This window comes from Burkholderia sp. WSM2230, from assembly GCF_000472445.1.
In the GTDB taxonomy this organism is placed as follows: Bacteria; Pseudomonadota; Gammaproteobacteria; order Burkholderiales; family Burkholderiaceae; genus Paraburkholderia.
This window is the reverse complement of sequence record NZ_AXAJ01000002.1, coordinates 514,035-569,981: the sequence shown is the minus strand read 5'-3', so window position 1 is coordinate 569,981 and position 55,947 is coordinate 514,035. Positions and strand designations below refer to the sequence as shown.

Annotated in this window: 55 protein-coding genes and 1 pseudogene (2 of these 56 running past the window's edge); 19 read left to right on the top strand and 37 right to left on the bottom strand. The window is 63.9% G+C overall.

Annotation, left to right across the window (positions count from 1 at the left end; genetic code table 11):
- The 8 genes from A3AC_RS0108095 to fliR all read left to right on the top strand — a co-directional run.
- Nucleotides 1-1,163, top strand: partial view of a flagellar hook-length control protein FliK gene (locus A3AC_RS0108095; protein WP_025598270.1) — the 3' portion only. It extends 376 nt beyond the left edge of the window; 1,163 of the gene's 1,539 nt are visible here — the last part of the coding sequence; the start codon falls outside the window, past its left edge; its stop codon occupies nt 1,161-1,163.
- Between the two features lie 675 nt (nt 1,164-1,838).
- Nucleotides 1,839-2,336, top strand: coding sequence for a flagellar basal body-associated protein FliL (gene fliL / locus A3AC_RS0108090; protein WP_025598268.1), 498 nt, complete (start codon nt 1,839-1,841; stop codon nt 2,334-2,336).
- A gap of 53 nt (nt 2,337-2,389) precedes the next feature.
- The gene (gene fliM / locus A3AC_RS0108085) at nt 2,390-3,388 is read left to right on the top strand and encodes a flagellar motor switch protein FliM (RefSeq protein WP_013589920.1); all 999 of its coding nucleotides are present in this window, start codon (nt 2,390-2,392) and stop codon (nt 3,386-3,388) included.
- Nucleotides 3,381-3,848 (top strand): flagellar motor switch protein FliN, encoded by a 468-nt coding sequence (fliN, locus tag A3AC_RS0108080; protein ID WP_025598267.1) that lies wholly within the window; start codon nt 3,381-3,383, stop codon nt 3,846-3,848. Before fliM ends, fliN begins: the two co-directional genes overlap by 8 nt.
- On the top strand, nt 3,845-4,480 hold the full coding sequence (gene fliO, locus A3AC_RS0108075; protein WP_025598266.1) for a flagellar biosynthetic protein FliO: 636 nt from the start codon (nt 3,845-3,847) through the stop codon (nt 4,478-4,480). The genes fliN and fliO overlap by 4 nt, the downstream gene beginning before the upstream one ends.
- Entirely contained in the window at nt 4,480-5,313 is an 834-nt protein-coding gene (gene fliP / locus A3AC_RS0108070; RefSeq protein ID WP_025598265.1) for a flagellar type III secretion system pore protein FliP, read from the top strand. Before fliO ends, fliP begins: the two co-directional genes overlap by 1 nt.
- 85 nt (nt 5,314-5,398) lie before the next feature.
- Complete coding sequence (gene fliQ / locus A3AC_RS0108065; RefSeq protein WP_013340831.1) at nt 5,399-5,668, top strand: flagellar biosynthesis protein FliQ; 270 nt, start codon at nt 5,399-5,401, stop codon at nt 5,666-5,668.
- 40 nt (nt 5,669-5,708) lie between these two features.
- Nucleotides 5,709-6,491 carry a flagellar biosynthetic protein FliR gene (fliR, locus tag A3AC_RS0108060; protein WP_025598264.1) on the top strand — a complete coding sequence of 261 codons (783 nt, stop codon included), beginning with the start codon at nt 5,709-5,711 and terminating at the stop codon, nt 6,489-6,491.
- Nucleotides 6,492-6,578: 87 nt separating this feature from the next.
- Here the strand turns inward: fliR and flgL are convergent, their stop codons facing one another.
- From flgL to flgB, 12 genes are all read right to left on the bottom strand, one after another.
- Nucleotides 6,579-7,802, bottom strand: a complete 1,224-nt coding sequence (flgL, locus tag A3AC_RS0108055; RefSeq protein WP_025598263.1) for a flagellar hook-associated protein FlgL — start codon at nt 7,800-7,802, stop codon at nt 6,579-6,581.
- A 10-nt stretch (nt 7,803-7,812) separates the two neighbouring features.
- Complete coding sequence (flgK, locus tag A3AC_RS0108050; RefSeq protein ID WP_025598262.1) at nt 7,813-9,786, bottom strand: flagellar hook-associated protein FlgK; 1,974 nt, start codon at nt 9,784-9,786, stop codon at nt 7,813-7,815.
- A gap of 200 nt (nt 9,787-9,986) precedes the next feature.
- Nucleotides 9,987-10,760, bottom strand: a complete 774-nt coding sequence (locus tag A3AC_RS0108045; RefSeq protein WP_198017975.1) for a flagellar brake protein — start codon at nt 10,758-10,760, stop codon at nt 9,987-9,989.
- Nucleotides 10,761-11,221: 461 nt separating this feature from the next.
- Nucleotides 11,222-12,226 (bottom strand): flagellar assembly peptidoglycan hydrolase FlgJ, encoded by a 1,005-nt coding sequence (flgJ, locus tag A3AC_RS0108040; RefSeq protein ID WP_025598259.1) that lies wholly within the window; start codon nt 12,224-12,226, stop codon nt 11,222-11,224.
- Between the two features lie 12 nt (nt 12,227-12,238).
- The gene (locus A3AC_RS0108035) at nt 12,239-13,420 is read right to left on the bottom strand and encodes a flagellar basal body P-ring protein FlgI (protein WP_025598258.1); all 1,182 of its coding nucleotides are present in this window, start codon (nt 13,418-13,420) and stop codon (nt 12,239-12,241) included.
- 2 nt (nt 13,421-13,422) lie between these two features.
- The gene (gene flgH / locus A3AC_RS0108030; RefSeq protein WP_025598256.1) at nt 13,423-14,121 is read right to left on the bottom strand and encodes a flagellar basal body L-ring protein FlgH; all 699 of its coding nucleotides are present in this window, start codon (nt 14,119-14,121) and stop codon (nt 13,423-13,425) included.
- Nucleotides 14,122-14,158: 37 nt separating this feature from the next.
- A complete protein-coding gene (gene flgG / locus A3AC_RS0108025) occupies nt 14,159-14,947 on the bottom strand; it encodes a flagellar basal-body rod protein FlgG (RefSeq protein WP_025598255.1) in 789 nt (262 codons plus the stop codon).
- Nucleotides 14,948-15,033: 86 nt separating this feature from the next.
- Nucleotides 15,034-15,792 carry a flagellar basal-body rod protein FlgF gene (gene flgF, locus A3AC_RS0108020; protein WP_025598253.1) on the bottom strand — a complete coding sequence of 253 codons (759 nt, stop codon included), beginning with the start codon at nt 15,790-15,792 and terminating at the stop codon, nt 15,034-15,036.
- 20 nt (nt 15,793-15,812) lie between these two features.
- Nucleotides 15,813-17,321, bottom strand: a complete 1,509-nt coding sequence (locus A3AC_RS0108015; RefSeq protein ID WP_025598251.1) for a flagellar hook protein FlgE — start codon at nt 17,319-17,321, stop codon at nt 15,813-15,815.
- Nucleotides 17,322-17,364: 43 nt separating this feature from the next.
- Complete coding sequence (locus A3AC_RS0108010) at nt 17,365-18,087, bottom strand: flagellar hook assembly protein FlgD (RefSeq protein WP_025598250.1); 723 nt, start codon at nt 18,085-18,087, stop codon at nt 17,365-17,367.
- A gap of 10 nt (nt 18,088-18,097) precedes the next feature.
- Nucleotides 18,098-18,523, bottom strand: a complete 426-nt coding sequence (flgC, locus tag A3AC_RS0108005) for a flagellar basal body rod protein FlgC (RefSeq protein ID WP_013340843.1) — start codon at nt 18,521-18,523, stop codon at nt 18,098-18,100.
- A 102-nt stretch (nt 18,524-18,625) separates the two neighbouring features.
- Nucleotides 18,626-19,117, bottom strand: a complete 492-nt coding sequence (gene flgB, locus A3AC_RS0108000) for a flagellar basal body rod protein FlgB (protein ID WP_025598248.1) — start codon at nt 19,115-19,117, stop codon at nt 18,626-18,628.
- Nucleotides 19,118-19,333: 216 nt separating this feature from the next.
- Between flgB and flgA the strand changes: the two genes are divergently transcribed.
- From flgA to A3AC_RS29110, 4 genes are all read left to right on the top strand, one after another.
- Nucleotides 19,334-20,809 (top strand): flagellar basal body P-ring formation chaperone FlgA, encoded by a 1,476-nt coding sequence (flgA, locus tag A3AC_RS0107995; RefSeq protein ID WP_025598247.1) that lies wholly within the window; start codon nt 19,334-19,336, stop codon nt 20,807-20,809.
- A gap of 153 nt (nt 20,810-20,962) precedes the next feature.
- Nucleotides 20,963-21,316, top strand: coding sequence for a flagellar biosynthesis anti-sigma factor FlgM (gene flgM, locus A3AC_RS0107990; RefSeq protein ID WP_025598245.1), 354 nt, complete (start codon nt 20,963-20,965; stop codon nt 21,314-21,316).
- Between the two features lie 93 nt (nt 21,317-21,409).
- Complete coding sequence (locus tag A3AC_RS0107985; protein ID WP_025598243.1) at nt 21,410-21,856, top strand: flagella synthesis protein FlgN; 447 nt, start codon at nt 21,410-21,412, stop codon at nt 21,854-21,856.
- A 191-nt stretch (nt 21,857-22,047) separates the two neighbouring features.
- Entirely contained in the window at nt 22,048-22,485 is a 438-nt protein-coding gene (locus tag A3AC_RS29110; RefSeq protein ID WP_051361601.1) for a type II toxin-antitoxin system HicB family antitoxin, read from the top strand.
- A gap of 103 nt (nt 22,486-22,588) precedes the next feature.
- Here A3AC_RS29110 and A3AC_RS0107975 read toward each other — a convergent pair whose 3' ends face one another.
- The 20 genes from A3AC_RS0107975 to flhD all read right to left on the bottom strand — a co-directional run bounded on the left by A3AC_RS0107975 (nt 22,589) and on the right by flhD (nt 44,981).
- Nucleotides 22,589-23,323 carry an RNA polymerase sigma factor FliA gene (locus A3AC_RS0107975; protein WP_013589942.1) on the bottom strand — a complete coding sequence of 245 codons (735 nt, stop codon included), beginning with the start codon at nt 23,321-23,323 and terminating at the stop codon, nt 22,589-22,591.
- Nucleotides 23,324-23,351: 28 nt separating this feature from the next.
- A complete protein-coding gene (locus A3AC_RS0107970) occupies nt 23,352-24,221 on the bottom strand; it encodes a nucleotide-binding protein (RefSeq protein ID WP_025598238.1) in 870 nt (289 codons plus the stop codon).
- Nucleotides 24,214-26,226, bottom strand: a complete 2,013-nt coding sequence (gene flhF / locus A3AC_RS0107965) for a flagellar biosynthesis protein FlhF (RefSeq protein WP_025598237.1) — start codon at nt 26,224-26,226, stop codon at nt 24,214-24,216. Before flhF ends, A3AC_RS0107970 begins: the two co-directional genes overlap by 8 nt.
- Before the next feature lie 353 nt (nt 26,227-26,579).
- Nucleotides 26,580-28,682, bottom strand: a complete 2,103-nt coding sequence (gene flhA / locus A3AC_RS0107960; protein WP_025598236.1) for a flagellar biosynthesis protein FlhA — start codon at nt 28,680-28,682, stop codon at nt 26,580-26,582.
- Nucleotides 28,679-29,884, bottom strand: coding sequence for a flagellar biosynthesis protein FlhB (gene flhB / locus A3AC_RS0107955; RefSeq protein ID WP_025598234.1), 1,206 nt, complete (start codon nt 29,882-29,884; stop codon nt 28,679-28,681). The genes flhA and flhB overlap by 4 nt, the downstream gene beginning before the upstream one ends.
- A gap of 227 nt (nt 29,885-30,111) precedes the next feature.
- Complete coding sequence (locus A3AC_RS0107950; RefSeq protein ID WP_025598232.1) at nt 30,112-31,446, bottom strand: DUF3443 domain-containing protein; 1,335 nt, start codon at nt 31,444-31,446, stop codon at nt 30,112-30,114.
- A 15-nt stretch (nt 31,447-31,461) separates the two neighbouring features.
- Entirely contained in the window at nt 31,462-31,998 is a 537-nt protein-coding gene (locus tag A3AC_RS0107945; protein WP_025598231.1) for a DUF2844 domain-containing protein, read from the bottom strand.
- A gap of 261 nt (nt 31,999-32,259) precedes the next feature.
- Nucleotides 32,260-32,970 carry a protein phosphatase CheZ gene (cheZ, locus tag A3AC_RS0107940; RefSeq protein WP_025598230.1) on the bottom strand — a complete coding sequence of 237 codons (711 nt, stop codon included), beginning with the start codon at nt 32,968-32,970 and terminating at the stop codon, nt 32,260-32,262.
- Nucleotide 32,971: 1 nt separating this feature from the next.
- Nucleotides 32,972-33,367: a chemotaxis response regulator CheY gene (gene cheY, locus A3AC_RS0107935; protein ID WP_006050905.1), complete on the bottom strand. Its 396-nt coding sequence runs from the start codon at nt 33,365-33,367 to the stop codon at nt 32,972-32,974.
- 59 nt (nt 33,368-33,426) lie between these two features.
- Nucleotides 33,427-34,515: a protein-glutamate methylesterase/protein-glutamine glutaminase gene (locus A3AC_RS0107930; RefSeq protein ID WP_025598229.1), complete on the bottom strand. Its 1,089-nt coding sequence runs from the start codon at nt 34,513-34,515 to the stop codon at nt 33,427-33,429.
- A 5-nt stretch (nt 34,516-34,520) separates the two neighbouring features.
- Nucleotides 34,521-35,375, bottom strand: a complete 855-nt coding sequence (gene cheD, locus A3AC_RS0107925; protein ID WP_025598228.1) for a chemoreceptor glutamine deamidase CheD — start codon at nt 35,373-35,375, stop codon at nt 34,521-34,523.
- Nucleotides 35,372-36,322, bottom strand: a complete 951-nt coding sequence (locus A3AC_RS0107920; RefSeq protein WP_025598227.1) for a CheR family methyltransferase — start codon at nt 36,320-36,322, stop codon at nt 35,372-35,374. Before A3AC_RS0107920 ends, cheD begins: the two co-directional genes overlap by 4 nt.
- Nucleotides 36,323-36,522: 200 nt before the next feature.
- Nucleotides 36,523-38,445 carry a methyl-accepting chemotaxis protein gene (locus A3AC_RS0107910; RefSeq protein ID WP_025598225.1) on the bottom strand — a complete coding sequence of 641 codons (1,923 nt, stop codon included), beginning with the start codon at nt 38,443-38,445 and terminating at the stop codon, nt 36,523-36,525.
- A gap of 42 nt (nt 38,446-38,487) precedes the next feature.
- Complete coding sequence (locus A3AC_RS0107905; RefSeq protein ID WP_006050900.1) at nt 38,488-39,018, bottom strand: chemotaxis protein CheW; 531 nt, start codon at nt 39,016-39,018, stop codon at nt 38,488-38,490.
- A gap of 63 nt (nt 39,019-39,081) precedes the next feature.
- Nucleotides 39,082-41,388 carry a chemotaxis protein CheA gene (gene cheA, locus A3AC_RS0107900; protein WP_025598224.1) on the bottom strand — a complete coding sequence of 769 codons (2,307 nt, stop codon included), beginning with the start codon at nt 41,386-41,388 and terminating at the stop codon, nt 39,082-39,084.
- An 87-nt stretch (nt 41,389-41,475) separates the two neighbouring features.
- Nucleotides 41,476-41,853: a response regulator gene (locus A3AC_RS0107895; RefSeq protein WP_025598223.1), complete on the bottom strand. Its 378-nt coding sequence runs from the start codon at nt 41,851-41,853 to the stop codon at nt 41,476-41,478.
- Nucleotides 41,854-41,936: 83 nt separating this feature from the next.
- Nucleotides 41,937-42,944 carry a flagellar motor protein MotB gene (motB, locus tag A3AC_RS0107890; protein WP_025598222.1) on the bottom strand — a complete coding sequence of 336 codons (1,008 nt, stop codon included), beginning with the start codon at nt 42,942-42,944 and terminating at the stop codon, nt 41,937-41,939.
- Nucleotides 42,945-42,963: 19 nt separating this feature from the next.
- On the bottom strand, nt 42,964-43,824 hold the full coding sequence (motA, locus tag A3AC_RS0107885) for a flagellar motor stator protein MotA (RefSeq protein WP_013340867.1): 861 nt from the start codon (nt 43,822-43,824) through the stop codon (nt 42,964-42,966).
- Between the two features lie 226 nt (nt 43,825-44,050).
- Nucleotides 44,051-44,611, bottom strand: coding sequence for a flagellar transcriptional regulator FlhC (gene flhC / locus A3AC_RS0107880; protein ID WP_025598221.1), 561 nt, complete (start codon nt 44,609-44,611; stop codon nt 44,051-44,053).
- A 49-nt stretch (nt 44,612-44,660) separates the two neighbouring features.
- Nucleotides 44,661-44,981, bottom strand: a complete 321-nt coding sequence (gene flhD, locus A3AC_RS0107875; RefSeq protein ID WP_013340869.1) for a flagellar transcriptional regulator FlhD — start codon at nt 44,979-44,981, stop codon at nt 44,661-44,663.
- A 697-nt stretch (nt 44,982-45,678) separates the two neighbouring features.
- Between flhD and A3AC_RS0107870 the strand changes: the two genes are divergently transcribed.
- The gene (locus A3AC_RS0107870) at nt 45,679-46,743 is read left to right on the top strand and encodes a glycosyltransferase family 4 protein (RefSeq protein WP_025598220.1); all 1,065 of its coding nucleotides are present in this window, start codon (nt 45,679-45,681) and stop codon (nt 46,741-46,743) included.
- 306 nt (nt 46,744-47,049) lie between these two features.
- Here A3AC_RS0107870 and A3AC_RS0107865 read toward each other — a convergent pair whose 3' ends face one another.
- Nucleotides 47,050-47,352 carry an H-NS histone family protein gene (locus A3AC_RS0107865; protein ID WP_013340871.1) on the bottom strand — a complete coding sequence of 101 codons (303 nt, stop codon included), beginning with the start codon at nt 47,350-47,352 and terminating at the stop codon, nt 47,050-47,052.
- 291 nt (nt 47,353-47,643) lie between these two features.
- Between A3AC_RS0107865 and aqpZ the strand changes: the two genes are divergently transcribed.
- Together aqpZ and A3AC_RS0107855 are read left to right on the top strand one after the other, a co-directional pair.
- On the top strand, nt 47,644-48,384 hold the full coding sequence (gene aqpZ / locus A3AC_RS0107860; protein ID WP_025598217.1) for an aquaporin Z: 741 nt from the start codon (nt 47,644-47,646) through the stop codon (nt 48,382-48,384).
- 483 nt (nt 48,385-48,867) lie between these two features.
- Complete coding sequence (locus A3AC_RS0107855; protein WP_025598216.1) at nt 48,868-49,197, top strand: PXPV repeat protein; 330 nt, start codon at nt 48,868-48,870, stop codon at nt 49,195-49,197.
- Nucleotides 49,198-49,322: 125 nt separating this feature from the next.
- On the opposite strand, the gene A3AC_RS0107850 is transcribed toward A3AC_RS0107855, so the two are convergent.
- Nucleotides 49,323-50,144, bottom strand: coding sequence for a Cof-type HAD-IIB family hydrolase (locus A3AC_RS0107850; RefSeq protein ID WP_025598215.1), 822 nt, complete (start codon nt 50,142-50,144; stop codon nt 49,323-49,325).
- A 33-nt stretch (nt 50,145-50,177) separates the two neighbouring features.
- Nucleotides 50,178-51,095 (bottom strand): BadF/BadG/BcrA/BcrD ATPase family protein, encoded by a 918-nt coding sequence (locus A3AC_RS0107845; protein ID WP_025598214.1) that lies wholly within the window; start codon nt 51,093-51,095, stop codon nt 50,178-50,180.
- Nucleotides 51,096-51,196: 101 nt separating this feature from the next.
- Here A3AC_RS0107845 and A3AC_RS0107840 point away from each other — a divergent pair, with 101 nt between their 5' ends.
- Nucleotides 51,197-51,829 (top strand): DNA-3-methyladenine glycosylase I, encoded by a 633-nt coding sequence (locus tag A3AC_RS0107840; protein WP_051361600.1) that lies wholly within the window; start codon nt 51,197-51,199, stop codon nt 51,827-51,829.
- 404 nt (nt 51,830-52,233) lie between these two features.
- Nucleotides 52,234-52,659, top strand: a complete 426-nt coding sequence (locus tag A3AC_RS0107835) for a hypothetical protein (RefSeq protein WP_025598212.1) — start codon at nt 52,234-52,236, stop codon at nt 52,657-52,659.
- Between the two features lie 124 nt (nt 52,660-52,783).
- Here the strand turns inward: A3AC_RS0107835 and rpsU are convergent, their stop codons facing one another.
- Nucleotides 52,784-52,996 (bottom strand): 30S ribosomal protein S21, encoded by a 213-nt coding sequence (rpsU, locus tag A3AC_RS0107830; protein ID WP_006050883.1) that lies wholly within the window; start codon nt 52,994-52,996, stop codon nt 52,784-52,786.
- 455 nt (nt 52,997-53,451) lie between these two features.
- Nucleotides 53,452-53,641, bottom strand: a pseudogene (locus A3AC_RS30940) (aldo/keto reductase); the annotation flags it as partial.
- Between the two features lie 315 nt (nt 53,642-53,956).
- On the opposite strand from A3AC_RS30940, the gene A3AC_RS0107820 reads away from it, so the two are divergent.
- Nucleotides 53,957-55,129 carry a flagellin gene (locus tag A3AC_RS0107820; protein ID WP_025598210.1) on the top strand — a complete coding sequence of 391 codons (1,173 nt, stop codon included), beginning with the start codon at nt 53,957-53,959 and terminating at the stop codon, nt 55,127-55,129.
- A 137-nt stretch (nt 55,130-55,266) separates the two neighbouring features.
- Nucleotides 55,267-55,947, top strand: partial view of a flagellar filament capping protein FliD gene (gene fliD / locus A3AC_RS0107815; RefSeq protein ID WP_025598209.1) — the 5' end (the start) only. Its footprint extends 846 nt past the window's final position; only the first 681 of its 1,527 coding nucleotides appear in the window; its start codon is at nt 55,267-55,269; the stop codon falls past the right edge of the window.

Sequence of the window (55,947 nt, the reverse complement as noted above, 5' to 3'; positions counted from 1 at the left end):
AGCAGGCATCGACGGACAAGGCCGGGGCCACGCCCCCGAAGCCCGCCAATGCCGCGAGCGCCAACGACGCCGGCAGCGCGGCGGCAGCAGCGGCCGCGCAAGCCCAGGCACAGGCGCAAGCTCAAGCCGACGCGGGCACGGCCGCCGATCCGGCCGGCGTGAATCTCGCCGCAGCGGCGAATGCGGACCCGACGGCAACCGGCGCGGCTACCGATGCCACGCCCCCCGGCGTGCCGGGCAAGAAAGCGCCGGCCGATCCCAAGTCGCTGCAGGACTCGTTGCAGGCGGCGCTCGCTGCGCTGGCGAACGGCCAGGCGGTGGTGCCGTCGCAGGCATTGGCGAGCGGCGCGGCAGCCGCCGCGGCGGCGAACGGTCTGGCGAGCGCGAATGCGGCGCTGAACGACACGACCGGCAAGACGCTTGAAGGCGCATTGACCGGCGGCGGCAAGGGCTCGGCAGCGACGCGCGGCGCATTGACAACGGCGGCGACGACGGTTGCCGATCCTGGCGCGGCGGCTTCGGCGGCTGCGGCGGGCGCGTTGACATCAGCGGATACGGCGGGTGCGCCGACGCCCGACCTGGCGTCGTTCAAGAATGCAGCAGATGCCGCGACGGCGGCGCTGGCCGCGAGCCAGGCGGCGGCGAGCGCGGCGAGCACGACCGCTGCGGTGCAAACCACGGGCAACGCGAGCGCGGCGGAAGCGGCGAATGCATTGGGACCGCAGGTCGGTACGACCGACTGGGAGGAGGCGTTGAGCCAGAAGGTGGTGTTCCTGTCGAATGCGCATTCGCAGAGCGCCGAGTTGACGTTGAATCCAAAGGATCTCGGGCCGCTGCAGGTGGTCTTGCAGGTGGCCGACAACCATGCACACGCGTTGTTCGTGTCACAGCATCAACAGGTGCGTGAGGCCGTCGAGGCGGCTTTGCCGAAATTGCGCGAGGCGATGGAAGCCAACGGTATTGGGCTGGGCAGCACGAGCGTCAGCGACGGGTTTGGGCGCCAGGGCGGGCAGCAGCAGAATGCCGATTCGGGGTCAGCAAGGTCTGGTGGCCGCTCCGCGGCCGGCGGGGATGGGTTTGGTGGGGGCGGTGCCGGCGTGGTTGTTGGTTCTGAGGGTGCCGCTGCGCGGCGGACTGTGGGGCTGGTGGATACGTTTGCGTGATCTTTTTGCCTTTTTTGCCTTTTTGCCTGCGGCGCGTTTTTACCTCCTTGGCCTTTCCTTGAATTCACGGTGATCTATTGGCGTTGCCCCTATGCGGGGCGGCACTTACTTTCTTTGTCCCCTAGGCGACTTCCTTCGGGGCGCCGCCGCAAAGAAAGTAAGCAAAGAAAGCCGGCTCACCGCCAGCTCATAAGTGGGTCCCCTGGCCTGGAAGGGGCAGTGGTGCATCTGGAATCCGTGCCCTCGCACATTCCGCCCCGGTGACAAGGCAGTCATTCTTCCGGCGGCGCTACGCGCGCCGCAGCGGTCGTTCGCAACCATCGCATGCTGCGCGCCTCTGTCTTTTCGTCCCTCCGTCGCGGGCTTACGGTTTTTCTTCGCCTACTTTCTTTGCGGCGGCGCCCCGAAGGGAGTCCCCTGGGGGACAAAGCAAGTAGGTGCCGCCCCGCACAGGGCAACGCCAATAGACCGCCGTGAACTCAAGGAAAGGCCAAAGGGGTTAAAGCCCAAAGCCCACCGTAAATTCAAGGAAAGGCCAAGGTAGTTAAAAACCCATCCGGCAAAGAACAAAAACAAGAGATAGCCCGCATTAACCCTTCTGTTCGACCCATCGCGCCGCAGGCAAATCAACAACAATCACTATCACCAGCACTAACGGCAAGTACAGCAAACTTCATGGCTACCACTCCCGCAAATCAGCAAGCCGCGCCCGCATCGCCGGGCCCCTTGAAGCGCATCATCCTGATCGCCCTCATCGCTATCGTCGCCGCCGGCGCGACCGGCGCAGGGGTGTGGTTCTTCATGTCCAAACGCGCTCCGGCCGCCGCCTCGGCGGCCGCGCCGGCCCCGGCTCCCGCGCCCACGTTTTTCCCGCTCGAATCGATGACGGTCAACCTGCAATCGGACGACGGCCAGCAGCACTTCCTGCGCATCGGCCTCACGCTGAAGCTCACCGATCCAAAGACGCAGCAGGAACTCACCGATCACATGCCGGAAATCCGCAGCCGCATCCTGCTCGCGCTGTCGAACCATCATCCCGATGAACTGGCGCCGCTCGAAGGCAAGCACGCGCTCGCCACCGAACTGCGCACGCTGATCGAGCAGCCGACCGACAAGGGCGCCGCGCCGATCCACGTCCAGGACGTGCTGTTCACCGAATTCGTCGTGCAGTGACGCGGTTGCGCACTGCCCTCATCCAACGCCACGGTATGCACGAGGAATAAGAAATGGGCCACGAAGAGTTCATGTCCCAGGAGGAGGTCGATGCCCTCCTCAAGGGCGTAACCGGCGAGTCCGACTCCGAAGCCGAGCAAAGCGAACGTGTAGGCGTACGTCCCTACAATATCGCGACGCAGGAACGCATCGTCCGCGGCCGGATGCCCGGCCTCGAAATCATCAACGACCGCTTCGCGCGCCTGTTGCGCGTGGGCATCTTCAACTTCATGCGGCGTTCGGCGGAAATCTCCGTCGGTCCGGTGAAGGTGCAGAAGTACAGCGAGTTCACCCGCAACCTGCCGATCCCGACCAACCTGAACCTGGTCCACGTGAAGCCGTTGCGCGGCACGTCGCTGTTCGTGTTCGACCCGAACCTGGTGTTCTTCGTGGTCGACAACCTGTTTGGCGGCGACGGACGTTTTCATACGCGGGTCGAAGGGCGCGATTTCACGCAGACCGAGCAGCGCATCATCATGAAGCTGCTCAATCTGACGTTTGAACACTACGCGGCGTCGTGGAAGAGCGTGCGTCCGCTGCAGTTCGAATACATGCGCTCCGAAATGCACACGCAGTTCGCCAACGTGGCGACGCCGAACGAAATCGTCATCGTTACGCAGTTCTCGATCGAGTTCGGCACGACGGGCGGCACGCTGCACATCTGCATGCCGTATTCGATGATCGAACCGATTCGCGACATTCTGTCGTCGCCGATCCAGGGCGAGGCGCTCGAAGTCGACCGCCGCTGGGTCCGCGTGCTGTCGCAGCAGGTGCAGGCAGCGGAAGTCGAACTGACCGCCGACCTCGCGCAGGTGCCGATCACGTTCGAACAGATTCTGAACATGCGCAAGGGCGATGTTCTGCCGATCAACATTCCCGAGCAGATCACCGCCAAAGTCGACGGTGTGCCGGTGATGGAATGCGGCTACGGAATTTTCAATGGTCAATACGCGTTGCGCGTGCAAAAGATGATCAGCGCAGCCGACACGATGAAGGAAGGTGGATATGAGTGATCTGAACGCAAAGCCCGAGGAAGAGCTGAGCGCCGCCGCGGCGCAGGTTGCCGCCGACGCCGCGAGCGCCGAGGACGAAGCAGCACTCGCCGACTGGGCGAGCGCGCTTGCCGAGCAGAACGACAACAGCAGCGAGATCAGCGCCAGCACGGCCGGCGTGTTCCAGCCGCTGTCGAAAGTCGCGCCGACCACGACGCGCAACGACATCGACATGATTCTGGACATTCCGGTTCAGATGACGGTCGAGCTGGGCCGCACCAAGCTCGCGATCCGCAACCTGCTGCAACTCGCGCAAGGTTCGGTGGTGGAACTGGACGGCATGGCCGGCGAGCCGATGGACGTGCTCGTCAACGGCTGTCTGATCGCACAAGGTGAAGTGGTCGTGGTGAACGACAAGTTCGGCATTCGCCTGACCGACATCATCACGCCGTCCGAACGTATCCGGAAGTTGAATCGATGAAACCCGCAGTCCGCCGCGCCGTGCTCTCTGCGTCGCATCATGCTTACTCCCGCGCAGCGTGCGCGGTTCTGTCGGCGACGGCGTCGTTTTACGCACTGTGCGCACCGCTCGCCGCTCACGCGGCCGACATGAACGCGGTCAACAACGCAGCGAAGATGGCGTCGAGCGTCGGCGCAGGCACCGCGGTTCCGGCGCTTGGTGTCGGCGCGGTATTGCAAACCATCGTCGGCCTTGTCGTCGTGATCGGTCTCGTGTTCGGATGCGCGTGGCTCGCGCGCCGCTTCGGCTTGCAGCCGGGCAGCCGCAGCGGGCTCGTCAAGACGGTCGGCGGCGCGTCGCTCGGCGGCAAGGAGCGCGTCGCGGTGGTCGAGATCGGCGACACGTGGCTCGTGCTCGGCGCCGCGCCCGGCAACGTGCGTCTGCTTCATTCGATGCCGGCCGGCTCGGTCGCCATCGAAAGCGTGGGCCATGCGCAAGGTGGCACGCCGGGCGCAGGCAACGTCGGCGGTACGAGTGGCACAAGCGGCACAAGCGGCAGCACATTGTCTGGCAGCTTCGGCCAGCGCTTTCGCGACGCCTTGAAGGGCGAAGTGAGCAAACGTTTCAACGGGCAAGGCAACGGGGTTCGGTAATGCAGTTCAGTCTTCAATCGGCGCATGGCGCGCACTCCACCCGCAGCTCGCGCACCGTCTCTACAGTGATTCGCGGTTTGCGCCGCGCCGCGCCCATCGCCTCGGTTGCATTGCCCGCGCTGATGCTCGCCCTGCCGACTCTGTCATTCGCGCAGACCGCCGGCTTGCCGGCCTTCAACACGAGCCCGGGCCCGAACGGCGGCACCACCTATTCGCTGAGCGTGCAGACGATGCTGCTGCTCACGATGCTGTCGTTCCTGCCGGCCATGGTGCTGATGATGACGAGCTTCACGCGCATCATCATCGTGTTGTCGCTGCTACGCCAGGCGCTCGGCACGACGACCACGCCGCCGAATCAGGTGCTGGTCGGCCTCGCGCTCTTTCTCACGCTCTTCGTGATGTCGCCGGTGCTCGACAAGGCGTACACGGACGGCTATAAGCCCTTCTCGGAGGGCACGGTTCCCATGGAAACGGCGGTGAGCCGCGGCCTCGCGCCATTCAAGACATTCATGCTGCGGCAGACGCGCGAAACCGACCTCGCACTCTTCGCGCGCATTTCGCATGCCGCGCCGATGCAAGGCCCGGAAGATGTGCCGCTGTCGCTGCTGGTGCCGTCGTTCGTCACGAGCGAACTGAAGACGGGCTTCCAGATCGGCTTCACGATCTTCATTCCGTTTCTCATCATCGACATGGTGGTGGCGAGCGTGCTGATGTCGATGGGCATGATGATGGTTTCGCCCGCAACGATCTCGCTGCCGTTCAAGCTGATGCTGTTCGTGCTCGTCGACGGCTGGCAACTGCTGCTCGGTTCGCTCGCGCAAAGTTTTGTTTGAGCGCGACGCGCGGCGTGGCCCGGCGCTGCGCTCGCCCGCGTTTGCTCACGTCGCTTACGTTATTCACGCTTCCGGTTGAAATGCCATGAATTCAGAATCCGTCATGACACTCGCGCACCAGGCCATGTATGTCGGCCTGCTGCTCGCCGCGCCGCTTCTGCTCGTCGCGCTGGTGGTCGGTCTGGTAGTGAGCCTCTTTCAGGCCGCCACGCAGATCAACGAATCGACGCTATCGTTCATTCCGAAGCTGCTGGCAATCGCGGTCACCATGGTGATCGCCGGTCCATGGATGCTCACCACCATGCTCGACTATCTGCGCCAGACGCTCACCAACATTCCGACGCTCGTCAACTGAGCGCCGCGTTTTTTTCTTCTGCGTCTAGCCTCGCCGCCCCATGTTCTCCGTCACGTACGCGCAACTGAACGCCTGGCTCACCGCGTTTCTGTGGCCGTTCGTGCGGATTCTCGCGCTGGTCGCGACCGCGCCGGTGCTCGGCAACCGCGCGTTGCCATTGCGCGTGAAAATCGGCCTCGCGGCCTTCGTGACGATCATCGTCGCGCCGACGCTCGGCGCGCTGCCGCAAGTCACGGTGTTTTCCGCCGAGGGCGTGTGGATCATCGTCAACCAGTTCCTGATCGGCATTGCGCTCGGCATGACGATGCAGATCGTCTTTCAGGCGATCAGCGCGACGGGCGATTTCGTCGGCCTTGGCATGGGTCTCGGCTTTGCAACCTTCTTCGACGCACAGGCGAGCAGTTCGAGTCAGGTGTTATCGAGCTACATGTACACGATCGCGATGCTGGTGTTCCTCGTGATCGACGGTCATCTGCAGATGATCAGCGCGCTGCTCGCGTCGTTCAATTCGCTGCCTGTCTCGGCAAACATTCTCGGCTCGCCTGGCTGGCGCACGCTCGCCAACTTCGGCAGCACGATTTTTTCCGCGGGACTTTTGCTGTCTCTTCCGGTGGTCGCCGCGCTGCTGATCACCAACCTCGCGCTCGGCATTCTGAACCGCGCGGCGCCGCAGATCGGCGTGTTTCAGATCGGCTTTCCGCTCACCATGCTGATCGGCCTGTTGCTTTTGCAACTGATGATCCCGAACATGATTCCGTTCTTCGCGCGTCTCTTCGCGGTCGGCATCGATCAGATGGGACGCGTCGCGTTGGGCTTCAAATAAGCTGGCGCGCTGAGAAAACAGAAAGGGCGGAACCGGCTCACACCGGCTTCCGCCCTTTGGCTATTGAGCGGCTACCCGCTCGCACAATCAGCTCAGGTACTGGAACAACGACATGTTCTGGATCTTCACGAACGCCTGCTGTGCCGCTTGCAATGCGTTCTGCGCCAACGTGTATTTGCCGACGGTCTTGATCATGTCGGTCTGCGTGAGATCGGACAGATCGCTCGAAGTCTGCAGCGTGTTGGCCTGAGTGACCGTCTGCAACGCCTGAATCTCCTGCTGGCGGCCGCCGACTGTCGCCTGCGCGGTCACCACGTTGTTCATCGTGTTTTCGAGCTGCGTCATGCTGGTGACGAGCGCGCTCTGGAAGCTCGCCGTCGACGCACCGCCCGAGATCGGCGATTGCAGCGTGCTGATCAGCTGGCTCAGGTTCGCGAACACGTCCATGCTGCCTTGGGTGGCGGGCGTCACCGAGAAGCTGTCGCCTGCGTTCGGCGCACCGCTGATCGATATGGACTGGCCGCCGAGCGTGATCGCGGAGCCGGCCGTGAAGGCTTGCGGGCCGCTTGTCGTGACCGTGCCGGTCGCCGGATCGGTCTGGCTCACGGTGTAAGTCGTCGACGACGTGAAGTTGATCGAGTACGTGTCCGAGTTGGTCGGGTCGGTCGGATTGTTCAGGCTCACCGTGCTGATGACACCCGTGCCCGTGTTGCCCGCCGTTGCGGCCGGCACCGCGCTCGTGCCGATAGGCGCGACGCTGCCGAAAATCGAAATGCCGTTGTCGCCGGTCTGCACGACGTGCGAGGTAGTGATCTGCACGGCGGGCGTGCCGGTGTCGCCGGAATACGTGACGACGCCGGCCGAATTCGTGTTGTACGGCTGCGCGCTGCTTTGATAGCCGGCGAACAGATAGTTGCCCTGCGGGTCGGTCGCGTTGGCGAGCGTCATCAACTGGCTGCGCAGGCTTTGCAATTCGGTTGCGATGGAGCCGCGGTCGCCGTTGTTCAGCGACCCGTCGCCCGCGCGCAGCACCAGCGTGTGAATGCTTTGCAGCACGTTGTTGACGCTGCCGAGCGTGGAATCTTCGAGCTGCAGCGACGCGAGCGCGGTGTTCTGGTTGCTCGTGTACTGCGCGAGACTCGTCGCGGTCGAGCTCAACTGCACGGCCTGCGCGGCGCCGAGCGGATTGTCCGACGGCGTGGAAAGACTCACGCCGCTCGAAATCTGCGCGTAAAGCTGCGACAACTGAGCCTGCTGATCGCTCATCGTCGCCACGTTCATGGTGAAGTACTGCGTGCTGGAGATGCGCATGTTCAACGCCTCACTGGAAGATGCCAAGCAGCGTCTGGAACAGGGTCTGCGCGGTCTGGATCACCTTGCTGTTCGCCTGATAGAGCTGCTGATACTGAAGCAGATTGGCTGCTTCTTCGTTGATGTTGACGCCCGAGACCGACTGCTGCGCGGTGGTGATCTGCGTCACCAGCGAAGCCTGCGCCGTGCTCGAAGTCTGAATCTGATTCGTCTGGTTGCCGATGTCGTTGACGTAGTTGGCATACGCGCCCGTCAGCGTGACCGTGCCGCCGTTCATGGATTTGGCCGTGGACAGGTTCGACAGTGCCAGCGCGTTGCGGCCGTCGTTATTCGCGCCGGTGTTCGGGCCGATGGTGAACTTGTCGCCGGCAGCGGGCACGCCGCTGATGGTCACCGACACGTTGTTCATCTGGCCGGCGGTCGTGTTGTTGATCGTCAGGCTCGCGCCGGTGCTCGACGAATACGGCACGACGGTCGTTGCACTCGTGATCGAATACGTGGTCGCGGGAGAGCCGGCCACGGTCACCGTGGAGCCGACCGGGAAGCCGGTCAGGCCGGTGCCGTCGTAAGTCAGCGTGGTGGTCGAGCTGGGCATCGTGTAGCCGGCCGTCACCGTGCCCGACGAAATCGCGCCGGTGCCCGTGTTGGTCGACGCGGCCGCGCCCAGAACCGGCGACGCGGCGGCGATCGCCGAGGCGTCCGTGGTGGCGGTCGCGAAGCTGTTCAACGCGCCACGGGTCGGTTCGACCGTGAACGAGTCGCCGGCATTCATGGTGCCCGTCGTCGAGAAATTCAGGCCGTTGATCGGCTGGCTCAGGTTGCTCGCAGAACCCACTACCTTGCCCGTCGAATTGTCGGTGAGCGTGTAGGTGCTGCCGTTGTAGGCGAGCGTGTAGTCGCCGGTAGTCGGCTGGGCGGAGTTCGCGAACGACACGCTGAGCGACGCATTGCCGGTGTTCTGCGTGTTCGCATACACCGTCGGGCTGCCCACCGAGAACAGCGCGCCGCCCTGCACGCCCGCGAGCGTGATGCCGAGCGCGTTCTGCGCGTTGACCTGCGAGGCGAAGCTGACGGCGATCGCGCCGAGTTGCGCTTCCGCCGGATCAAGCGTCTGGCTGCGGAACGCGACGAGTCCGCCGAGCGTGCCGCCCTCGATCTTGCTGTCGGGCAAGTCCTGCGGCGTAGCTGCCGGATTCGCGCCGGCCTGCCCCAGATACTGCACCGACAGTTCGCTCGAGTCGCCAGTGGAAGGCGCGGTGCCCAGATTGAAACTGTTGCCGCCCGACACGAGCGGCTGGCCGTTGCTCATGAATACGCTGTAGGCACCGTTGCTGTCGACGACCTGCACGCCGATCAATTGCGACAGATTCGACACGGCGAGGTCGCGCTGATCCAGCAACTGGTTCGGCGGCTGGCCCTGAGTGCTCGCGGCGTTGATCTGGCCGTTCAGCTGCGCGATCTGCTGCGTGTAGCTGTTGATCTGCGAAACGGTGTTGCTCAACTGCGTGTTGACGCTTTCGCGCAGCGCGTCGTATTGCTGGCCCGCGGCATTGATCTGGTTCGCGAGCGTCTGCGCGCCGCTCATCGCCGTCTGGCGCGTGGCGAGGCTCGAAGCATCGTTCGAGACGTTCTGCATGCCCGTGAAATAGCTCGTGATCGCGCTGGCAATGCCGGCAGTCGGGCTGCCGATCAGATTGTTCAGTTGCGAAATCAACGAGTTGTAGGTGGACAGCGAACTGCTGGACGACTGCGCGTTATTGAGTTGCGTGGTCAGGTACTGGCTGTACTGACGCGTGACGGTGACGGTCGAGACGCCCTGCGGCAGATAGCCGGAACCGGTGTACTGGCCGCCGGTTTCCGCGTAGACCGGCGTTTCGATGGTGTAGCCGGGCGTCGACGCGTTGCTGATGTTCTGGCCGGTCGTCGTGAGTCCCCACTGGGCTGCGTTCAGTCCACTGAGACCAAGATTGATGAGATTGGACATGCGTCATCCTGAAGGGCGACACCGTACACATGCCGCCGCGTTACTTGAACTTACTGTTTAACGGCTTTCGCGACGGAAAATTGAGCCCATTCACGACGCTTGCGTAACTTTGATTCAACGTTTGCGAGGCCGGCGCGGCGGGGCCGGCGCAGAAAGTCCGCTGCCGCCTGCCGGCGTATTGCGCCCGCTGCGCCCGCCCGTTAGCGAACGAGCGAACGGCGCTTCATTTCGAGTTGCGTGATGAGACGCTGCAGCGTGTTTTCCGCGCTGCCTGGCAGCGTCAGGAAACGGAAGCCGAGTTGATAACGCTGCGTGCCGTTCGGCAGCGCGAGCGAGCGATGCGACACGAGTTGCAGATCGAGCGAGAGGCGCCCCAGCCGGCCGAGCGACAGTTCGCAATCGTCCAGACGCGTGCCCATGGGCAGCTCCGCCACACGTTCGTCGGACGTGCGCATGCCGACGCCGCCAAGCGACAGATCGTGCACTTCGAAGCGGAACGAATCGCCTTCCGGCAGACGGCCGCTGCACGTGTACGGATCGAGAATGGGCGCGTCGACGCGGAAATACTCGCGGCGTTGCACATAAAACAGCACTTGCGGAAAGTCGGCCTCGAACGCGGGCAGTCCCTCAAAGCGCGTTTCGCGCGGCGTGCCCGTGACGAACTCCATGCGCACGCCCTCGGGCGCCGCGTGGAACTGGCAGCCCGCCGCGGCGAGCAGGCTGCGGTTCTGATCGGACAGCGCGCCCCAGTCAAAGGTGAAGGTGCGTCCGCGCACGTCGACGTCGAGAAGACGCGTGACGAGCTGGCCGCCCGGATACTGAACGGTGAGGAAATCGCCCCGATTGACGAGATTGCGCAACTGAACGCCGATTTCCAGCGGATTGCGACGGCCGAAATCGTGGGCGCTGTCGTCTAGCGGAACGTGCGACTGGATTTGCGTGTCGGTCTGGCCGTTCGACTGATTGGTTTCCATGGGCTTGCCGGTATGCATGTTCTTGCGGGCACGTGCCAGAGCTCCTGCCGGGGCTTTCACGCGGTCTTTTTTCCATGCAGACCGTGGCACGCGCATTCAACCGGACTTAACGCTTCCGGTATGGGGTCTTACGGATTAGCGGCAGTATCCCGCTAAAATTTAGGGGCGCCCAATGAATTATTTAGTATCGCGCCGCGCAAACGTTAAAGCTCTGATAACGCGCTGATAACGCGTCGGTAAATCGTCAGCCGCATTCTGGACACGCCGCTATTTGCGCATGCGTTTCGCGGGTAAGCCGGCCGCCGTGGGGCAGCCGGCCTCGTCCGTCTTGTCATGCGCCTGGCCCCGTCGCGTGCATGGTTTTTATCTGCCGGTCAGAACTGCTGACGCGCTGCCTGGCCGCTGTCCGGTTTGTCAATTGCGGCCAGTCGAGCCCACCAGTTAAGCGTATTACAGGCGTTTCAACCCATCTTGCTCATAATCGACATCAGTTTCTTTGCATAGTGCGGATCGGTCGCATAACCGGCGCGCTGCATGCCGGTGGCGAAACCCTTCACGTCATGCGCGGAATTGATGACCTGTGCATAGCGCGGATTGCCCTTCAGCATGCTCGCGTAATCGGTCATGGCTTCCTGATACGAATCGTACGCGCGGAATTTCTCGACCACGCGCTGCGGCTTGCCGTTCACATATTCGGTGGTGAGCGTGGAAACCGTCTTGCCGGTCCAGTCCTTGGTCGCCTTGATGCCGAACACGTTGTGGCTCGTCGTGCCGTCGGCTTTCTTGATCTCGCTCTTGCCCCAGCCCGACTCGAGCGCGGCCTGACCGATGATGAAGCGCGCCGGAATGCCGGTAGCGGCGCTCGCGGCCTGAGCCGGCGCAGCGAGCTTGTCGACGAAAGCGTCGACCTTCGGCGAGCTGCCGTCGCCCTTCAATGGCGGCGTGAGCGCGCTGTTGGCCGAGTAGCCCTTGCCCATCGCCAGTTGCCCGTTGGCCTGCGCATTGCCGTAAGCCTTCGCGAGCGCGTTGAGCGCCGCGGTCTGACCTTCGTCGCCGCCGCTGCCGCCGCCGAGCGCGTTGGCCATGCCGGCAAGACCACCCGCGCCGCCCGCACCGTTAGCACCGCTCACCTGCATGCCCTGGTTGCGCATCAACTGCTTGAGCATCGCATCCGCGACGCCGATACCCTTTTGCGACAGCTGCTGCGACAACTGCTGATCCATCATCGACGTGAAGGTCGCGCTGTCGTGCGAATCGAACGGGCCGTCCTGCGGCGTCGCATCGCGCATGCTCTTCAACATCATCTGCGTGAAAACTGCGTCGAACTGCTGCGCGGCCATCTTCATGCCGGCTTGCGGCGACGCCTTCGCCTGCGCGCTCAGCTTGGCGAAACCCTGCACGTCGAGCGCGAAGCGCTGGGTCAGATCGTTCGCCGCCGCGGCGGAATTGGTCGTATCCGAATTCATCTCTTCTCGTCCTTAGATGATTTCCAGGTCGGCGCGCAGAGCGCCCGCCGCTTTCATCGCCTGCAGGATCGACATGAGATCCGCGGGCGTCGCCCCCAATGCGTTGAGCGCCTTCACTACTTCGGCAAGGTTCGCGCCGGCCGTCACCATCTTCAGTGCGCCGTTGTCCTGCTTCATCTGAATCTGCGACTGCTTGGCCACCACCGTCTGGCCGTTCGAGAACGGGCCCGGCTGGCTCACCACCGGCTGCGTATTGATCACGACCGACAGATTGCCGTGCGCGACCGCGCAGTTCTGCAGCGTAACCATCTGGTTCATCACGATCGAGCCGGTGCGCGCGTTCAGGATCACCTTCGCGGCGGCCTGGGCCGGCTTCACGTCGAGGTTCTGCAACTGCGCCATGAAAGCGACCTGCTGTTCGGGATCGGTCGGCGCACGCAACTGGATCGTGCGGCCGTCGAGCGCCGTGGCCGTGCCGCCGCCGAATGCGTTGTTCACCGCGGCCACCACACGCTGCGTGGTGTCGTAGTCCATTTCGTTCAGATCCAACTGCATCGTGCCTGCTTGCGAGACCGAGGTCGGCACCGCGCGTTCGACAATCGCGCCGCCGGCAATGCGGCCCGCAGCCAGCGTATTGACCTGCACCTTGCTGCCGTTCGCGCTTGCGCCCGCGCCGCCGACCGCGAGGTTGCCCTGGCCGAGCGCGTACACCTGGCCGTCGGCGCCCTTGAGCGGCGTGAGCAGCAGCGTGCCGCCGCGCAGGCTCTTGGCATTGCCGAGCGACGACACGGTAATGTCGATCTGCTCGCCCGGACGCGCGAACGGCGGCAGTACTGCCGTCACCATCACCGCGGCGACGTTTTTCAACTGGATGTTCGACAGCGACGATTGCGAGTTGCTCGAACCGGCCGCCTGATTGTTGATCGAGATGCCGAGGTTCGCCAGCATGTTGGCGAGCGTCTGCGTGGTGAACGGCGTTTGCGTGGTCTGGTCGCCCGTGCCGTCCAGACCGACGACGAGGCCGTAGCCGATCAGCGGATTGTCACGCACGCCCTGGATCTGTACGAGGTCTTTCAGACGCTCCGCGTGTGCGGGCGTCGCCGCCGGCAGCGCCGCGCACGCGAGCGCGACGAAGGCGAGCGCCCGGCCGATCTTGCCGGCGCGCGCGAGGAAGCGGAATGAAACAGTACCCATGATCACCACGGCGACACGTTGAGGAAAAAGCGTTGCAGCCAGCCGAGGTTCTCCGCTTCGTCGACATAGCCCTTCGCGGAGTATTCGATTTTCGCGTCGGCGACCTGGGTGGAGTACACGGCGTTCAAATTCGAAATCGTGTTCGGGTTCACCACACCCGAGAAGCGCACGAATTCATTGCCCTGGTTGATCAGCATCTGCTTTTCGCCGCTGACCATCAGGTTGCCGTTCGGCAGCACGCCCGTCACGGTCACGGTGATGGTGCCGCTGAACGTGTTCGACGCATTCGCGCCGCCGGTCGCGGTGAATTTGTTGGCGCCGTTCGCGCTCAGGTTCGCCTTGCCGAAAAGGCCGCCGAGAAAGCCGGCGGTCGGCACGTCGAAGCTCGTAGTGCCGCTGCGGTTCACGCCCGCGCCTGATGACTTGGTGGCGTTGACGTTTTCCTGGATCACGATCGTCAGGATGTCCCCGACATTGCGCGGCCGCTGGTCTTCGAACAACGGCCGGCCCGCGTAACCCGGGTTGTAGATCGAGCCTGGCGCCTGCGCTTGCGGCGGCATCGGCGGCATGGCCGTCATTGGCTGCTGCGTGATCGGCTGCTTCGGCACGAGGCCGCAGCCGCCGAGCGCGGCGAGCAGCGTGAGCTGCGCGAGCGCGACGGCAGTGCGCGAATGAACCGGATTACGAGTGAAGTACGACATCTTGATTACCGCCTGTCAATTCCCGCTGGCTTCAGCGTTAAACCTGCATCTGGCTGAGCGTCTGCAGCATCTGGTCGGACGTCGTCACGGCCTTGCTGTTGATTTCATAAGCGCGTTGCGTCTGGATCATGTTCACCAGTTCCTGCACCACGTTCACGTTGGATGCTTCCACATAGCCCTGATTGAGCGTGCCTGCGCCATTCAGGCCAGGCTGCGCGACGTTGGGTGCGCCCGACGAGGCGGTTTCCGAAAACAGGTTTTCACCCTTTGCATCGAGACCGGCCGGGTTGATGAAGGTGGCGAGCTGCATCGTGCCGAGCTGCTGCGTGTTGGTCGAGCCGGCCACGCTGATCGACACCGCGCCGTCGCTGCCGATGGTGAGCGAGGTCGCGTTGCTCGGAATCGTGATTGCCGGAATCACCTGGTAGCCGCTCGACGTGACGAGCTGGCCTTGCGCGTTGGTCTGGAACGAGCCGTCGCGTGTATAGGCGGTCGTACCGTCGGGCATCTGCACCTGGAAAAAGCCCTGGCCGTTGATGGCGACGTCTTTCGAGTTGCCCGTCTGCTGAAGATTGCCCTGCGTGTACAGACGCTCGGTGGCGACCTGCTGCACGCCGGTGCCGAGCTGGATGCCGGAGGGCAGTTCGGTGTTCTGCGTCGAGTTCGCGCCCGGCTGGCGGACGGTCTGGTACAGCAGATCCTCGAACACCGCGCGCGAGCCCTTGAAGCCATTGGTGCTCACGTTCGCGAGGTTGTTCGAGATCACGTCCATCTGCGCCTGCTGCGCATTCATGCCGGTAGCGGCAATGTAGAGTGAGCGATTCATAAATCTATTCTCCTGTCGACCCGAGGGTGGCGCTGCGCGCCTGCTCAGGTCTCATGCAACTGGTTGGCGGACCCGTGAATGGCCCGTTAGCTGAAGCTCAGCAACTGGTTTGCCGACTGATCGTTCTTGTCGGCGCTTTCCAGCAGCTTGGTCTGCATCTGGAACTGGCGCGCGTTGGTGATCATCGCGACCATCGCGCTGACCGGATTCACGTTGCTTCCTTCCAGCGATGCTGGCGCGACCGCGACGGTTGGATCCGCGTCGGCGGGATTGCCGTCGGCGGTGCGAAAGAGGCCGTCGTCGCCGCGCGTCAGCGTTTGCGGATCGGGATTGACCAGCTTCAACTGATCGATCGTCACCACCGCGGTCGGCGGATCGCCCGGCGTGAGCGCGGTCACCGTGCCGTCGCGGCCGATGGTGATCTGCGCGCCCGGCGGCACCGACATCGGCCCGCCGTTGCCGAGCACCACCTGATTCGTGGCGTTCACCAACTGGCCGTTCTGATCGATGTGCAGATTGCCCGCGCGCGTGTAAGCCTCGCCGCCGTCAGCGGTTTGCACCGCGAGCCAGCCCGGCCCTTCGATGGCGACGTCCAGAGGATTGCCCGTCTGCTGGATCGGGCCGGGCGTGTAGTCCGCGCCCGGCGTCGACGACAGCACGAAGGTGCGCGTGGTGTTGTCGTTGATCGAACTGCCGTCGCCGAACGACATCGGCACGGCGCGAAACGTCGCCAGCTGCGCGCGAAAACCGGTGGTCGACGCGTTCGCCAGATTGTTCGCAACGATGGCCTGCTGTTCGAGCGCTTGCGTGCTGCCCGACATCGCGGTGTAGATCAGCCGATCCATGATGGCTCCGTCCTGCTCGCTTACAGGTTGATGAGCGTCTGGTCGACGGTCTGCTGGGTCTTGATGGTCTGCGCGTTCGCCTGATAGTTGCGTTGCGCGGTGATCAGGTCCACCAGCTCGCTCGTCAGATCGACGTTCGAGTTCTCGACCGCGCCGCCTTGCAGCACGCCGTGGTTGGTCGAGCCCGGCGCCGAAATCTGCGCGACGCCCGATTGCGACGTCTGCTGGAACACGTTGTTGCCGAGGTTCACGAGACCGTTCTGGTTCGAAAAGTTGGCGAGCGCGATCTGGCCGAGCGCCGCGGTCTGCTGGTTCGAATAGTTGCCGGTCAGCGTACCGTCGGCGCCGATCGTGAAGCTCGTCAGCGTGCCGGCCGCATAGCCGTCGGGCTGCAGCGAGTTCACGCCGTTCTTGCCGCCGTATTGCGTCGTGCCGGCAATGTTGAGCGTCAGCGCTTGCGGCGTCGACGAACCATCGGTGGTCGGCACCGAGAAATTGAAGACGTACGGCGTGGTCGTAGCCGTGCCCGAAGCGTCGGTCGTGCCGAGCAGCGTGCCCGACGAATTGAAGTTCGCGTGGCCGACGAGCGTCGCGGTGCCGGTCGAGACGCCTGCGTACACGTCCCACGTGCCGGCTGCGGTCTTGGCGAAATACATGTTGACCGTCTGCGAACCGCCGAGCGTGTCGTACACGGTCGTGCTGGTCGAGTAGTTATACGTCGACGAGCTGTTCTGGTCGAAGGCTACCGGCGTCGGCGCAATCGTATAGCTGTCGCCGGTCGCAGGAACACCGTTGAACGTCACGGTCTCGCCGTTGCCGAGCGAGATCGGCGAGCCGGCCGTATAGGTGCCGGTCGTCGAGGTGCCGAGCGTCGTGTCGGTCACCGTGTAGGCGGTCGCGCTGGTGAACGTGACGGTGTAGTTGTCGTTGTTCGTGCCCGAGGCGGTGTTGGTGATGGTCGCGCCAGGCGTGGTGAGCGTGCCCGTGTTCGCCGCGTTGGCCGTGACGCTCGGCGTGCCGAGCATCAGCGGGTCTTGCGCGTTCAGGTTCAGGCCGGCGGAAATATTGGTGGTCGCCTTCGGCGCGATGTTCGCGGTGGGCACGGTCAACGGCACGGTCTGCGCGGTGTTGATGATGCCGGAGCTGTTCGCGGCATAGCCCATCAGTTGCAGGCCCTGCGCGTTCGTGATGTAGCCGTTCTTGTCGAGCTGGAACACGCCGTTGCGCGAATACACGAGCGAACCGTTGTTCGACAGCTGGAAGAAGCCGTTGCCGTTGATCGCGACGTCGAGCGCCTGGTTCGTGCTGGTGATCGTGCCTTGCGAGAACTGCTGCTGCACTTCCGAGAGTTTCGTGCCGATGCCGACCTGGTTGCCCACGGCTGTCGCCACCGAATTCGCGTACATGTCGGCGAATTGCGCCGCGCCGCTCTTGAAGCCAACGGTATTCGCGTTGGCGATGTTGTTGCCGATCACGTCGAGATCGCTCGACGATGCCGACAAACCACTCAAACCTTGTTGGTAACCCATGACGGTCTCCGTGTCTGGAAAGTCGTAACTGACTGAATCTGAATCAGAGGATGGCGGCTACGCCGGTCAACGCGACGGTCGAGCCGTTCGACAGCACGAGGCCCGGCGTGCCGTTGCTCTGCATGACGACGCTTTGCACCGTCGCGCCCGTGAGCGTGGTGGCCGTGGCTTGCTGACCGTTGATCGTGCCGACCGCGCTGATCGTGTAGGTGCCGTCGGGCAGCGTGTTGCCGGCCGAGTCGGTCGGCGTCCAGCCCACCGGAATCGTGCCGGCCGACTGCTTGCCGAGATCGATCGTGTTGACGATCGTGCCCGCCGAGTTCTTCACGACGACCTGCAGGTCGTTCACCGAATTCGCGAGCTGCACGCCGAACGAGCCGGACTTGCCGCTCGCGACCGACACCGAGCTTCCCGGCGCGAGCACGGTCGAACCGATGAGGAGCGCCGCTTGCGACTGCTGACCTGCCGACATCTGCGTGGCGAGCGAGCTCAACGTCGTGTTCAACTGGCTGATGCCCGACACGGTGTTGATCTGCGCGAGCTGCGAGGTCATCTGCGAGCTGTCCATCGGGTTGGTCGGATCCTGGTTCTTCAACTGCGCCACGAGGAGGCTCAGGAAGGTGTTCTGCAGATCGGTCGCCGAGGTGCCGGACGTGCTGCTCGTGGAGGTGGTCGAGCTCGCCGTGCTGTTCGTGCCGTTCATCGTGTCGAGCAACGTTTGCGACACGGTCGTGCCGTTGTTGCCGATGGTGGTGCTAGTGGTCAAGGGGCTCTCCTCAGGTTCCGATCGTGAGCGTTTTCAGCATCAGGGTCTTGGCGGTATTCAGCGTTTCGACGTTGGCCTGGTACGAGCGCGACGCCGAAATCATGTTCACCATTTCCTGCACCGGGTCGACGTTGGGCAACGTGACGTAGCCGTCGGCGTTCGCCGCGGGGTTGCCGGGGTCGTAGGCGGTCTTCATCGGCGTCGGGTCGTCGACCACGCCGGTGACCTGCACGCCGCCGACCTGCTGGCCGGAGCCCGTGCGTGCGCCGCCGAGCGGCGCAACCGCGAACACGACCTGCTTGGCCTTGTACGGCTGGCCGTCCGGGCCGGTCGTGCTGTCCGCGTTGGCGAGGTTCGACGCCGTCACGTTGAGCCGTTGCGACTGCGCGGACATCGCGGAGCCTGCAACACCAAATATGTTCATCAAAGAAGGCATGTTTGCTGACCTTTCTTGCCGGTTCGAGCCGGCTTCAAGTTGGTTCCCGTAGCGATTGTTCTTGCGTACTGCGTGTCTCTTTGCGGGCGGACCGTTGCCGGGTTACGAGCCCGACTGGATCGCCGACAGCATCGTCTTGATCTGGCTCGACAGCACGGTCATGCCCGATTCGAAGTGCAATGTGTTGTCCGCAAACTGGACGCGCTCGGTGTCGATGTCGACGGTATTGCCGTCGAGCGCCGGCTGCGTCGGATTGCGGTATTGCAGATTGCCGTAGTCGTCAGAGGTGCCGCCTGCCGGGCGCAACGTCGACTTGCCGGACATGTGGCCCGGCGCGGTCGCCGCCATGGACATGCCGCTCGTCACGCCAGCCGGCTGCGCCATCGCGAGCGTCGCGGTGTTGGACGCCGTCTGGCCGGCCGCGCCGGTCTTTTTCAGCGCGCCCGCAAGCGACGAGGCGAAGTCGACGTCGCGCGCCTTGTAGCCGGGCGTGTCGGCATTGGCGATGTTCGACGACAGGAGCTCCTGGCGGTAAGCGCGCACATCGAGCGCTTGACGTCCAAAGGCGAATTCGGCATCGAGTTTGTCCAGCATAAGAATCTCCGGAGAACGGTCCCGAGGCTTCCCGTGCGCCTCGCGTGAGGGCTGCATCAGACGGGAACGCCTTTTTGCATGAGGAGCATCTTATGGGCGCCGCGCAAGCAGCAATCGGACGAATAACCGGGAAAGGGGGCTTCTATTCAACGTTTGCGCGAAGGGGGCGCTCAATAGAATGCAAGGCGTACCGAATTCATTCGATGGAGAACCGTGATGGACCAGCCCACTTTCGATCCGACGCCCCGCGTGAGACGCGCGGCCGCGCATCGCATGAGTGTGGCGGCGTTGCGGGTCGCTGCCGGGTTGGTGTTGAGTTCGTCGCTTGGCGTGTCCGCCCTTGGCGGCGCGACGTTTCTGTTCGCCGATGCCGCGCACGCCGGCGAGGCCGACGGCCCGATCGTGATTGCCGGTCCGAACGAACAGAACCCGGCGGCGCTTGCCGAGCTTGCCCAGCATCTGCAGACCGCGCCCGCGAAACGCACCGGCTCGGCGGCCACGCTCGCCGCCGCGACCGCGCAGTCGCTGACGCGCAGTCCCTCGACGCGCGACACCGATCCGTTCACGCGCGCCGCCAACGCGAGCGGCTCTATCGTCATTGCGGGCTCGGGCGACACGCCCGCCGCGCCGCAGATGATCCGCACGAATTTCAAGCCGGACGCGAACGGTGTCGTCACTATTCCAGCGCCAGGGCGCGCGGGGATGGGTGCGACGAATGCGGGCGTTCAGCCGGTGGCGGCGAATGCGCCGTCGAGCGTGGCAAGCCGCGCAGCGGCTGGGGTGTCCAGGTCGGCGGGGTCTGCCGGGTCTGCCGTGTCTGCGGGCGCTTCCTCGCCGGACAGCTTCGACACGCTCGCATCGCGCGGCGAGCCGCCGCAGTTCGGCGCGGACGGCAAACCGGTTGCGGCTCGTTCCAGCGCATCGGTCAATTCGACGAACAGCGCGCTCGCTGCGCCAACCGCCCGTATGCCCGCGACGCGGCCCGCCGCGACCTCGGCCTCGCCCGCGGCCTCCGTCGCCCAGCAGAATCCGCGCGCGGCGGCAGCGGCTCAGCCCGCGCCGCTGCCCGGCCAGCAAGACCCTGAAGCGATCCGCGCGGTGGCGCTCGCGTTCCTGCAACAGCAGTCGGCGGGCTTGCCGGGCAAAGTGGATATCACCGTCGCGCCCGCGTTTCCGCGCGGTCTCGCGGCGTGCATGATGCTCGAACCGTTCATGCCGAGCGGCGCGCGCATGTGGGGCCGCGTGACAGTCGGCGTGCGTTGCGCGGGCCAGCGCCCGTGGACCATCTATCTGCAGGCGCGCATTTCTCTGCACGCCACCTACTATCTCGCAGCCCGCGCGATGTCGGCAGGGGAAGTCCTCACCGCCGCCGATCTGGTCGCGCGCGAAGGCGATCTGACCGGCTTGCCGCAGGCGATTGTTACCGATCCGTCGCAGGCGGTCGGCTCGCTCACGTTGACGCGCGTCTCTCCCGGCATGCCGCTGCGCCGCGACATGCTGAAAAGCGCGTCCGCCGTGTCGATCGGTCAAACGGTGCGGGTCGTGGCCGCCGGCGATGGTTTCGCGATTTCGTCGGAAGGCAGCGCGATGAACAACGCGTCGCCGGGTCAGCAGGTTCGCGTGAAGACGGCCAACGGCCAGATCATCTCGGGCATCGTCAAGGACGGCTCGACGGTGGAGATCCAACTGTGAAAGAGAGCGAGCCGCGCGTCGCCAGCGGTTGGGCCGCGCCGCCCGTATCAGGGCCGGATCGTCTTGATAGACAAGGAAAAAGCTGTAGCGATTGCGCTAAAGTTTTGATCGACGCTTGCCGTTATCAGAATCAAATCGTTCAGGAAGCCAATCGTGAAAGTCGATTCCCAAACCAATTCGAATCTGCCGACGTTGAAAGACGCCCTCACCCGCTCGCAGCAAAGCGACGCGGCGACCGCGAACACCAGCGCGCAGACGGCGGGCACTGCCTCGCAACCTACTCCCAGCGGCTCGGGCGACGCCAGCGTCAGCCTGTCGGGTCTGTCGCAGCATCTGCGCAGCCTCGCGGCGTCCGGCTCGGCCGATATCGACACGGCGCACGTCGAGTCGATCAAGCAGGCCATCAAAAACGGCACGCTGACGATCGACTCCGGCAAGATCGCCGACGGCGTGCTGAGCACGGCACGCGAACTGTTGCAGAACAAATCCTCGTCGACCGGCAACTAATCGACGCATCGAAGTACGGTGAATGGCCGGCGGCGTTCGACAAACCCGGCTCGCCTATCCAGCGCGAGCCGTCGTTTTCAGCGAGTTGTTGAGATGAAAGACGCCCTGCTTGCCACCCTTACCGAAGAGTATTCCGCCGTCGAGGCGTTCGCGTCCGTGCTGACGCTCGAGACCAAGGCGCTGACCGCCTTGTCGCCGGTCGAGCTGCTGCCGTCGGTGATCGAGAAAAAGACCGCGTTGATCGGCGAGCTCGCGCAGCTTGAGACGCGCCGCGACGAACTGCTCGCCGGCATGGGTTTTCCGACCGGCTGGGCCGGCATGGAGCTCGCGTCCAGCACCGACGAGCGCATTGCCGCCCAATGGTCGCTGCTGCAAAAAGCCGCCGAGCGCGCGCGCCGCTCGAACACAAGCAACGGCGAACTGATTCGCGTGCGCATGGACTACAACCAGCGCGCGCTGGCGGCTTTGCAGGTGGTGGTGCCGCAAAAGGCCGGTTTTTATGGCCCGGACGGACGTATTCCGGCGCGCGTGGCGGTTTAAAACCTGGCCGACGCTGTCTGATACCAAAGGCCACGAAAGTGGCGCGTCTTCGAGCACCTCGGTCCGCTCCGGCCACTGCGGTCGCGCAAACCAAAAAAGACATTGATCAAAGGGCTCGTCGCCACGACGAGCCCTTTTTTGTTTTCTGCCCGCGCCGCGCACTCGCGCTCTTCGTCCTCTGCGATGGCCATCTGGCCAGGTGGCGCCAAGAGCGCCGCACGCGATCAAATCTCCTCTTTCCCCAACGAGATTTTCACAGCCTTGCTACCGCGTTCGGCGTCATCGTGCCGGATATCCCGGGTTGTCATTCTGCGGGAAATACGCTGGAGGAGGCTTACGCGAACGCGAAAGAAGCAATCGAGGCGCATCTGGACACGCTGCTCGACGAAGGCTTGCCGATCCCCGAAAGGCTAACGCTAGACGAGCATCGGCGTAATCCTGACTACGCGGGTTTCACGTGGGGCTTTGTGACAACCCGCAACATTCCCGCGCTGAAGAAGGCGGTGCGCATCAACATCTCGTTGCCCGAGGCGCTGGTGCATGAAATCGACGAATACGCGCAGGCGCATGGCATGTCGCGTTCCGCTTTTCTCGCGCTCGCGGCCGAGCATGAAATGGCGGACGCCTGACACTGGGCGCGTGCAGCGCCCTCGCTTTGCAACTCAAACTTGGTGCGCAACCGCGTTTGCCAGTCGACCGCGTCGCTCGGCATGGGTGCGCAACGCAAACCGCTCAGGTCGTCTCGGCGTTCGCCCAGGCCATTTCGCGCAGGCGCGTGCGCAAACGCGCCACTGCCTGGCTGTGCAGCTGACACACGCGCGACTCGCTGACTTCCATCACCGCGCCGATTTCGCGCAGATTCATGCCGCGCTCGTAGTACAGCGACATCAGCAGTTTCTCGCGTTCCGGCAAGCGGTCGATGGCCTCGACCAGTGCCGAGCGCAGGCTCTCGTCGAGCAGGGCGGACAGCGGGTCCGAATGATCGACGCAGTAGCGGTCGAGAAACGGTTCGTCGTCCGCGGAACGGTCGAAGTCTTCGTAGTAGATAAGCTGGCTGCCGTGCAGATCCTGCAGCATCGACTGATACTCGTCGAGCGGCATTTGCAGGTGTTCGGCAATTTCCGTTTCGCTTGCCGAGCGGCCCAGGTTCTGCTCCACCTTGTGCACGGCCGTTTCCACTTCTCGCGAAGTGCGCCGCAAGCTGCGCGGCAACCAGTCGTTGCTGCGCAATTCGTCGAGCATCGCGCCGCGAATCCGCTGGCTCGCGTAAGTCTCGAACTGCGCGCCCTGATCTTCCTTGTAGCGGCTCGCGGCATCCAGCAGGCCAATCATGCCGGCCTGAATCAGATCGTCGAGATCGACGCTGGCCGGCATTTTGGCGACGAGCTGCAAGCCGAGTCGACGCACGAGCGGTGCGTACTTCGTCAAAACATCGGCTTGGGAAATCTTTCCCTGAGCGTTATACATCGTGCTCCCCTTGTCCTTGTGCCGCCTCTCAGGCGTGCTGCGCAGACGGTTGGTCGGCGTGTTGCGCCGCTGAAACTGTCGCAGGCGCCATCCATGGCGTTTGCGACGACATCGCTGGCCGCATCGGCCAGTACTGCAATTCGGCTGCGAGGTGCCGGAAATCGCGCGCAGCCGGTGTCGACGGAAATGCATCGACGACACAACGCGACAACTCCTCGGCTCGCGCCATCCGCACATCCGCGGCAATGCAACCGGCGTCCTCCAGCGCCACCGCGAGGTAGCGCCCGGCCACGCCGGCCAGGTTTGTAAAAGCGGTGCGGGCGTCTTCCACGCTCTGCACGTGGTTCACCAGCACGCGAAACTGCGCGAGCGCATGCGCGTAGTGCAGGCGCTTCATGCATGCATACGCGTCCGTGATCGCCTGAGCGGCCATGCGCGTGACGATCATCACGTCATGCGCCTGCATCGCGAGCGCGGACAGATGCCCTTGCGGGTCCAGCTGCGCGTCGATCAGCACGATGTCGGCTGAGCCGTGCAGCAGCACGCCGAATTGCGCCGCGCTATAGCCCTCGCGATGCGCACGCGAGGCTGCCAGCACCGAGAAGCCGAGCGGATGCCGCGAGGCGGCGTCGTCGAGCGCCATCTCGCCGCGCATCACAGCGGTGAAGTTGCCGCCACCGCGCAGGTTGCCGGCAAGCGCACTCACCGACTTGTCGCCCACGCACTCGTCGATCACGAGCACGTCCTTGCCTTGCTGCGCGAGCGCGGCGGCAAGATTGACCACCGTGGACGTACAGCCCGCGCCGACGGACCCGGCCGTCACCGAAATCACGCGCGAGCCGCTGCGCGCGAGGAGGCGCCGCAGTCCTTCTGCCTGATCGGAGACGAGCTTATCCAAAGCGGACCTCATGCAATTCAGCGGTCGAACGCGCGGACAGCGCGGAGAGCAGCGCAGGCACGTCGTCGTCATGCGGGACGAACGGCGAGTGATCGCGCGGAATGCAGAACGCGCTCTTGAGCAGAAAACGTTTGGTCGCAACGTAAAGGTTTTCCGGCACTTTCTGACCGGTCGACACGTAGTGCACCGGCAGCTTGTAGCGGATCACCGTATCGAGCACGCCGCCCAGGTTGGTGGCTTCGTCGAGCTTGGTGAGAATGCAGCCGGCGAGCGGCTGCTGATCCGGTCCGCGCTGATACGCCTGCACCACTTCGTTGAGCGTGTCGCCGTGGCTGGTTGCGTTGAGCAGCAACAGACGCTGCACCGGCTGACCCGCGCGGCTCAGCATCGCTATCTGATCGGATACGAGTCGGTCGCGCTGGCTCATGCCGATCGTGTCGATCAGCACGATGTGCTTGTTGCGCAATTCGGAGAGCGCGAGTTGCAGATCGGCGCTGTCTTTCACCGCGTGAACCGACACGCCGAGAATCTTGCCGAAGATGCGCAGTTGCTCGTGGCCACCGATCCGGTAGCTGTCGGTCGTGAGCAGCGCGACCTTGCTGGCGCCGAAGCGCATCACGCAGCGCGCGGCGAGCTTGGCGGTCGTCGTGGTCTTGCCCACGCCCGTCGGGCCCATCAGCGCAAACACACCGCCGCGTTCCATCAGCGTGTCTTCGTCTTCCATCACAGGCAGATTGGAGGCGAGCACCGAGCGCACCCAGTCCATGCCGTCGTCCATGTTGTCGACGTCCTCGGGCAGGTTGTCCACCATCATCTGCACGAGCTGCGCGGAGAAACCGGCGGCAAACAGATGCTTGGTGAGCGCGCCGTGCGCCGGATTGCGGCGCTGGCGGTCGCCCCACATGAGGCCCGCGAACTGCTCTTCCATCATGCCGCGCAGCGACGACAGCTCGCTCATCACGGTTTCCTTGACGACCTGCTCCATGCGCGCCTTGATCGCTTCCGCGACGGCAGCAGGCGTGCGCGAGTCGTCAGCCGCCGAGGGCGTCGGCGCGAATTTCTGCGCGGCGCGGCGCGCGGCGACCTGTGCGGCTTCGCGAGCCCAATCCGGCGTGTTGTCGCCCGGCGCAGGGTCGACCTTGGCGGGCTCCGCGGTGGCGCCGAGGCCCTTGGCCATTGCGTCGGCCGGCGTCATCGGGCCCGGGCGAGCGCGATAGTCGCCGTGCTGCTCCTGTTCGGCGGCAATGCGTCGCGCGTGATCGATGAGCCACGGATTCGACTCGGCCAGCGTGCGCGGCCCTTGCAAGTCGGCGGCCGGCGCGGCGGATGCGGATGCTGACGGCACGCCGGCGGCCTTCAACAGATCGGCGCGAATGTCGTCGTTCAAACGCGCTGCCGCGGCGCGCGCGCTCGGCTGGCCGACGTGGATCGGTTGCGCTTGCGGCGCCGCGGCGTGCTTCGCTGCCGCGGCTGCCGCCGCCGTGGAAACGGACGCGCCGGGCAATGCGCTCTTGCGCGTGTCGGCCGGCGCGGCGGAGGGCCTTGCCGACTTCATCGCCGCATTCATGGCCGCGCTCGGAATCACCTTGGCGGCAGGCTGCGCATCGTGGCCGCCTGCAAGCGTGGAGTCGGCAAAGCTGCCCGACGTCTCGGTCCCGGCTTCCGGGCTTGCGCCGAACACCGACGAGAACACGTCGGGCATGCCACTCGCATACGGATTAGCCTGCATCGGCTGCGCAGCGGGCATCGCGCGCGGCGAGGTGGACGCACCCAATGCGTGCTGCCCGACCGCCGTATTGGCCGATGCAGATGGCGCCGCGCCGGTGTCCGCGCGCGGTGCCTTGGGCGTAATCGCCGCAAGGTCGCTGTCGGCCAACGCGACGATCTCGACGCTGCCGTCATCCATTGTCCGATTGGACAGCACGACCGCGTCGGCGCCCAGTGCTTCGCGCACGAGACGCAGTGCGTCGCGACTGGTGGCACCGATAAATTTACGAATGTTCAAGCTGGACCCCCGATGAGGTATACGGACTGACGGACCGGCAACACACCGCTTCCCATTGAGATCATTATTGCCAAACCCGTCGACCGACGATCGGTGGATAAAGGCCGTGAAACGTGGGTAATTCGAACGATGGAGAAAAGCCGTCAGCCACGTTGGCCGCATCGCAGAAACGGGCCGCGCCACGCCGCCTGAACGCGTGCGGCTGCCGCGACCGAAGCATGGCCTCGCCAATACGTTCGCGGTGCGAAAAGTCAGGCGCGGAAATGAAAACCGGCGCCTCAGGCGCCGGCCAATCTGTGGAGTGTCGATCCACTTGTCATGCGCGCGGCAAGCACCGCGCTACCGGTGGCGCTTCAACCATGCGCGCCGATCAGATTCACTACCTTGATGTTGCGCGTATCGGGCACTTCTGCGTACGACAGCACTTTGAGCTGCGGCAGGCTGCGGCGCAGGAAACGCGCGAGCATCGGCCGCAATGCATGCTGCACGAGCAGCACCGGCGCGAGGCCCATGTTCTGCTGACGGCTCATCGCCTTCTGCGTTTCGGTCATCAGCGTATGCGCGAGGCCAGGCTCGAGGCCGGGGTTGGAACCGGTGGAAAGCGCCTGCGAGAGCACGCGTTCGAGATTCGAGTCGAGGCCCATCACCTGCATGTCGCCGGTGCCGGGAAACCACTGCTGCGTGATCGCGCGGCCCAGCGCAAGACGCACCGCAGCGGTGAGATCGTGCGCGTCGGTGATCTTCGGCGTGTGTTCGGACAGTGCTTCGAGGATGGTGCGCAGGTCGCGGATCGGCACGCCTTCCTCCAGCAGGTTTTGCAGCACCTTTTGCAACGTGGTTAGCGGCAGCGTCTTCGGCACCAGATCGTCGACAAGCGACGGCGTATCTTTCTGCATCCGCTCGAGCAGCGCCTGCACTTCGCGGCGGCCGAGCAGTTCGGACGCATGCGTGACCACGAGGTGATTCAGGTGCGTTGCGACCACGGTGCTCGAATCGACCACGGTGTAGCCGTACACCTGCGCCTGTTCGCGCAGATTCGTATCGATCCAGATGGCGGGCAGACCGAACGCCGGATCCTGCGTCGGCGTGCCGGGCAGCGCGGCCGAAACCTGGCCTGGGTTGATCGCGAGCCATTGGCCCGGATACGCTTCGCCGACGCCCACTTCCACGCCCTTGAGCGCGATGCGATAACCGTTCGGCCGCAACTCCAGATTGTCGCGAATGTGGATGACCGGCGGCAGAAAGCCGATTTCCTGCGCGAACTTCTTGCGGATGCTCTTGATCCGCTTGAGCAGCTCGCCGTCCGAGTTCTTGTCGACGAGCGGAATCAGCCGGTAGCCGACTTCCAGGCCGAGCGTGTCGATCATCGTCACGTCGTCCCAGCTTGCTTCGGTGTTTTCGACCGGTGTGACCGCGGCCGGCGCGACATCCACGAGCGCCGTCGTGTTCTTGCGTTCCTCGGCACGCTTCTTCATCGTGCGGCCAAGCTGGATCAGACCGCCGCCCAGAATCAGAAACGCGAAATGCGGCATGCCCGGGATCAGGCCCATCAAGACCAGAATGCAGCCGGTAATCATCAGCACGCGCGGGTTTGTGAAAAGCTGCCCGGTGAGCTGGGTGCCGATGTCTTCATTGGTCGCGACGCGCGACACGATCACACCGGCGGCCGTCGAAATCACCAGCGACGGAATCTGCGCGACAAGGCCGTCGCCGATCGTCAAAAGCGTGTAGTTCTTCCCCGCCGACGCGAAGTCCATGCCGTGCTGAACCATCCCGACAATCAGTCCGCCGAAGATGTTGATCACCATGATCAGCAGGCCGGCAATCGCATCGCCGCGCACAAACTTGCTCGCGCCGTCCATGGAGCCGTAAAACTCGGCTTCCTGCGAGACTTCCGCGCGACGCTTGCGCGCCTGCTCTTCGTTGATGAGGCCGGCGTTCAGATCGGCGTCGATCGCCATCTGCTTGCCGGGCATCGCGTCGAGCGTGAAGCGCGCGGACACTTCCGCGATCCGCCCAGCGCCCTTGGTGATCACCATGAAGTTGATCACCATCAAAATGATGAAGACGACGATACCGACCGCGAAGTTGCCGCCCACCAGGAAGTGGCCGAACGACTCGATCACCTGGCCCGCGGCGTCAGGACCGGTGTGGCCTTCTAGCAGCACGACACGCGTCGACGCCACGTTCAGCGAGAGGCGCAGCAAGGTCGAGAACAGCAGCACGCTCGGGAATGCCGCGAAGTCGAGCGGCTTCATCGTGTACATGCTGACGAGCAGCACCATCACCGAAAGCGCGATGTTGAAGGTGAACAGCAGATCCAGCAGGAACGGCGGCAACGGCAGAATCATCATGCCGAGGATCATGCAGATCAGCACCGGCCCGGCGAGGGCGCGCAAATTGGTGCTGCTCAGGGCATCGGGCCGTCGAGCGAGAAAGCCGGCGCGAGCGTTCATGCCGAGACTCCGTCATCGTTAGCGGGGTTGAGCGTATCGGCGGCTTCCTGATCGGCTTCTTCATCCGATACGCCGCCCTTGTCGAGTTCCGCTGGCACGTCGAGCTCGGTCGGTGCGACCGGCGCTGTGCCGCCTTCGGTCTTGAAGCGCCGCAACTGGTACACCCACGCGAGCACTTCCGCGACCGCGCCATACAGCTGGCCGGGAATCTCGCGGTTCAGTTCGACGTTGTGATAGAGCGCACGCGCAAGCGGCGGCGCTTCCAGGAGCGGCACGTTGTTTTCGGCGGCGAGCTCGCGGATCCGCGCGGCCACGAGGTTCACGCCCTTCGCGACGACCTTCGGGGCGCGCATCTCGCCGTCGGTGTATTGCAGCGCAACCGCGAAGTGTGTCGGGTTCGTGACCACGACGTCGGCCTTCGGCACCTGCGTCATCATGCGGCGGCGGGCAATCGCGCGCTGCTGCTGGCGAATCCGGCCTTTCACATGCGGATCGCCTTCGCTCTCGCGGTGCTCGCGCTTCACTTCTTCCTTGCTCATGCGCAGTTTTTTGTGGAACTGCCACAGTTGATACGGCACATCCAGCGCGGCGACGACGAACATGCCCGCCACCGTCATTCCGCAGCACACGGCGATCAGATGCACGGTGTTGGCGAGCGCGAGATGCAGCGGCTGCGTGGCGAGCGCGAGAATTTCCTCGCGCCGGTTCCAGATTGCCGTGCCGCCGATGATGCCCACCACCAGCGTCTTCGCGAGCGACATGACGAGCTGGACGGGTCCGTTGATCGAAAATATTTTGCCGAGGCCGGCGATCGGATTGAGGCGGTCGAACTTGGGCTCGAGCCCTTTCGTCGACAGTTGCCAGCCGCCCAGCGCCATCGGCGCCAGCAGGGCCGCCGCGCCGGTGAACGCGAGAATCGGCAGCAGTGCGTAGAAGCCTTCGCGGCTCGCCGCGCCGGCGCCGGTCATCATGCGGCGCGTTTCGAAAACAGTGGCGTGGTCGAACGTGAACGCCGCGCGCAGCATGTCCTGCAAATGCTGACCGATGCTGCCCGACATGCCCCATACGCCGAAAAAGCCGGCTGCGAGCAGCGCGAACGTCGAAAGCTCCCGCGAACGCACGATCTGCCCCTCCTCGCGCGCTTTCTGCAAGCGCCGAGGGGTGGCTGATTCGGTTTTTTCGAGGTCGCTTTCCTCTGCCACAAAGCTCTCCAGTTGGGCGAGGCACAGCGCCTCTTTCCAGTGAGAGCGATTATTCCCGCTCGGCGCAAGTGCCGATCGGCGGATAAGGAAGGAGAAACGGGGGCTTTTCGGCGGATCGGCAAGCGGCGCGCAAGGCCGCGCGCCGCCGCAAAAGACAACGCCCGCGCTGTTTTGCGCGGGCGTTGTGGCTAGTGCTCAGCCAGTGTGTGGCCGTGTGTTGCCGCCTGTCAGCTTGCGTACGCCACGAACGGCGCCTGGGTGCCGCCATTCGACTTCAGGTCGAAGCCGTGATACACGTGGCGCCCGTAGAAGAACGGCAAACCGAGGTCGAACGCGGCGAGGCCGCCGAGCTGGCCGGCGAGGTCGTTGAACGCGTAGTTGCTGCCGCTATTGAACAGCGTAGACGCACTCATGATGCCGATATTGGCCGTCGCCTTGTTGGCGCCGGTCGCGTCGACCAGCGTAATGGAGCGGGTCTGCGGCGTGGACGGGCAATAGAAGCCCGAAAGGTTGCTGCCGCACAGCGTGATGGAGCTGTCGTTGAAGAAATAGCCGTTCGAGCCCGAATCCAGGAACGCCGTGATCGTGCTGCCGTTGAACACGCTGTTGGTCAGGTCGCCAGAGCCGTTGGTGGTGAAGGTCTGCGCGGACCCGAGCCCATTGTTCGACTGCGTGCCGATGCCGAAGACCAGTGTGCCGGTGGCCGACGCCGCGCCGTTATTGCCGATGGGCGGCATCTGCACGATCACGCCGTTGTTGTCGACCGGGAACTTCGCGACCGGGTTGGCCACCTGGCTCGCGAGCGGAACCGTCGCGCGCGTGCAGGAGGTGCCGCCCGGGCATGAGAAGTAATTGCTGTAGGTCGCCGCGGTCGACGCGTTCGCGCAGGTCGAGCCGCAATCATAAAGCGCCGTCCCGATGCCGATAATGCCGTTCGCGCCCAGATCGCTCGGCGTGTTCTCTGCCGAGCCGCTGCCGCAACCCGTCGACGGTGTCGTGCTCGCGGCCTTGTCGCCGATGATCTGCAACGGCACAGCCGCAGTCGTGGTTTCGCCGCCGATCGTCACGGTCGCGGTACGCACGGTGCCCCACGTGTAGCCGTCCGCGAAAGTTGCACATTCGGCGAGCTGGCCGCCGGTCGTCGACGTGCTGACGGGCAATGCGCCCTGCATCGTCGAATTGAGCGCCGAGTTGGCGATACGCAGCCCGAACGAGCCCGTGTCCACCTGAATGTTGTCGATGGTCTGGCAAGTCGTGGTGTTGGGCACGCAGACCGTCACGCTGATCGTGGGAATGTTGATGACGCCCGTGACGCCGCGGCCAACCGTGATTGCGACCGTGTTCGCGGCGGTCGCGGCAATCGGCTGCTGCGTCGGGCTCGCCGGCAGTGAGCCGCTCGAGGAACTGCCGCTGGTCGACCCGCTCGTGGAGCCGCTGGTGGAGCTGGAGCCGCCGCTGTCGCCGCCACCGCCGCCGCACGCGGCAAGCGCCGACACGAGCACGACGGTTGCCGCAACCTGCGTCCAGTCCTTGAGTTTCTTTGCAATCTGCATGGTGTGCATCGTTCGTCCTCGCCGTTACTGAATGTCGGAGCCGCTGACGCCCGCGGGCAGCGCGGGCGGCAGCCACGCGCGGCCGCTGAAAGCGCCCATATGGCCGCCGGACTGCACGACGAGGCTGCTCTGGTCGACCGAGACAGGCCCGCGTGCGCCGCCGCGCGCCGCGCGCGCAGCCTTCACGCCCGCGACATACTGCGGAAAGTAACTGCCGAGCATTTCATTCAGATCGGGCATTTGCGGGCCGTTCCACGCGATGCCGAACACGCTGCCGTCAGCGGCCAGATACTCGCGCACCACCGTGCCGTTGCCGAGCGTGGTTTGACGAACGGTGTACGCGGCCGTGGCCGAAGCCGAAGACGCAGCACCGGATGCCGAGCGCACCACCGCGCTCGAAGGATGCAGGGTGCGCGACGAAACCGATGCGTCTGCGGGCGGCGTCATGGGCGCGCCGCCGAGCGCCGCGTGAGCGGACTGCATAGCTGAAAACGAACCTGGCAATACAAAGGGCAACACAAGCGCCGTAACCCGACCGGCGCGGCGTACGTGACTCCACATTTCGACATTCCTCCCTGGCTGCCGCGCGGCCCGCACAGAGTGCTGACCGGCTGCATGTAGGCAAATCATAGGACACCGAGCGGGCCGCATTGCGGAGGAAAACGTGGTTGCGCAAGCCCCCGGTGATAACGTTCACCTTCTGCCGCGCCGCTCGTTGACCTTGTAGTATGCCTGCAGTTTGTGTCATAGACAGCACGGCGCCCGGGAGCGCCACTTGCTACGCACCCTGATTCGGCCGCGCGCCGCAAGGACGCGGCCCGCTCAGAAACCGAGGCTGGCGAGCAGGTCGTCGACCTGCGATTGATCCTGCATCACGTCCGTTTTGCCTTCCGGATTGATCTGCGGGCCGTTCAGCAGATGCTCGGGGCTGCCGGTCGGCGACACTTCCGCCACCAGCGCGGCGGCGTGCGCGGCAAACTGCTCGCGCCGCTCGAGCGCAATGTTCTCGACCAGCACGCCAAGCAATTGCTGCTCGATCAGATACACGACATCGGTGATTTTCTTGATCACCTGGCCGGTCAGATCCTGGAAGTCCTGCGCGAGCATGATCTCCATGAGCTGCGAATTGGTCGCGGTGGTCGCCGCGGGCACGCCGCGCAGGAACTCGCGCGTGTCGTTCATCAGCGCGCGCACTTCCGCGCGCTCGATCGGCGCCGCATACCATTGCTCCCAACGCGCGTCGAGTTCGCCGGCGTCTTTCTGCAACTGCTCCTGAATGGGCTTCGCGATGTCGATCGAGGAGAGCACGCGCTCGGCGGCCTGCTCGGTCATGTTCGCGATGTACTTCAGACGGTCGCGTGCATCGGGTACGGCTTCCGCCGCGCGCTCGACATGCTTGTCGAGCCCGAGCTCGCGCATCGAATCACGCAGCGTGCGTGTCAGTTGTCCAATGCGGGCGAGAATGCGGTCTGACGCGAAGTCGCCGCTCTCGTTGACCGCTTCGGTGCTAGGCGCTTCGGTCGGCAGGTTCACATCAGCTCCCGGTTTTGGCCATCTTCTCGAGAATCTTGTTGAGCTTCTCGTCCAGCGTCGCAGCCGTGAACGGCTTCACGACATAACCGCTCGCGCCCGCCTGAGCCGCCGCGATGATGTTCTCCTTCTTGGACTCGGCCGTCACCATCAGCACCGGCAGGTGCTTGAGGTTCGCGTCGGCGCGGATTTCCTTGAGCATCGCGAGGCCGTCGAGGTTCGGCATGTTCCAGTCGGAGATCACGAAGTCATACGTGCCGCCGCGCAGACGCGCGAGACCGGCCTGGCCGTCTTCGGCTTCGTCGACGTTGCCGTAGCCCAGCTCTTTCAGAAGGTTGCGAACGATCCGGCGCATCGTCGGAAAGTCGTCCACCACCAGAAACTTCATTGCCTTATCCATTTGATTCCCTTTACTTGATTCACGGTGCGGCGTATGACCGCTTCAATCCGAATGGCGCATCATACGCGCTGAACCCGATCGCCCATCGACGCAAGACGCGCCATCACGCGCCGGCTCATGTCCGGCAGCGACGCGATTTCGTCGGCCGCGCCAAGCGCAATCGCCTCGCGCGGCATGCCGAACACGATACAGCTCGCCTCGTCCTGCGCAAGGGTGTAAGCCCCTGCCTTTTTCATGTCCAGCAGACCCGCGGCGCCGTCGCGCCCCATGCCGGTCAGGATCACTCCGACCGCATTCTTGCCCGCGTGCTGCGCGGCCGAGCGGAACAGCACGTCAACCGACGGACGATGCCGGTTCACCGGCGGATCGTCCGACAGATGCGCGATGTAGTTCGCGCCGCTGCGGGCAAGCAGCAGGTGAGCGTGGCCGGGCGCGATATACGCATGTCCCGGCAGCACGCGTTCGCCGTGCTCTGCTTCTTTAACGGTAATCCGGCACAAACCATTGAGGCGTTGCGCAAAAGATTTTGTGAAACCGGGCGGCATGTGTTGCGCGATCAGCACGGCGGGCGCGTCCGGCGGCAGCGGCACGAGCACTTCGCGGATGGCTTCCGTGCCGCCCGTCGAGGCGCCGACGATGATCAGCTTCTCGGTACTCAAGAGCGGATTGTTGAAGAGCGGCGCCGCGCTCACGGGCGCGTGCGCGCCGGCTGCGGGCGCATGCTGCACAGGCGCCGCCTGGCGCACGCGCGCGCGCGCCGCCGCGCGAATCTTGTCCGCGAGCTTTTCCGAATAGTCGAGCATGCCGTCGCGAATACCGACCTTCGGCTTGGTGACGAAATCCACCGCGCCGAGTTCGAGCGCACGCAGCGTGATTTCATTGCCGCGCTCGGTCAGGGACGACACCATCACGACCGGCATGGGCCGCAGGCGCATCAGCTTCTCGAGAAAGTCGAGGCCGTCCATGCGCGGCATTTCGACGTCGAGCGTCAACACGTCCGGGTTGTGCTGCTTGATGAGCTCACGCGCCACAAGCGGGTCGGGCGCGGTCGCGACGACGGTCATGTCCGGCTGGCCATTGATGATCTCGGTCATCAGGCTGCGGATCAGCGCCGAATCGTCGACACACAGTACTTTGATCTTTTGCACAGCGCTCACGCCTCCTCTGCGGTTCTGGCGTTGTTTGAATTGATGGGGCGCGGGGTCGAGCCGAACAGTTCGATGCGCGACTTCGCGGTGCCCGCGGTCGCGCTGCCTGCCGCGCCGCTCGAGCCGCTCGTGCCGCCATTCGCGGCGCCGCCCGTCGAGCCGAATAGCTCCACCTTCGGCCTCGCCGCGCCAGTGGAGGAACCGAACAGTTCCACCTTTGGCCGCGCGGCCGCCGGAGCGGCGAACAGTTCGACCCGCTTTCTCGCGGCGGCAAGCCGCTCGGCGCGCGCTTCGGCGCTCTGGCGCACAAGCGCCTGTTCGCGCTCGGCGACGCCCGGGTCCTGCTGCAAGCGCAGCTTCTTCACCATCACCTGCCCCGTGCGCGGCATGAACGCAACCTTGCGCGGGTGCGAGCCCTGCAAATCTTCAGCGACAATGCGGATCTTTTCGAGCGCGAGATAGCGGCGCACGAATTCTGAGTTGCGGTCGCCAATGTTGATGGTCGTCATGCCCGCGAGCACCGCGCCGCCGCCGAACACCTTTGCTTCGAAACGGTCGCGCCGGCCGCCGGCCTTGATCAGTTCGTTGATCAGCACTTCCATCGCGTAGGCACCGTAGCGCATCGAATCGGATGCGGGCTGGCCGACTTCGGCGCCGTCGTCGGGCAACATGAAGTGATTCATCCCGCCGATGCCGGCCGTGCGGTCCTGAATGCAGGCCGCGACACACGAGCCCAGCACGGTGACGAGCACCATGTCGTCGTGCGTGGTGTAGAACTCGTTCGGCAACAGCTTCACGCCGGGGCGCTGGAAGTGGTTGTCGTAGTAGAGATTGGTTGCGATAGGCAAGGCGCTGCTCATACCGTCACCCCGCTCGTGGACGGGCTGCTCGCACTCGCCGCTGCACGTGCCGGCGCGCGTGCGCCGGCGGCGTCGCGCGTCAGTTCGTAGACGGTCTGGCCGCGCAGCCTGAACGCCTGCGTCACGTACGTGAAGTTTTCCGAATGACCGGCGAACAGCAGGCCGCCCGACTTCATCAGCGGCTCGAAGCGCGCGAGCACCTGCGCTTGCGTCGGCTTGTCGAAATAGATCATCACGTTGCGGCAGAAGATCGCGTCGAACTGCGTGCGCAACTGGTAGTCGCGGTCGGTGAGGTTCAGTTGCTCGAACCGCACCATCGCGCGAACTTGCGGGCGCACCTTGACCATGCCCGCATGCGGACCCGTGCCCTTCAGAAAAAAGCGTTTGAGCCGCTCGGGCGACAAGTGCTTCACCTGGTCGAATTGATACATGCCTGCTTCGGCCTTGGCGAGCACCTGCGTGTCGATGTCGGTGGCGAGCACCGTGGCCTGGCGCGCGGCGCTTTCGCCGAGCGCTTCGATCAGCGTCATCGCGATCGAATACGGTTCTTCGCCGGTCGAAGCCGCCGAGCACCAGACGGAAACCGGCTGCGCGCGGCGCGTCACGAAGTCGGACAGAATCGGAAAGTGGTGCGCCTCGCGAAAGAACGCGGTCAGGTTCGTGGTCAGCGCATTGGTGAACGCTTCCCACTCGGCAGGATCGTTCTCTGCTTCGAGCAGGTCGAGATACTGCCTGAACGAATCGAGGCCGCGGGCGCGCAGCCGGCGCGCAAGGCGGCTATACGCCATGTCGCGCTTGTGATCGGAGAGGGAAATGCCGGCGCTGCGGTGAATCAGTTCGCGAATGCGGGTGAAATCCGCGGACGTGAATTCGAAATCACGTCCCTGTTCGCCAGATCTGATCGGGTCCGCCCGGTCGGTACGTTGCTGTGCGCGCGTTGCCATCATGAAAGTTCCTGCCTGCGATACGAGCCATCACGCCTGCCCGACGGAAACGCCGGCGAGCAAGGGATTGTTTGCGCGGGGTCGCGCCCGCCCGCACGTTGCACCACCATGCAGCCGGCCCGCGACACGCCGCTCAGACGTGCTTCGATGATTCGCGCCACGAGCCGCGAGATACCGAATGACTGCATGTTTCATCGTCATGTTCAAAAGGTTTCCCAGTCCGCGTCCGAGCCCGCCGAGCTCACGCTCGCCGCTGCCGGACGTGCGGCCGGTTCATATGCCGCGCGCGGCGCCTTCGGCTTCAATGCCGGTTCGACGCGCCCGGCGCCTGCTTCGTGGTTGCCTGAAGCCGGTGCGGCGCTGCTCGCCGGTGTTGCGTGAGCCGTCGCGTTGGGTGTTGCACGAGCCGTTGCATGAGCCGTCGCGTTGGCCGTTGCCGCGTGGGCTGCCGGCGCGCTGGGTGCCGGCTGCGCGGGGCGCGGCGCGGCCTTCGCAGCCGGCTTGCTGTTGCCGGCGCCTGCACGCGCCTTCACTTGCGGCACGGTCGGCGCGTTGAAACCGCGCGCCGCGCTGCTCGCGACCTTCCAGCCGCTCAGCACTGCTTGCAACTGACGCGTCTGGTCTTCGAGCGACGCTGCTGCAGCCGCGGCTTCTTCGACGAGCGCGGCGTTCTGCTGCGTCACTTCGTCCATTTGCACGACGGCGCGATTGACCTGCTCGATGCCTCCCGATTGCTCCTCGGAAGCCGCGCTGATCTCGCCCATGATGTCCGTCACGCGGCGCACGGCCTGCACGATCTCGTCCATCGTGGTGCCCGCGCGTCCGACGAGCGCCGAGCCGCTTTGCACCTTGTCGGCGGAGTCGCCGATCAGCTCCTTGATTTCCTTCGCGGCGCTCGCGCTGCGTTGAGCAAGGCTGCGCACTTCGCCCGCGACGACCGCGAAGCCGCGGCCCTGTTCTCCGGCGCGCGCCGCTTCGACTGCCGCGTTGAGCGCGAGAATGTTGGTCTGGAACGCAATGCCTTCGATCACGCCGATGATGTCTACGACCTTGTTCGAGCTGCTCGCAATGTCCTGCATCGTCGTGACGACCTGGCTCACCACGTCGCCGCCGCGGGTCGCGATGTCGGACGCGTTCACCGCAAGCTGGCTCGCCTGGCGCGCGTTCTCGGCGTTCTGCCGCACGGTGCCCGTGAGTTGTTCCATGCTCTGCGCGGTCTGCTGCAGCGAGGCGGCCTGCTCCTCCGTGCGCTGCGACAGATCGGTGTTGCCCATTGCGATTTCGCGCGCGCCGGTGTCGATCGACTCGGTGCTGCTGCGCACCGCCGTGACCATCGACGCCATGCTTTCCTGCATCCGCTTGATGCCGGCGAACAGGCGGCCGATTTCATTGCGGCTGCGCACCTCGATCGTTTCCGACAGATCGCCCGCAGCGATCCGCTCGAAGCATGCGGTGGCGTCCTGCAGCGGCTGAATGATCAGGCCGCGCAGCGCGAAGCGCAGGCCGATCACGAGCAGCAGCGAGAGTGCGGCGAAGGCGATGATGAGCGTCGTCATCAGCGTGATGCTCGACTGCGCGTCTGCCTGCTGATCCACGGCTTGTTGCTGCAGGCTCTTGATTACCACCGAAGCCGCGTTGTCGTAGGAGACGAACATCGGGCTAATTTTCGTATCGGCGATCGCGTGATACGCAGCGGTATCGTTGGCGCGCAACGCGGCGAATTCGGGCTCCAAAGCGTCGCGCACGAGCGAAGTGCGACGTGCGAGCAATTCGTCCATCTGTGCCTGTTCGACGCCGGTCTTCGGCGCGTCGAGATAGGTCTGCCAGTTCTTGTTGCTGAACCCGTACAACTCGACCGCGCGGTCCAGAACCTTCTTCGCCGTTTCAGTGTCGCCCGCGGCGGTGAGCGCCGTGACACGATCCAGCGAGACACGCGAGCGCAGCAGATAGGCGGAAGCGTCGTCGAGCGAGTGAATTGCCACCAGATCGCCGCGCGCGATACGGTCGAGCGAACGGCTCGCGCTGCCCAGCGCCGTCAGCCCAAGCACGCCGACCACCATGGTCAGCGCGACGAGAATGATCCCCACTAGCGTGAGCGATGTGCGAATCGACCACCTGCTTAGCATCTCAGTGCTCCCTATCCCAAACTTTTCTGAACGCCGCGGCCGTTACACGCCGAGCGTTTCGATGAGCGCCATTTCGCGGCTCGTCATCAGCTTCTCGATGTCCATCAGAATCAGCATGCGGCCGTCGACGGTGCCGAGGCCCGTCAGATACTCGGTCGTCAGCGTCGCGCCGAATTCCGGCGCGGGCATGATCTGGTCGACGGCGAGCGTCAACACGTCGGACACGCCGTCCACCACCATGCCGACCACGCGATGCGCGACGTTCAGGATGATCACGACGGTCTGGTGGTCGTACTCGACGCGGCCCAGATGAAACTTGATGCGCATGTCGACGATCGGCACGATGATGCCGCGCAGATTGATCACGCCCTTGATGAACTCGGGCGCATTGGCGATGCGCGTCACGTTGTCGTAGCCGCGGATTTCCTGCACCTTGAGAATGTCGATGCCGTACTCTTCGGCACCGAGCGTGAAGACGAGGAATTCCTGACCGCCGGCGTCGGCCTGCTGCGCGTCGCGGCGACCATTCGTCGCGTTCGCGACGCTCGAATTGATGGATTGAACTTCTGCCACGTTAGCCCCCAAACGGTTGGGATAAATCAGGTTGAATGAGTGTTGCTGCGAATGTCGCGGACATCATGCGAGGCTCATTGCGCCATGCGCGTTGCGCGACTCGCGGTTCAGCGCCGCGACGTCCACGATCAGCGCGACGCTGCCGTCGCCCAGAATGGTCGCGGCGGAAATGCCGTGTACCTTGCGGTAATTCGTTTCCAGGTTCTTCACGACGACCTGCTGCTGCCCCACCAGCTCGTCGATCAGCATCGCAAAGCGGCGCCCCTCGGTCTGCATGATGGTGACGATGCCTTGCGTCGGCTCCTGCTTCGCGTCTTCGACGTTGAATATTTCGTGCAGCGCGACGAGCGGCAGGTATTCGCCGCGCACGCGCACCACGCGCTCGCCGTTGGCGACCGTGTAGATGTCCTCGGCTTGCGGCTGCAGCGACTCCATCACGAAGTTCAGCGGCAGAATGAAGATCTCGTTGCCGACCTTGACCGACATGCCGTCGAGAATCGCCAGCGTGAGCGGCAGGATGATGCGCGTCGTGCTGCCCTTGCCGGCCTGCGACGTGATTTCGACGTGACCGCCCATCGACTGGATGTTGCGCTTCACCACGTCCATGCCGACGCCGCGGCCCGACACGTCCGTGACCTGCTCCGCCGTCGAGAAACCCGGCAGGAAGATGAGGTTCCAGACTTCGTCGTCGGTCATGCTTTCGCTGACCTGCATGCCCTGCTTGGCTGCCTTCGCGAGAATCTTGTCGCGGCGCAGGCCGGCGCCGTCGTCGCTCACTTCAATGACGATGTTGCCGCCATGATGTGCCGCCGAGAGAACCAGCTGGCCGGTCGCGTCCTTGCCCGCCGCGCGCCGAACTTCCACGGTTTCGATGCCGTGGTCGAGACTGTTGCGCACGAGGTGGGTCAGCGGGTCGATGATCCGCTCGATCAGGCTCTTGTCGAGTTCGGTCGCCTGACCGAAGGTGACGAGTTCCACTTCCTTGCCGAGTTTCGCCGCGAGATCGCGCACGAGACGCGGGAAGCGGCTGAACACGTAATCCATCGGCATCATGCGGATCGACATGACGGCTTCCTGCAGATCGCGCGCGTTGCGCTCGAGCTGCGCCATGCCGTTGAAGAGCCGGTCGTGCAGCGCCGGGTCGAACGTGCTGGTGGTTTCCGCGAGCATGGCCTGCGTGATCACCAGTTCGCCGACCAGGTTGATCAGCTGATCGACCTTTTCGACGCCGACGCGAATCGAGCTGCCTTCGCCGCCGCCTGCTGCCGCTGCCGGACGTGCAGCCTTGCGGTCGGAATCCGCCGCGGCCGATGCAGCAGACGCAGCAGCTGCAGCCGGTGCGGCTGCGGGCGCGGCGGCCGGTGCGCTGGCTGCCGCAGCCGGAGCGGCGGCGGCAACAGGAGCCGCGGGCCTGGCAGGCTCGGCGGCGCTTTGCGCCGGGGCGGCGGGCGCTTCGGTATGAGTGGCGGCCGAAGCCGCCGGTACTGCTTGCGCCGGAGACGGTTGCTCAGCGTCGGGCGTTCCAGGTTCGCCTTGCTGAGCACCGTCCGCCGGTGCGGTTCCGCGGCTGATCGCGATCTGACTTTCATCGATCACGAAGCAGCACACGGCGATAATGTCGTCGGACGTGACATCGGTCTGAAGCCACAGCGTCAGACTGCCGCCGCTCTTGACCTGCCCGACGATGTTGCCCAGGTTGCCCAGCTCTTCGGCCAGCAGTTCCTGGTCCTTCTCATCAACGCCCCGTAGCGTAATTTTCAGATGCGGGCCGGCGGCATCGTTCGCATCGCCGGCTCCGTGGGCTTCGCCGGTCTCTGCCGGTTCGCCGTCATTCCATTCGCCCGCTGCCTGCACCGCCTGTTCGACGACGTGCTCCGGCGGGCTGCCTTCTTCAACTGTTGCGAGTGCCTCGACCGGCGCGCTCACCGCTGCCTGCGCTGCTTCAACCGGCGCGGCCGCGGCCGGCGCGGCAACACCGCGGCTTTCCGCGTGCAGCTGCTCGAGCTTCGCGCAGATCGCCTTCGCGACTGCGGCGTCGGGCTCGGCGCTCGCGCGATAGTCGGCGAGTTGGCCGGACAGCACGTCCTTGGTTTCGAGGAACGTGTCGATCATGTCCTTGCGCAGCACGAGTTCGTTGTTGCGCGCACGATCGAGCAGCGATTCGAGGATGTGGGTCGTCTCCGTCAGCGCGGTAAAGCCGAACGTCGCCGCGCCGCCCTTGATCGAATGCGCAGCGCGGAAAATCGCCGCAAGGTCTTCGGGGTCCGGATGCGCGACGTCCAGATTGAGCAGCAACTGCTCCATCTGCGCGAGCAGTTCGTCCGCTTCGTCGAAGAACGTCTGATAGAACTGAGTGATGTCGAGTGTCATGCCTGGGTCACCGCGAGAGTTCCTGTCTAGGCCTGGGCTACCTTGCCGCAGCGTCGAGAGCGTCTATAACTTGTCTGGGTTGATGCTTTAAGCGCAATCTGGCTCGGCCAACGCCGCCACCAGTTCGGTCAGCAGATCGGGGTCGAGCGGCTTTTCGATCCAGCCAGTCGCGCCTGCTTCACGCGCCGCGGCCTTGAAAGGCTCGCCCGATTCCGTCGTCAGGACGAGGATGGGCGTCTCCGTGTAAGCCGGATTGCTGCGCAGTTCGGCGATCAGATCGAGGCCTGTCTTGCCCGGCATGTGCTGATCGGTCAGCACCAGGTCGAAGCGCACGGCGAGCGCGTTTTCGAGCCCTTCCGCGCCATCCGCCGCGAGCGTCACCTCATAGCCGGCCGCCGTCAGCGTCGCGGAAAGAATCTGCCGCATCGATGCCGAATCGTCGATTGCCAGGATATGCCTGATCATGAAAACCTCGTTGCTCTTACGCTTTGCGGCGCCTCGCCGGCCGCGCCGCCGTGGCGCGGGACGGCAAGGCGACCGCCATTCTGTTACTGAGCCGCCGGCGTCGCCGCCGGTACCTTCGGCGCGGCCGTCACGGGCGGCGCCAGTCTTTGCAGCAGCGGCTTCGAGCCGGCTGCGTCGTCCGACAAGGTCGTCGTGGTCGAGTCGTCATGATTGAGCGCCTCCTCCGACTTCCTGTTCAGCACGATGATGCTGATGCGGCGGTTTTCCGGATCCATCGGGTCCGCCTTGTTCAGGTTCTGCGTGGACGCAAGACCGAGCACGCGCATCACCTTTGCTTCGTCCATGCCCCCGGCGATCAGCTCGCGACGCGACGCATTCGCGCGGTCCGCGGACAGTTCCCAGTTGCTGTAGCCCTTCTCGCCACCCGCGTACTGCACGGCGTCGGTGTGTCCCTGCACGATGATGCGGTTCGGCACATCGTTCAGCGTGTGGCCGATCTCGCGCAGAATGTCGCGCATGTACGGCTCCACCTGGTCTCTCGCCGTCGCGAACATCGGCCGCTTCTGCGAGTCGACAATCTCGATGCGCAAGCCTGTCAGCGTCGAGTCGATACGGATCTGCTGCTTGAACTGGCGCAGCACCGGATTCGCTTCGATCGCGGCCATCAGCTTCACCTGCAGGTCGTGCAGGCGGACCTGCTCGCGACGCTCCAGTTCGCCCTGCAACTGCTTCATCGAGTCTTCGCTGCTGTGCGAGACCGTGCGCTCGGCGCGATTGTTCGTGCCGTCCGTTGCGCGCGTCACGCCCTGCGCGTCGGTCGAGATATCGCGGCCGCCGCCCTTCAGAATGCTCGAATCTTCCGCGCTGCGGTCGCCGCCCCACAACGTGATCTTCAACGGCTGGTTGAAGTAATCCGCAATGCCCTTCAACTGCACCGTGGACGCCGAGCTCAGCAGCCACATCAGCAGGAAGAACGCCATCATCGCGGTCATGAAGTCCGCGTACGCGAGCTTCCACGCGCCGCCGTGGTGGCCGGACTTCTTCGGCGCAGCGCGCTTGACGACAATGGCGCGGTCTTTGTCCTTGCTCATCGGTTCGGTCCCGGCGTCCTTACTTGGCCTTTACGCGGCGCACGTGCTCTTCGAGCTCCGCGAACGACGGACGCTCGGTCGAGAACAGCACCTTGCGGCCGAACTCGACGGCAATTGCCGGCGCGTAGCCGTTCAGGCTCGCGAGAATCGTCACCTTGATGCACTGGAACATCTTGGTCGATTCGGTCACGCGCTGTTCGGCGACGCTCGCGAGCGGCCCAATCAGCCCGTACGAAAGCAGAATGCCGAGGAAGGTGCCGACCAGCGCCTGCGCGATCATTTCGCCGAGCACTGCGGGCGGCTTGTCGGCGGATGCCATGGTGTGCACCACGCCCATCACCGCGGCCACGATACCGAACGCCGGCATGGCGTCGCCGACCTTGGTCAGCGCATGCGCGGGCGCTTCGCCTTCCTGGTGATGCGTTTCGATCTCTTCGTCCATCAGACTTTCGATCTCGAACGCATTCATGTTGCCGCCCACCATGAGCCGCAGGTAGTCGGTCAGAAACTCGATGATGTGGTGGTCGGCCAGAATCTTCGGATACTGCGTGAAGATCGGGCTCTTCGACGGATCGTCGATATCCGCCTCGAGCGTGAGCGTGCCTTCCTTGCGCGCCTTGGCGAGCAGGACGTAGAGGAGCGCCATCAGCTCCATATAGACGTCCTTGTTGTACTTCGCGCCCTTGAACAGGGTCGGAATGACGCGCAGCGTTGCCTTGATCGTCTTCATCCCGTTGCCGAGGATGAACGCGCCGACGCCTGCGCCGACGATCATCAGCACTTCAACGGGCTGCAACAGCGCGCCGAGATGGCCGCCTTCCAGCGCGTAACCGCCGAAAACGGACAAAAGCGTCACGAGTGTTCCCACGAAAATCAGCACTGCCGAGCCCTCACAAAGAAGCGACGGTGACCGTCGTTAAACTGGTTTACGGCAACGGGACAGAAAACTTTGGCGGAAAAGCGGCTGGTCGCGCCGGTGTAAACCAGAGGCGCGGCCAAGCGGCGAAACAGCGGCTGTGCGAGGCGCGGCACGCCGGTGAGCCGGGCGCAAAGGCCCGCCGGACGGGCAGGAGCCGGCCGCCGTGCGGCGGCCGCAGCGCTCGAGGCTAGACGGGGAGCGCGAGGAGGCTCTCGCGGGCGCGGGCGTCGGCGACTTTCTTTGTCTTACCGGCGCGCGAGGGCGGCTGGCACAGCCCGCACACGAAGCCATGCTTCGGGTCATGCGCGTGTGCGACAAAATGCCCGCCGCAGCGGCAGCAGGGCGTGATCTGCAGCATCCCCGAGTCGAAGAAGCGCACCAGCGTCCATGCGCGGGTGAGGCTGAGCACGGGCTCGTCGTCGTGCAACTGGACGTGCTCGAGGTAGAGCCGGTAGCTCTTCACGATCGACTGGATCGTCGCGCAGCGGCCGTGATCGGCCATGAAACGGTAGATGTTGTAAAACAGCGAGGAGTGAAAGTTCGGCTGCCAGGTCATGAACCAGTCGGTCGAAAACGGCAGCATGCCCTTGGGCGGCGAAACCCCTTTCAGCTCCTTGTACAGCTTGATGAGCCGGTCGCGCGACAGGCTGGTTTCCGCTTCGAGCAGTTGCAGACGCGCGCCGAGTTCGATCAGTTCGATGGCCAGGGTAATTTCCTTGACTTCGAGCACCACACTTTTATATGCCATCCTGCTTAGGCCCCCGTCCCGATTGCCTTACCCAGGCCGCAAAACGTCATCAGCCCAGCTGCTCGACGGGCTGGCTTGCCATCAGGATCGCGGAATGCGCCTGTGCGACGGCGCTGGACTTGCCCTTATCCGCGAGCGCGGAGAGCACGGCGTGATCGTCGAAACGGAAACGGCACAGCACCTGATTGGACGCCGCTAGCTTGACGGTCTGCGCCAACGAGAGATTGGCGAGCACATCGGCTAGCTGGTCCGAAATCCCCATGCGAAACATGCCCATCGGCTTGTCTTCGCGAAGCAGGCGCTGCGCGAGCAGGAGATAAGACAGGTTGACTTCTCTGATCTCAGTGAGCATTTCGCTTGTCGCGCTCATGATTCCCCCGGGGTGTATCTGGCTGGTCAGGCCGTTGCGGAAACGTTTGCTCGAACGCGCGCACTTAAACGCACGAATCGGCTCGTCTCTGGTCTTGCGAGCATTGTCGCGAAAGGGGGAGGGAAACAAAATCGGACAGACACCCAAGATGTTTGACGGATTTATCCGTCATTCATGTAGGTCTTTTTCCTACATTGCTGGATTCTGAAGAGGAAGGAGAGATGGCCCGGGAGTCGCGATGTGACTTGCTATGCGCGCTGTAATGGGCCCGGCCCCAGTGTACTAAACGGTGAGTTTCCGTGCACTGCGGCTCGCACCGTGCAAAGGTGAGCGGAATTATAAGACGTTTTCACCACTGCGTAATATTTTGTGCGAAGGGCCGGGCTCGGCGCTTGCTACAAGGAAGCGCGGCATTTTCACGCTGCTCGCCGGAACTGGGCTGGAAATGGCGGCAAAGCGCCTGTGGGCGGGCGTTCATGCGTGTAACGGTCCGTGTTTCGCGCTGTAACAACATTAAGCGTTTGAAAAATGACTCGAATCGGCGCGCCCGATCCCGATAATGAAGCTAAGGGATAACCCGATACGGATTCGGAGCACCCCCGGGCGGCGGCTAACCGCGCCCAACCGTCCGTCAGGCATTCGCTCCCCGCTCTGTCCGAGCGCTGCTGTGCGAAGCCGTATCCAACAGGAGAAACGCATGCGAATCGCACAAATTGCGCCGTTGTATGAAGCAGTCCCGCCGAAACTATACGGTGGCACCGAACGTGTCGTGTCCTACCTGACCGAATCCCTGGTCGCAGAGGGCCATGACGTCACGCTGTTTGCGAGCGGCGACTCGGTGACTTCCGCAAAGCTCGACGCGTGCTGGCCTCGTGCGCTGCGGCTCGACCCGACGATTCGCGACGCGCTGGCCCCGCACGTCCTGATGATGGAAAAGGTGCGCCGGGTCGCGCACGAATTCGACGTGCTGCACTTTCACCTCGACTACATGCCGTTCCCGCTGTTCTCGACCATGGACACACCGTTCGTGACCACGCTGCATGGCCGCCTCGACCTGCCGGAGTTGCAGCCGGTTTTCGACGCGTTCCCCGGCGCGCCGGTCATCTCGATTTCCGACTCGCAGCGCGTGCCACTGCCGCAGGCGAATTTCCTGAACACGATCTATCACGGTCTCCCGGAACAGCTGCTGACGCCCCAGGCGGACAAGAAGCCGGAGTATCTCGCTTTCCTCGGCCGCATCTGCCCTGAAAAGCGCGTCGACACCGCCATCAAGATTGCGGCGCAAAGCGGCTTGCCGCTCAAGATCGCCGCCAAGGTGGACAAGGCCGACCAGGACTATTTCAAACGCGAGATCGAGCCGCTGCTGTCGCAGGCACATGTGGAGTTCGTCGGCGAAATCAATGAGGCGCAGAAGCCCGAGTTTCTGTCGGGAGCCAAGGCGCTGCTCTTCCCGATCGACTGGTCCGAGCCGTTCGGCCTTGTCATGATCGAGTCGATGGCGTGCGGCACGCCGGTGATTGCCTTCAACCGCGGTTCGGTGCCGGAGGTGATCGACCATGGCGTGACCGGCTATATCGTCGAGGACGTGCAGGGCGCCGTGGCTGCGCTGCAACGTCTGGATGAGCTGTCACGCACCGAAATCCGGGCCCAGTTCGAGCGCCGCTTCAGCTCGAAGACGATGGCGCGCAACTATGTGGACGCGTATTCGGCGCTGATCGAGGCCGCGCGCCGGCCGATTCTTCGCCAGGTCGCGGTGGGTTAAGAACGGTGAGTGCCGCGCGACTCCTTTGCGTGCGGCGCTTTAAACGGTCGGCGGCCAGTTGCGATGCACCCCGATTTGCCACATGCGCTTTCCGATTCTCGCACCGCAGCCGCACATTTTTTCTATGTGAATCGTTTGCGCGAACAGTAGTGCCGACTAATCGCGCTCCTTTTATAGAAAAGCCGCCCTTGCGAGGCGGCTTTTTTAATGGCGGCCGGGACGCGCTTGCCTGTCCGATTAGCACAGTGAAGTAAACGCGAACTCGAGATCGTCCTTCAATTCGCTTTCGCGCTGCTCGCGAACCGCTCAGCTCGCGCCAATCAAAAAACGTTCACGGTTCTTGCCGACGATCCACTTGGGCGGTTTGCCACGGCCGCTCCAGGTATTACCCGTTTTCGGGTCCTGATATTTAGCCGGAAGCGGCGCCTTCTTGGGCGGACGGCCCCGCTTGGCGGCGACTGCGAAGCCAAGGTCCTGAGCAGTCAGACCGTATTCGGCGATTTTTTGGCGGATGTCGGCTACTACATTGTCGATTTCCGTGCGGCGGGCTTCTTCTGCTTGTGCCTGCAATTTGGCGATCTGCGCCTTGAGATCTGCATATTGAGACATTCCGGTTCTCCCCTTTAGAACTCATTCGACTCGCAGACTAACTGCAATTATAAAAATTCGCAATGGATAAGAATACGGATTTAGGAAGATATCTTCTGATAATTATTAAACATGGCTGAATTGCAAAACGGTTTATCCCGGAATAAACGGTAAAGCCTGCCGGCATTGACAATTCTTGACACTCGATTGGCCACTCTTTCCCTAGAATTGATGTTCACTTGCCCGCGTCGACACCGGCCGCGTGCAGGCTCCGTGCTTCCAAAGCATTCAACTATTTTAGGATTACCAATCATGCAGTTGTCAAAGCGCCTTGCCGCCGAGTTGTTCGGCACTTTCTGGCTCGTGCTCGGGGGCTGCGGCAGCGCGGTTCTCGCCGCCAACTTTGCTGGTCCGGTGCATGGTCTCGGCATTGGCTTCGTCGGCGTGTCGCTCGCTTTCGGCCTCACCGTGCTGACCATGGCCTATGCGATCGGCCATATCTCCGGCTGTCATCTGAACCCGGCGGTCAGCGTCGGCCTGACGGTGGCCGGGCGCTTTCCCGCTCGCGATCTGCTGCCGTACATCGTCGCGCAGGTCGTCGGCGCGGTGCTGGGCGCCGCGGTGCTGGCGCTAATCGCGTCGGGCAAGCCCGGCTTCGAACTGGTTGCAAGCGGTTTTGCCAGCAACGGTTACGGCGAACGCTCGCCGGGTCATTACTCGCTCGTCGCGGCGTTCGTCTGCGAGGTGGTCATGACCGGCTTCTTCCTGTTCGTCATTCTGGGCGCGACGGACAAGCGCGCGCCGGCCGGTTTCGCGCCCATTGCCATCGGCCTTTGTCTGACGCTGATTCACCTGGTTTCCATTCCGGTCACGAATACGTCGGTGAACCCCGCGCGTTCCACGGGTCCGGCGCTCTTCGTAGGCGGCGCTGCGGTGGATCAATTGTGGCTCTTCTGGGTCGCGCCGATCATCGGTGCCGTGATCGCAGGCGTGCTCTATCCGCTGATCGCGGAAAACCGCGGCGGCAGCACGCAGAAGCTGGCGCTCGACTAATTGCGATTGGTCGGTTGTAGCAGGCAAGCGGGCGCTGCGGCGCCCGCTTTGTTTTTCGCGCGGGCCCTGGATCATGCGCCGGTCGGCCTCGGTTGCTCGTAAACCTTGCGTCGGCATAATCGGGCTACGCGACATGTCTGCAAGGCGTCACATGCCGCCTCGCTACGCATTCGATTTGATTAATTCCGTTATACAGGTGTAAGCCGCGATTACGCGTGGCGCGCCTGTGCGCTCCTTCCGCTCAGCAACGTCAACGCGGGTCGTGCGCCGCCCAATGGCCACGCAGCTTGCTGTCACAGGCTGTGCGCGACTAGCGCCTAACGAGGCGCGGCACACGGCGCAAACGCCGCCACATTCCCACCTCGCGACGATGCTTGCAGTCCGTAACATCTGGTCGCAGTACCCGCCGGCGGGAATGCGTAGATTGGACTTGTGCGACATGCATACGTCGCCTAACAAGCAAGCCTCTTGCAGGAGAAAAACATGAAACGCATCGTCACTCATTTGCTGGTTGCCGCTGGCCTTGCAGCAGGCGCATGCGGTGTCGCGCAAGCGCACACGGACCTCAATATCGGCCTGTCGCTCGGAACGCCGGTCTACATGCAGCCCGCGCCTGTCTATGCAGCACCGCAACCGGTGTACTACGGTAACGGCGGTTGGGGGCATCGCTACGACCGTGGCGACTACTATCGGGGCGGCCCCCGCTACGAGCGCGGCTGGGACAGGGATAACCGCCATTGGGGTTATGACGACCGCGGCGGTCACGGCGGTCACGGCGGTCACGGCGAGCGTCGCGGCGGATGGCGCGATTGATTCCCTGCCGGGGAGAAGCGCAGCCTGATAAAACGGCGCCTTTACCGAGCCAAGCGGCCCGCATCTGCAAAAGCAGACGCGGGCCGCTTAAGCTCTGAGGCTCGACGCCTCGGACGATGAGGCCATCAGGCCATCAGTTCGTCGTCGAGTGAAAAGAGCTTGCGCAAGTGGTGCGCGACGCCTGCTTCGAAGTTGTTGCCGATGCGCGGCACATTGGGCAGCCGCGTCATCAGGTCCGGGTTCGCGTTGTTCATCATGAACGGATGGCCCGCGGTTTCGAGCAGGTCGATATCGTTCATGTTGTCTCCGAAAGCCACGCAGTGGCCGGCGTCCACGCCGACGCGCGCGAGCACGATCTGCAACGCGCGCCCCTTCGACACATTGGACGTCATCACCTCGAGGCAATCCGGCAGCGAGTACGTTACATAGAGTGCGTCGCCGAATTCGCGCGCCAGGTTCGCGGCCACCTGCGCGAGATCAGCCGGGTCGCCGATGTAGAGCACCTTGGCGATGTCCACGCCGTCATGCGCGAGCAGCTCGGCCACCTCGTAGGCAAAGCCGGAATCCTGGTGAAACTTGAGCAGATGCGGCGCGTCGCGGTCGATCAGCCACGCGTCGTCGGCAAACAGGTTGACTATCACGCGTCCATGCGCGCCGACAATTTCCGGCTGCACGAGGCGCTGGACGATAGCGGGCGGCAGGTCGTCCGCATGGATCACGGTGTTGTCGGGCGCATGGATGCGCGCGCCGTTCGACGTGATCAGATACGGCTTGATGCCGAGAATGTCGCGAATACCGGCGACATCGCAAAAATGCCGGCCCGTGGCAATCACGAATTGCACGCCGTCACTTTCGAGCTTGCGCACGGTGGCGACCGTGAACGGGTCGACCTGGTGGTCGGCATTGAGCAGCGTGCCGTCTAGATCCGTGGCGATGACTTTGTACATGGTGAGGTGGCGGGCAAGGTCGGAGGCCGTATTTTACCGTCGATGGCGAAACTGGCCGGAACGCTTCTCGCCCCCGATCCGCGCGACTTCACGCTGCGCCAACTGCAAAGCGCCGTGTGCGGAATCTGCCAAAGGCTCGCGCAAGCGCGGCTGACAGGCTTGCGGCACGTACTCGCGCAACGACGCCGCCAGGCCGCCGCACAAAGCAACAGGCAGCGTCGCCGAGGGATCGAGCGCCGTGATCATCTTGCCGATTTCCAGGCCCGCCTCGCCAAGCAGCCGCGCGGCAAACGGATGGGCGCGATGCGCGATCACGATCTTCGCAAGGCTCGCGTACGCCGTCTGATTGGCCTCGCACAGCCACACGACGAGCCCGTCGCGATCTTGCGCGCCGACGTGTGCGAGCAGTGCCTGCGCGAAGTCGTCGTTGGGGCCGCGTCCGTCGAGCGCGTGCTGTGCGTGGACAATGGCTCGCACGCCGAGCCAGGCTCCGCTCGCTTCGTCGCCCGACGGAAAACCGTAGCCGCTGACAGTCCGGCATTCCCCGTCGTCGCGGTCTGCCGCCGCCGCGATGCTGCCTGTGCCGAGCGCCACGATCACCCCATAGGCACCGCCGTGGGCACCAAGCAGCGTCGTGTACGCGTCGCTTTCGACAGCAAGCCCCGCCAGCGCGGGCGCTTGCGCGCGAAACGCCGCCAACCACTCGCGATTATTTACGCCCGCGAGACCGCAACCGAGCGCACAGCGCGACCAGTCGAACGCTGCGCCGGCCCGCTGGAATGCGTCCGCGCAGGCCGTCGCGATGGCCTGCCACGCGCGTTCGACGCCGAGCCCGAGGCCCGACGGCCCGCTCGTCGCCTGCGCCAGCTCGCGCCCCCGCGCGTCGGCCAGCACGATTCGCGTGCCGGTGCCGCCGCCGTCGACGCCGATCAGAAAGAGGTCCGTGTTCATGGATTGAAATGCGTTTCCTGGGAAATGTGCACAGCGTGGCAGGTCCTTTCCGGTCGCGCAATTGGCCGAATGGCCAGCTTGCGGGCCGCGCGCGTTCCGCTATGCTGGCGAGCGACATCACAACGGGGAGCGCTGAAGTGACACAGCGATGCAACTGGGTATCGAGCGAAGCGCTCGCACATTATCACGACACCGAATGGGGCGTACCGTCCCGCGACGACCAGCATCTCTTCGAAATGCTAGTGCTTGAAGGCGCGCAAGCCGGGCTGTCATGGTCGACCATTCTGAACAAGCGAGCCGGCTACCGGCGCGCATTTGCCGATTTCGATATCGATAAGGTCGCGCGCTTCACGCCGAGGCAAGTCGAAACCCTCGTCGCGGACGAAAGCATCGTGCGCCATCGCGGCAAGATTGAAGCCGCCATCACCAATGCGCGCGCCGTGCAGCAGATTCAGGCGGAACACGGGTCGTTCGCCAACTTCATATGGTCGTTCGTCGACAACACGCCGATCCAGAACGAATGGGCGTCGTACAAGGAAGCCCCCGCCGCGACGGAAGTGTCGGATGCGCTCAGCAAAGCGCTGAAGCGCTACGGCTGCAAGTTCGTGGGCTCGACCATCTGCTATGCGTTCATGCAGGCGGTCGGCATGGTCAACGACCACGAGACGACCTGCATGTGCCGGGCACGCTGTGCGGCACTCGGCAAGAAGACGCGCACACGCAAAGGGGGTTGAGCCGGTTGAGCCGGGTCAGCTGGGTCAGCTGGGTCAGCCGGATGAGCGCGGTTGTCAGACGGGCGGCTGATACGGTTTGCGTCGGCTTCGAGCCCCCGCTTGTTCGCCGGATCCTGGCGCGGCAGTCCAGAACGGCTATCCGGTAAAGCCCTGCTGCGCTTACCGCGCTTGCTGGCCGTTATACAGATCAGGAGCGCCGATCAGCAGTTGCGGGGTGCGGCCAATGCGAGCGCCATGCGTTCCCTGCCGCCAGCCTGCGCAAGACGCGCCGCAAGCTCGCGGACAAATCCCGGAATTAAGGGCATTTCGCCATGCTAGTCGGGATTTCGCCAGCGAACGCAAGCGCGATACTGGGATCAGGCGCTCAACAACGAGTAACGACCGCGTGGCATAGCGAGACCATCATGAAAACTCTCACCTTCCTCACCCATCAGGCCATTTTCGACCAGGCCGTCAGCCATCTTTTCGGCCAGAAGCGCGCCGCTCTTCTGCCGCGCGGAGGCGGCGCTTACCGCGGCTACTGCGGCGGCTGTCCGGTCGGCAATTTCATCAAGCTGCGCGACTACATGACGGCCATGGAAGGCGTGCCGGTGCGCTATGTCGGCAAGACGCCCGTCGCGGCGCCGGCTTACATGGACGCCGGCATCGCCGCACTGCGCAAGGCGCTGCTGCGTTCGCGCATCAATGTGTACGACCAGGCCACCGTCGATCTGCTCAGCTGCCTGCAAAACGTGCACGACGTATTCGGCACTTGGGAATGGAACGAGCGCCTGAACTCGATTGCGCGCCAGTTCGGTCTGTCGGCGGATCTGTTGAAAAGCGCGGCTTAACGATACCCGCGGCGCGGCACCGTCCGCGCAAACCCAGCGGGAGATTCCCGCCTATAAAGCAAAACGGCGATGTGGCTTCTTTCGAAGCTCACACCGCCGTTCTGTTGGTGCTGAAAAAGCGTGCTTAGTGCAGCTTCTTCGGCAGCATCTGGCTGCGCAGGCGCTTGTGCAGGCGCTTCACAGCAGCAGCCTTCTTGCGCTTACGTGCCGTGGTCGGCTTTTCGTACGATTGGCGCTCACGCAGTTCTGCGATCAGGCCGTTCTTTTCGATTGCGCGACGAAAGCGGCGAATCGCCACTTCGAACGGCTCGTTTTCCTTCAGAAGAATCGTCGTCATGTAATTCCTAACTCAATCACTTGATACGGGTTAATTGCGTGGCGGGAGACCGCTCACGCGCCGGCCCTCCGGTCGTTTCGATTCATGGCCAGTAACAGGCAAACGCGGGAAGAACCCGGCCAAACCACGAATGAAACGAGAGGCAAAGCGGCCACGGAGGCCGGAAAAGAGAGGTGTGGAGCTCACCGCGGAACGCGGACAGACGTATTGCAAAGCCGCGCCTGCTGCCGTTTCGCCAACCTTTCACCAACGAAAAACCGATGACGAAACAGGCAAAGATCTCAATTCACTCCCGATGATATCAGGAAACTCTCCATCCTACCAGGGGTTTAGGGTTTGCGCCAGGCCGTCCTCGGCAATTCGGGCGCTCGCGGCGTCCAGTTCGCGGAAGTCCGCGCCCCTCAGCGTCAGATGAACGGCGGCCACGACGACCTCCAGCTGTTGCAGCGACGCGACTCCGGCTGCAATAACGGGTACGCGGGCAGCCCGTGCCGGCGAGACACTTCCAGCGCCTCCTCCGCGCGCGCCGCTGTTGTTCGACGCGCCGATCACCCGCACCTTGCCCGCCTCGATCAGCCCCTGGTAGGCGCCGAGCGTCCCGGCAGGCGGCGTCGCGGTGTCGTCGTCGTGGGAAAAGTGGATGTCATTAGCGGGGCGACTTGCAATGCGGAATGTCCAATGCGGCGCTTTTGCATAATTTCTCCCCCGCATTATCTCAAGAGAAAAAGAGAATACACCGCCTTTTCATATCTCGCAGCGCCCTTGCCTGCCGGCCGCAAACCCTTGTGCGGCGCAGGTCGCGGGCGGTATCAGGCGAGCCGCTCAGGTCACGGCGACAGAAAGTCCCTCAAGTTTTTTTTAGGGCCGCCGTCAACCTTCACTGAGGCGGCCAGCAATGAACGAAGCTTCCGCCGATGCCAATGTGGCGTATTGGGCTCAGGCTTATTTAGGAGATTTTCCATGCTCGGAATCAATAGCAATATCAACTCGCTGGTTGCACAGCAGAACCTCAACGGCTCGCAAAGCGCCCTGTCGCAAGCTATCACCCGTCTGTCGTCGGGCAAGCGCATCAACAGCGCGGCTGACGATGCAGCAGGTCTCGCAATCTCGACCCGTATGCAAACCCAGATCAACGGTCTGGGCCAAGGCGTGTCGAACGCGAACGACGGCGTGTCGCTGATCCAGACGGCGTCGAGCGCGCTGTCCTCGCTGACGTCCAGCCTGCAACGTATCCGTACGCTGGCTGTGCAGGCTTCGACCGGCACGATGTCGTCGTCGGACCAGGCAGCGCTGCAAAAAGAAGTTGCGCAGCAAATCCAGGAAGTGAACCGTATCGCGTCGCAAACGACGTACAACGGCACGAACATTCTGGACGGCTCCGCAGGTATCGTCGGCTTCCAGGTTGGCGCGAACGTCGGTCAGACGATCAACCTCGACCTGTCGAAGAGCATGTCCGCAGCTAGCCTCGGCAGCGGTTCGCTGGCAACCGGCCAACTGGCTGGCACGATCAGCGGCCTCGACATCGACGCATCGACCGGTGCAGCAGCAACGGCCGGCGCAACGGGCGCAACGATCACCTCGATCAACGTTCTGTCCGACGGCCACGGCGGCTTCACGTTCACCGACCAGAACGGTTCGGCAATCAACGCAACGGTTGCTGGCTCGATCTTCTCGACGGGTACGTCGACGGGCGCAACGACGACTTCGCCGATCACCACGCTGACGATGTCGACGGGCGCATACGACACGACGAACGCAGCACTGACGACGTCGATCACCAACGCAACGGCACAGATCGGTGCGGTCAACGCGTCCAACACCACCGTTGCAAGCCTCGACATCAGCACGGTCAGCGGCGCGAACGTGGCGATGGTCGCAATCGACAACGCACTGACCGCAGTGAGCAACCTGCAGGCAAGCCTCGGTGCAGCACAGAACCGTTTCAGCGCGATCGCAACGTCGCAGCAAGCTGAAGCAACCGACCTGTCGTCGGCACAATCGCAGATCACCGACGCGAACTTCGCGCAGGAAACTGCTAACCTCTCGAAGGCTCAAGTGCTGCAACAAGCTGGTATCTCGGTTCTGGCGCAAGCCAACTCGCAGCCGCAGCAAGTTCTGAAGCTGCTCCAGTAATAGCTTCTGAAGTTTGACCGGACCTCGCGCGTCACCGCGCGTTGTCCGGTTTTTAGTCTTTCGATGGAAGGTTCGCCTTCCATCCTGCATTTCTGTCACGCCAATCACGCATCAAAACGGACGCACGGAGCATTTCCATGTCAACGATCACGAGTTCATCGGCGGCGAGCGCAGCATCGGCAACGATTGCAGCCGACAACGCAGCACTGCAGCAGGCCATGCAATCGGTCATCAGCGGCGCGACCGGCAACACTTCGCTCGATGTCAACTCGCTCGTCACGGCGCTCGTGAATTCGAAAACCGCTGGTCAGGTTGCCGCACTGGCAGCCAAGCAAAGCGGCGACAACACCCAGATTTCAGCATTCGGCACCCTCTCGGCCGCGCTCGGCGCGCTGGAGACGGGCCTTACCTCACTGTCGAACGGCGGACTGCAGTCCACGTTCACGGCCACCGTGACTGGCGGCACCGGCATTACCGCGTCGGCCGGCACAGGCGCCGTCGCGGGCAGCTATAGCGTCGCCGTCTCGCAGGTCGCCACGGCGCAGGCGCTTACGTCTTCAAGCTTCACCGCCAGCCAGGCGCTCGGCTCGGGGACTTTGGCTGTTTCGCTCGGCAGCAAGTCGTTCAACGTATCGATCGACAGCAGCAACAACACGCTGGCCGGCATCGCCGCCGCGATCAACGGCGCGACCGGCAATCCGGGCGTTACCGCAACGGTCGTGAACGGCACCGACGGCGCGCACCTCGTGCTCGCCTCTTCCTCGACGGGCGCGGCCAGCACCATCAGCGTCGCAGTCAGTAATCTCAGCGGCGACAAT

What these genes read in the sequence shown, in the direction of transcription:
- fliL (WP_025598268.1), top strand. Translation starts at nt 1,839, where the DNA reads ATGGCTACCACTCCCGCAAATCAGCAAGCCGCGCCCGCATCGCCGGGC.
- fliM (WP_013589920.1), top strand. Translation starts at nt 2,390, where the DNA reads ATGGGCCACGAAGAGTTCATGTCCCAGGAGGAGGTCGATGCCCTCCTC.
- fliN (WP_025598267.1), top strand. Translation starts at nt 3,381, where the DNA reads ATGAGTGATCTGAACGCAAAGCCCGAGGAAGAGCTGAGCGCCGCCGCG.
- fliO (WP_025598266.1), top strand. Translation starts at nt 3,845, where the DNA reads ATGAAACCCGCAGTCCGCCGCGCCGTGCTCTCTGCGTCGCATCATGCT.
- fliP (WP_025598265.1), top strand. Translation starts at nt 4,480, where the DNA reads ATGCAGTTCAGTCTTCAATCGGCGCATGGCGCGCACTCCACCCGCAGC.
- fliQ (WP_013340831.1), top strand. Translation starts at nt 5,399, where the DNA reads ATGAATTCAGAATCCGTCATGACACTCGCGCACCAGGCCATGTATGTC.
- fliR (WP_025598264.1), top strand. Translation starts at nt 5,709, where the DNA reads ATGTTCTCCGTCACGTACGCGCAACTGAACGCCTGGCTCACCGCGTTT.
- flgL (WP_025598263.1), bottom strand. Translation starts at nt 7,802, where the DNA reads ATGCGCATCTCCAGCACGCAGTACTTCACCATGAACGTGGCGACGATG.
- flgK (WP_025598262.1), bottom strand. Translation starts at nt 9,786, where the DNA reads ATGTCCAATCTCATCAATCTTGGTCTCAGTGGACTGAACGCAGCCCAG.
- A3AC_RS0108045 (WP_198017975.1), bottom strand. Translation starts at nt 10,760, where the DNA reads ATGGAAACCAATCAGTCGAACGGCCAGACCGACACGCAAATCCAGTCG.
- flgJ (WP_025598259.1), bottom strand. Translation starts at nt 12,226, where the DNA reads ATGAATTCGGATACGACCAATTCCGCCGCGGCGGCGAACGATCTGACC.
- A3AC_RS0108035 (WP_025598258.1), bottom strand. Translation starts at nt 13,420, where the DNA reads ATGGGTACTGTTTCATTCCGCTTCCTCGCGCGCGCCGGCAAGATCGGC.
- flgH (WP_025598256.1), bottom strand. Translation starts at nt 14,121, where the DNA reads ATGTCGTACTTCACTCGTAATCCGGTTCATTCGCGCACTGCCGTCGCG.
- flgG (WP_025598255.1), bottom strand. Translation starts at nt 14,947, where the DNA reads ATGAATCGCTCACTCTACATTGCCGCTACCGGCATGAATGCGCAGCAG.
- flgF (WP_025598253.1), bottom strand. Translation starts at nt 15,792, where the DNA reads ATGGATCGGCTGATCTACACCGCGATGTCGGGCAGCACGCAAGCGCTC.
- A3AC_RS0108015 (WP_025598251.1), bottom strand. Translation starts at nt 17,321, where the DNA reads ATGGGTTACCAACAAGGTTTGAGTGGTTTGTCGGCATCGTCGAGCGAT.
- flgC (WP_013340843.1), bottom strand. Translation starts at nt 18,523, where the DNA reads ATGCCTTCTTTGATGAACATATTTGGTGTTGCAGGCTCCGCGATGTCC.
- flgB (WP_025598248.1), bottom strand. Translation starts at nt 19,117, where the DNA reads ATGCTGGACAAACTCGATGCCGAATTCGCCTTTGGACGTCAAGCGCTC.
- flgA (WP_025598247.1), top strand. Translation starts at nt 19,334, where the DNA reads ATGGACCAGCCCACTTTCGATCCGACGCCCCGCGTGAGACGCGCGGCC.
- A3AC_RS0107985 (WP_025598243.1), top strand. Translation starts at nt 21,410, where the DNA reads ATGAAAGACGCCCTGCTTGCCACCCTTACCGAAGAGTATTCCGCCGTC.
- A3AC_RS0107975 (WP_013589942.1), bottom strand. Translation starts at nt 23,323, where the DNA reads ATGTATAACGCTCAGGGAAAGATTTCCCAAGCCGATGTTTTGACGAAG.
- flhA (WP_025598236.1), bottom strand. Translation starts at nt 28,682, where the DNA reads ATGAACGCTCGCGCCGGCTTTCTCGCTCGACGGCCCGATGCCCTGAGC.
- A3AC_RS0107950 (WP_025598232.1), bottom strand. Translation starts at nt 31,446, where the DNA reads ATGCACACCATGCAGATTGCAAAGAAACTCAAGGACTGGACGCAGGTT.
- A3AC_RS0107945 (WP_025598231.1), bottom strand. Translation starts at nt 31,998, where the DNA reads ATGTGGAGTCACGTACGCCGCGCCGGTCGGGTTACGGCGCTTGTGTTG.
- cheY (WP_006050905.1), bottom strand. Translation starts at nt 33,367, where the DNA reads ATGGATAAGGCAATGAAGTTTCTGGTGGTGGACGACTTTCCGACGATG.
- cheD (WP_025598228.1), bottom strand. Translation starts at nt 35,375, where the DNA reads ATGAGCAGCGCCTTGCCTATCGCAACCAATCTCTACTACGACAACCAC.
- A3AC_RS0107920 (WP_025598227.1), bottom strand. Translation starts at nt 36,322, where the DNA reads ATGATGGCAACGCGCGCACAGCAACGTACCGACCGGGCGGACCCGATC.
- A3AC_RS0107910 (WP_025598225.1), bottom strand. Translation starts at nt 38,445, where the DNA reads ATGCTAAGCAGGTGGTCGATTCGCACATCGCTCACGCTAGTGGGGATC.
- cheA (WP_025598224.1), bottom strand. Translation starts at nt 41,388, where the DNA reads ATGACACTCGACATCACTCAGTTCTATCAGACGTTCTTCGACGAAGCG.
- A3AC_RS0107895 (WP_025598223.1), bottom strand. Translation starts at nt 41,853, where the DNA reads ATGATCAGGCATATCCTGGCAATCGACGATTCGGCATCGATGCGGCAG.
- motB (WP_025598222.1), bottom strand. Translation starts at nt 42,944, where the DNA reads ATGAGCAAGGACAAAGACCGCGCCATTGTCGTCAAGCGCGCTGCGCCG.
- flhC (WP_025598221.1), bottom strand. Translation starts at nt 44,611, where the DNA reads ATGGCATATAAAAGTGTGGTGCTCGAAGTCAAGGAAATTACCCTGGCC.
- flhD (WP_013340869.1), bottom strand. Translation starts at nt 44,981, where the DNA reads ATGAGCGCGACAAGCGAAATGCTCACTGAGATCAGAGAAGTCAACCTG.
- A3AC_RS0107870 (WP_025598220.1), top strand. Translation starts at nt 45,679, where the DNA reads ATGCGAATCGCACAAATTGCGCCGTTGTATGAAGCAGTCCCGCCGAAA.
- A3AC_RS0107865 (WP_013340871.1), bottom strand. Translation starts at nt 47,352, where the DNA reads ATGTCTCAATATGCAGATCTCAAGGCGCAGATCGCCAAATTGCAGGCA.
- aqpZ (WP_025598217.1), top strand. Translation starts at nt 47,644, where the DNA reads ATGCAGTTGTCAAAGCGCCTTGCCGCCGAGTTGTTCGGCACTTTCTGG.
- A3AC_RS0107855 (WP_025598216.1), top strand. Translation starts at nt 48,868, where the DNA reads ATGAAACGCATCGTCACTCATTTGCTGGTTGCCGCTGGCCTTGCAGCA.
- A3AC_RS0107850 (WP_025598215.1), bottom strand. Translation starts at nt 50,144, where the DNA reads ATGTACAAAGTCATCGCCACGGATCTAGACGGCACGCTGCTCAATGCC.
- A3AC_RS0107845 (WP_025598214.1), bottom strand. Translation starts at nt 51,095, where the DNA reads ATGAACACGGACCTCTTTCTGATCGGCGTCGACGGCGGCGGCACCGGC.
- A3AC_RS0107840 (WP_051361600.1), top strand. Translation starts at nt 51,197, where the DNA reads ATGCTGGCGAGCGACATCACAACGGGGAGCGCTGAAGTGACACAGCGA.
- A3AC_RS0107835 (WP_025598212.1), top strand. Translation starts at nt 52,234, where the DNA reads ATGAAAACTCTCACCTTCCTCACCCATCAGGCCATTTTCGACCAGGCC.
- rpsU (WP_006050883.1), bottom strand. Translation starts at nt 52,996, where the DNA reads ATGACGACGATTCTTCTGAAGGAAAACGAGCCGTTCGAAGTGGCGATT.
- A3AC_RS0107820 (WP_025598210.1), top strand. Translation starts at nt 53,957, where the DNA reads ATGCTCGGAATCAATAGCAATATCAACTCGCTGGTTGCACAGCAGAAC.